The following is a 57,671-nucleotide window of genomic DNA, read 5'->3' as shown; positions in this document are numbered from 1 at the left end:
TCTATGACCGTCCACAGCGGGTCCGGGACGGTCGAGGGGCGGCGCGGTTCGGCGCTCAGGTGCTGGTGCAGGACCTCCAGGGCGCTGCCGCCGGAGAACGGCGGGTGGCCGGTGACCAGCTCGTACAGCAGGATGCCGGCGCCGTAGATGTCGACGGCGGAGGTCTGCGGGCGGCCCTCGGCGCTCTCGGGGGCGACGTAGGCGGGCGTGCCGACGAACTCGTGGGTGCGGGTGAGGCCCGGGGAGTCGGCCAGGCGCGCGATGCCGAAGTCGGTCAGCAGCGGGTGCATCTGGCCGTCGTACTGCCTGAGCAGCACATTGGCCGGTTTCAGATCACGGTGGACGACGCCGTCGTTGTGGCTGGCGGCGAGGGCGTCGGCGATCTGCGCGGTCATCAGCGCGGCGGCGACCGGGGTGAGGGGGCCGTTCTCGCGCAGGTAGCGGTGCAGGTCGGGGCCCTCGACGAGGTCCATGACCAGCGCCAGCAGGTCGCCCTCGACCACCAGGTCGCGGACCCGGACGATGTTGGGGTGGGTGAGCCGGAGCAGGACGGAGCGCTCCCGGAGGAACCGCATGACGATGTCGGGGTCGCTCGCCAGCTCCTCCTTGAGGACCTTGATCGCGACGGTCTCGCCGGGCTGGCCTGGCACGGCCGCCTCGGCGCCCGCGGTCTCACGCTGGCGGGCTCGCCAGACGGTGCCCGTGGCGCCGCGTCCGAGCGGCTCCTCGAGCAGGTACTTGCTGCCTACCGGCCGCACGTCATGCGCTCCCTGTTGCTTGCTTGCCCTTACCGCTTACCTATTCCGACCCACTGTAGTGCCGCCCCCCAAGGCACTACGTAAGCGTTCCGGTGCACGTTCGAAGGAAAGACGCTCACCTCGGTCTCCAGGTTGCCGTGGCCGGACGTGACCGATCTCAAGTGATCGCCCGTGCACTACTGGTCAGGCACTTTTAGGGACAGAGCTGACCAATCAAGATCACTTGACGCCTGGTGAGGGGCGCGTTGTCAGTGGCGGGTGCGAGGATGCGTGCAGTACTGGCCTACGTGCTCGTGTGTGGTGGGGGAAGTCCGCGCCCGCGCAGAAGGGACCGCTGACGGCGATGCAGATCCGGCTGACCGTCGTAGACCCGCTGAGCCCCTCTCCGCAGCGGGGCCGCGCCGCGAGCCGCGACGTGCTGGTCACGGCGCCCGCGGGCACGGCCCTGGCCGCGGTGGCGTCGGCGCTGGCCTCGGCGGTCGCCGGTGACGGGGGCCGGGAGGCCGCCGGCACCACGGTCGTGCTGTACGCGGGCGTGGAGCGGCTGGACGCCGGCCGGGCCACTCTGGGCGAGCCCCCGCTGATCGACGGCGCCGTGCTGTCCGTGGGCGCCCCCGCCGAACCCGAACCGCACCCCGAGCTGGACGACGCCCCGACGCAGCTGCACGTGGTGGCGGGCCCGGACGCGGGCGGCGTCCACCTGCTGCACGGCGGCCAGGTCACCATCGGCCGCTCCGCAGACGCCGACGTCCCGCTGGACGACCCCGACGTCTCCCGCCTGCACTGCGCGGTCACGGTCGCCGCCGACGGCCGCGTCTCGGTCGCCGACCTGGGCTCCACCAACGGCACGACGCTGGACGGCACGCGCGTGGGCGACCGGCAGGTGCGGTTCGCCCCGGGGGCGCTGCTGCGGATCGGCGAATCGGCCTTGCGGCTTACTCCGTCCGGGGGGCCCGGGGCGCGGGTGGAGACGATGCCCGACGGGGAGGGATGCGTGCGGGTCACCCCCGGGGACGCGACGGCTCCCGCGCGCGTGGGACGCGACGGTACGCCCCTGGGACACACGCAGCACACCTACGGCTCGGCGGGCTGGGGCACCGCCGGCGCGCCACCGGACGCCCGGGAACAGGGGCCCGCGGAGCCGGTCGTGCCGGGGCAGGGCGGGGCGCCCCGGATCGAGAGCCGGGACGGCGGGGACACGCACGCGGGCCTCTTCGGGGTCGGCGGCGTCGGCGGGGCCTTCACGGCGCACGGCACGTCGGACGACCCCGCCGCACCGGGCCCGGCCTCCGGCACCCGCAAGGCCACCCCGCTCCGCGGCACCGACGTCCCGCAGGGCGTACGCAGGCGCGGCGGGCTCGGCGCGTGGGCGCGACGGCTGACCGGCGGACGCGGCGAGCCCGCGGCGGACCCTCGGGCGTACGACCAGCAGGGCGCCGGCGAGACCGCCCCGCCCCTGGCCGGCCCCCTGCCGCAGCAGCCGGAGACCTGGCCGGACCCGGCGGCACTGCTGCTCACGGCGCTCGGCCCCGGGCCCCGGCTGTGGGAGCGCGGGCCGGGCCACCCGGAGACCCTCACGGTCCGGCTCGGCACCGCCGACCGCGCCATGCCGGACGGCTCGGGCCTGCTGCCCGCCGTCCCCGTGACCGCCGACCTCCGGGAAGCCGGGGCGCTCGGCCTGGCCGGACCGCGTTCGCGGCTGTCCGGGCTGGCGCGCGCGGTGCTGGCCCAGCTGGCCGCGCTGCACTCCCCCGACGCGCTGGAGATCGTCCTGCTCAGCCCGGACCGCGCCCGGCCCCTGGAGGAGCGCACCGCGGAGTGGTCCTGGCTCGGCTGGCTGCCCCACGTACGGCCCGGCCACGGCCAGGACTGCCGTCTCCTGCTGGCCTACGACCGCGAACAGGCGGCGGCCCGCACCGAGGAACTCCTGCGCCGCCTCGACGACCCGGTGATCCGGCAGGCGTCCGGCGCGGGTCCGGCGACGGCCGACGGACGCCCGGCCACCGGCGCCAGCACCGGCACCGGCACCGGCACCGGTGGGTATGCCGCACCGGAGGCCGCGGACGCGGCAGCCCCTTCCGCGCACGCCCCTACCGCCCACAGCCCTTCAGCGCACACCCCGGCGGCCCCCGACTCCCGCCGCCCGGCCCGGCGGCCCTCCTGGGCGCGGGACGACATCGGCGCGGACCCCGGCTTCCCCGGGCCGTTCACCGTGGTCGTCGTGGACGGCGATCCCGGAGGCGCCGCCCTGCGGGAGTCGGTGGCGCGACTGGCCCTGGAGGGGCCCCGGGCCGGGATCCATGTGGTGTGCCTGGCCGAGACCGCTCCGGCCTCGCCCGCCTCGCCGGTGACGGACACGTACGAGGCCGCGTGCGCGGCGGCGCCGACCTTCCGCGCCTGCGGGGCCGTGGCGCTGCTCAGCGGAGATGTCGCCACCGCCCTGCGGCTGACGCGCGTCGCCAGGACCGACACCCCCGGCGCCCCCGCCGGACCGGTGGGCCCCGGCATGGTCGCCGCCGTCGACGCGGTCTCCGCCGCCTGGGCGGAGCGGTTCGCGCGGGCGCTGGCGCCGTTGCGTACGGACGGCACGGTCGGTGAGGGGCACGCGCGCGTGGCGGCACCGCTGCCCCAGTCGGCGCGGCTCCTGGACGAACTGGGCCTCGCCCGCGCGACCCCGGCCTCCCTGATGGCGCGCTGGGCGGACGCGGCCGACGACACGGAGTCGCTCGGCGGGCGGGCGTGGGCGGTGCTCGGCGCCGGGCCGCGCGGGCCGCTCTGCGCCGACCTCGTCGCCGAAGGGCCGCACCTGCTGATGGAGGGGCCGCCCGGCAGCGGCCGTACGGAGCTGCTGCGGGCCGTCGTCGCCTCGTTCGCCGCCGCCGAGCGTCCCGACCGCCTGGGCATCGTCCTGATCGACGGCAGGGACGGCGTCGGCACCGGCGGTGCACACGGCGACGGGCTGCGCACCTGTACGGACATACCGCACGTCACCACCCACCTCACGGCCAACGACCCGGTCCGCATGCGGGAGTTCGCGCAGTCCCTGAGCGCCGAGCTGAAGCGGCGGGCCGAGCTGCTCGGGCGGAGCGACTTCGCCGAGTGGCACACGCACCGCGAGGTCTCCGGCCGGATCGTCGCGCAGCGCACCCCGGCCGGGCGGCCCGCGCCGGGGGCCGGCGGGACCAGCGGGACCGGGGACCTGGAGGCACCGCCGAGCTCGACCATGCGGCTGCGGCCGGGGGCGGCCTCCCGGCGGCAGGCCGAGACGACGCCGCCGCCGCTGCCCCGGCTGGTGGTGGTCGTGGACGACCTCGACGCGCTGGTCTCCCCCGCGCTCGGCTCACCGGGGCGGCCCGCCGCGGGCTCGGTGATACGCGCGCTGGAGGCGGTGGCCAAGGAGGGCGAGCGGCTCGGCGTCCACCTGGTGGCCGCCACCGGCCCCGGTGGCCGCACAGCGGAGTCGGAACCGGCCCGCCGGGCCACCCTCCGCGTCTCCCTGGACGCGCCGTCCTCCGGCCCGGACGAACCGGCGCCGGGACGCGGCCGGCTGGTCCACGCCGACGGGCGCATATCCCCCTTCCAGGGCGGCCGGGTGACCGGCCGCATCCCGCGCACCGCCACCCAGCGCCCCACGGTCGTCCCCCTGGACTGGCACCGCATGGGCGACCCGCCGACCCGCCGTCCCGTCCGCGAACTGGGCAACGGTCCGACGGATCTGGCCCTGCTGGCGAGTGCGGTGGAGCGGGCGGCGCGGCAGGTGGCGGCCGCGGAAGTCCCCTCGCTCCTGTAGCTCTCCGTAGTGCGCATACGGGCCTGATCACGAGCCGGTCACGATCCCCCGGTCGACACCGCAGGCGCTCTTGCCGCCTTCGAGTCACCCGGCGTAGACCGGACGCCACGGGACAGTGCTCATACGTTCAACGAAGAACGAAGAACGGGGCAGTGATGCGTAGCAACAGCAACACCATCCGGACAAACAGGGCCGTCACGACATTCGCCGTCCTCCTCGCGGGCGCGCTGGCGCTCACCGCCTGTAGCGGCAGCGACGACAAGAAGGACGACGGCGGCAGCAGCAGTGGGGCGAGCGCGAGCGGCTCCACCGTCTCCCTCCCGAAGCTGAACGGCGCGAGCCTGGAGATCGCCGCCGTCTGGACCGGCACCGAGCAGAAGAACTTCAAGAAGGTCCTCGCGGAGTTCGAGAACCGCACGGGCGCCAAGGTCACGTTCGTACCGGCGCAGGACCCGATCATCAACTTCATCGGTTCCAAGATCGCCGGCGGTCAGCCGCCGGACATCGCGCTGCTGCCGCAGCCCGGCGCCATCAAGCAGGCCGTGGACAAGAAGTGGGCCAAGCCCCTCGGCGCGGACGCGGTCAAGGAGCTCCAGAAGAACTACTCGCAGGGCTGGCAGGACATCGGCAAGGTCGGCGGCAAGCAGTACGGCGTGTACTACAAGGCCGCCAACAAGTCGCTGGTCTGGTACAACGTCAAGGCCTTCGAGGGCGCGGGCGCGAAGGAGCCGAAGACCTGGCAGGAGCTGCTGAAGGCGGCTCAGGCGGTGTACGACTCCGGTATCACCCCGTTCTCGGTGGGCGGCGCCGACGGCTGGACCCTCACCGACTGGTTCGAGAACGTCTACCTCTCGCAGGCGGGGCCGGAGAAGTACGACCAGCTCGCCCAGCACAAGATCAAGTGGACCGACCCCTCGGTGAAGCAGGCACTCACCACGCTCGCCCAGATCTGGGGCAAGAAGGACTATGTCGCGGGCGGTGCGAAGGGCGCGCTCCAGACCGAGTTCCCGGCCTCCGTCACCCAGACCTTCACCGGCGGCGACCAGCCGAAGGCGGCCATGGTCTACGAGGGCGACTTCGCGCAGGTCAACATCGGTGACACCAAGGCGAAGGTGGGCACGGACGCGAAGGTCTTCCCGTTCCCGGCGGTGGGCTCGTCCGCGCCGGTGGTCTCCGGCGGTGACGCGGCCGTCATCCTGAAGGACTCCAAGGCGGCCCAGGCGCTGGCCACCTTCCTGGCCTCCCCGGACGCGGCGTCGATCCAGGCCAAGCTCGGCGGCTACCTGTCCCCGAACAAGAACGTGCCGAACTCGGACTACCCCAACGAGGTGCAGCGCACGATCGCCAAGGCGCTGATCGCCTCGGGCGACGACTTCCGCTTCGACATGTCCGACCAGGCCCCGCAGGCCTTCGGCGGCACCCCCGGCAAGGGTGAGTGGAAGGACCTCCAGGACTTCCTGATGAACCCGAAGGACGTCGCGGGTACGCAGGCGAAGCTGGAGAAGGACGCGGCGGCGGCCTACGGGAACGGGAGCTGATCCGGCGATGGCGTCGGCAGCGGCGGCCGGGGCCCCACCGGGCCCCGCCGCACCGAAGAGCCGCAAGAGCGTGACCGGCACCCGCAGAACCGTGGCAGTCCTGTTCCTGCTGCCCGCCCTGGTGCTGCTCGGCGCGCTCGTGGTCTACCCGATCGGGTACTCGGTCATCCGCAGCTTCTACAACGCGAACGGTGACGGCTTCGCCGGAGTCGACAACTACAAGGCCCTGTTCACCGACGACGGCATCCGCACCGCCCTGAAGAACAACATCATCTGGGTGGTGTTCGCGCCGACGGTCTCCACCGCGCTCGGTCTGGTCTTCGCGGTGCTGACCGAACGGGTGCGCTGGGGCACGGCGTTCAAGCTGGTCGTCTTCATGCCGATGGCGATCTCGATGCTGGCGGCCGGGATCATCTTCCGGCTGGTGTACGACCAGGACCCGGACAAGGGCGTCGCCAACGCGGTGTGGGTCGGCGTCCACGACACCTTCGCCCAGTCCTCGGCGTTCCCGAAGGCGCACCCGGGCCGCGAGTCGCCGCTCAAGCCCGACGGGGGCGGCTTCATCACGTCGGCTCCCGTGCACACCGGCCAGGCCGTCACCCTGCCGCTGGTCGGCGTGGCCCCCGACCAGATGCCGGACAGCGCGAAGAAGGCGGTGGCGGCGAAGCCGGAGCCGGGCAAGATCACCGGCACGACCTGGCAGGACTTCACCCGCGGCAAGGGCGTCGGCAGGCTGGGCGCTCCCGACCCGTCCGAGCTGGGCTACTCGGGCATGCGGATCGAGGCGGTCGAGGACGGCAAGGTGGTGGCCTCCGCGAAGGCCGCCGGCGACGGCACGTTCACCCTGCCCGCGGCGGCGGACGGCGCCCGGCTCAGACTGCCCGCGAGCAACTTCAAGGAGCCGTACAACGGCGTCGACTGGCTCGGCCCGTCGCTGGTCACCCCGGCCATCATCGGGTCGTACGTCTGGATGTGGGCGGGCTTCGCGATGGTGCTGATCGCGGCCGGGCTCGCGGGTGTGCCCCGGGAGCTGCTGGAGGCCGCCCGGGTGGACGGGGCGAACGAGTGGCAGGTGTTCCGCAAGGTCACCGTCCCGCTGCTCGCGCCGGTCCTCGCGGTCGTCGTCGTCACCCTGATGATCAACGTGCTGAAGGTCTTCGACCTGGTCTTCATCATCGCGCCGGGCTCCTCCCAGGACGACGCGAACGTGCTCGCCCTGGAGCTGTACCGGAAGGGCTTCGCGGAGAGCCAGCCCGGCATCGCGAGCGCCATCGCGGTGTTCCTGCTGCTGCTGGTGATCCCGGTGATGCTGTTCAATATTCGCCGGCTGAGGCGGGAGGTGCGGCGATGACCACGCACGCCGGAAGTCTGGGCAAGGTGACGCCCGCCGAGACCGTGCAGGCCAGGCAGTCGCTGGGCTCCAGGCTCGTGGAGAAGCTCGGCGGCGGTCTGGTCCGCGTCTTCCTCATCGTCGTCGGCCTGTTCTGGCTGGTGCCCACCATCGGGCTGCTCGTCTCCTCGCTGCGCGCACCGGAGGACATGAGCGCGACCGGCTGGTGGCACGTCTTCAGCAAGCCGTCCCAGCTCACCTTCGACAGCTACCAGAAGCTGCTGGAGAACAGCGACATCACCAGCTCGCTGTGGAACACCGTCCTGATCACGGTCCCGGCGACCGTCCTGGTCGTGGTCATCGGCTCCCTCGCGGGTTACGCCTTCGCGTGGATGGAGTTCCCGGGCCGCGACTGGTGGTTCCTGGGCGTGGTGGGCCTGTTGGTGGTGCCGGTGCAGGTCGCGCTGATCCCGATCGCCGAACTGTTCGGCAACATCGGCCTGTTCGGGACGATCCTCGGGGTGGTCCTGTTCCACGTGGGCTTCGGCCTGCCCTTCGCGGTGTTCCTGCTGCGGAACTTCTTCGCGGAGATCCCCCGCGAACTGCTGGAGGCGGCCCGGCTGGACGGCGCCGGTGAACTGCGCCTGTTCGCGCGGGTGGTGATGCCGCTGGGCGGGCCGGCCATCGCCAGCCTGGGCATCTTCCAGTTCCTGTGGGTGTGGAACGACATGCTGGTCGCGCTGGTGTTCACCAAGTCCGGCAGCCAGCCGATCACGGTCGCGCTCCAGACGCAGGTACGCCAGTTCGGCAACAACATCGACGTCCTGGCACCCGGCGCGTTCATCTCCATGGTGATCCCGCTGGCCGTGTTCTTCGCGTTCCAGCGGCAGTTCGTGACGGGCGTGATGGCCGGCGCGGTCAAGTAGGCGACGCACAACCCCGTTCCGAAGGGCGGGCCGGGACACCGGCCCGCCCTTCCCCGTTCACTTCGGCGTCCCCCACATGCCGTACAAACCGTAACCAGGTCACTCCATTGGCCGTTCCCGGGCAGAACGCCCGCGCCGACCGACCCATGGATGTCCCTTGCCCAGGTTCAGTGTCATTGTCCCCGCGTACAAGGTCCAGGCGTACCTGCCCGAGTGCCTGGACTCGGTGCTCTCGCAGTCGTACCCCGATCTCGAACTGATCGCCGTGGACGACCGCTCGCCGGACGCCTGCGGGGCGATCATCGACGAGTACGCGGCCCGGGACGCGCGCGTGCGGGCGGTGCACCTGCCCGAGAACCAGGGGCTGGGCCGCGCCCGGAACGCGGGCCTGGAGCAGGCCAGGGGCGACTACCTGGTGTTCCTGGACGGCGACGACACCCTCACCCCGGACGCGCTGCGCGCCATCGCCGACCGGATCAAGGCGACCGGGGAGCCGGACGTCCTGGTCTACGACTACGCGCGCACCTACTGGACGGGCGAGGCGGCCCGCAACAAGGTCGCGCGCCTGCTGACCGAGGAAGGCCCGGCACCCTTCCGGCTGGAGGACCGCCCAGGACTGCTGAAGGTGCTGATGGTGGCCTGGAACAAGGCCTGCCGGCGGGAGTTCGTCGAGCGCGAGGGCTTCCGCTTCCCGCCGGGCTACTACGAGGACACCCCCTGGACCTTCCCGGTGCTGATGACGGCCGCGTCGATCGCCACGCTCGACCGGGTGTGCGTGCACTACCGGCAGCGCCGGCAGGGCAGCATCCTGCGCACCACCAGCCGCAAGCACTTCGACGTCTTCGAGCAGTACGACCGGGTGTTCGCCCACGTCGAGGAGCGGCCGGAGCTCGCCCGGTGGCGGCCGGAGCTGTTCCGCCGCATGGCGGACCACCTCGTGACGGTCTACACCCGCCGTGACCGGCTGCCGCGCGGCACCCGCGCCGAGTTCCTGCGCATGGCCCGCGCCCATCTGCGCCGCTACCGCGCCCCCGGCGCCCCCGCCCCCCTGCGCGTCCGTCTCCGCCACACCCTGGTCCGCCTGGGCCTGCACCGCACCTACCGCGCCCTCCAACTGGCCGGTTCGGCGGTCCGCCGCACACGCAAGGCGGCCACCAAGTCCGCCCGTGCCGTGCGGGCCGCCGCGCTCCGGCTGCACTACCGGATCCAGCTGCGCCTTCCGCTGCGCGCCGACCGCGCGGTGTTCGCCGCGCACGGGTACCGCGGGCACGGCTGTGCCCCGGGCGCCCTGGAGGCCGCGTTCCGCACGCACGCCCCGCACGTCCGCACCGCCTGGATCGCCCGCCCCGAGCACCAGCACACCGTCCCGCCGGGCACGCGCCGGGTGCGCCCCGCCACCGCCGCCTACTGGACGGCGCTGGCCCGCTCCAAGTACCTGGTCAACAACGCCGACTTCGACCGCCGCCTGGTCAAGCGCCGCGGCCAGGTGTTCGTGCAGACCCAGCAGGGCACCCCGCTGGGGCACATGGGCCTCGACCTCCAGGAGCGTCCGGCGGCCGCCCGGGACACGGACTTCGAGGAGCTCCTCGAGGGCGTCGACAAGTGGGACTACGTCCTGTCCGCCAACCGCCACTCCACCCTGACCTGGGAGCGCGTCCACCCCGGCCGCTACACCACGCTGGAGTACGGCAGTCCGCGCAACGACGTCCTCCAGCGGGCCACCTCCGCCGACGTGACCCGGCTGCGCGAGTCGCTCGGCATCCCGCAGGGCGCCGTCGCGATCCTGTACGCCCCCGTCCACCGCGACTACCGCCGCACCCAGCGCCCCGCCCTCGACCTGGAGCGGATCCTGCGCCGCCTGGGCCCGCGCCATGTGATCCTCACCCTCGGCCACGGCCGGCCCGGCGGGTCCCCGGGCGAGGGCGGCCGGATCATCGACGTCAGCGGCCGGCCGAGCGTCGAGCAGCTCTGCGTCGCCTCGGACGCGCTGCTCACCGACTACTCGTCGATCATGTTCGACTACGCCAACCTCGACCGGCCGATCATCGTGCACACCGGTGACTGGGAGGCGTACGACGCGGCGCGCGGCACCTACTTCGACCTGCGCGCCTTCCCGCCGGGCGCGGTCGCGCGCACCGAGGACGAGCTGGTCGACATCTTCGCCACCGGCCACTGGCGCGGCTCCCGCTCCACCCAGCTGCGCGCCGCGTTCCGGGAGCGCTTCTGCCCGCACGACGACGGCCGGGCCGCCGAGCGGGTCGTACGGCACGTCGTGCTGGGCGAACCGGCGGGGCTGCCGAGGGTCGTGCCGCTGGAGCAGCGGAACCCGGTGCCGTCGGCGGTGTCGGTGCCCGCGCGCTCCCCGCTCGCCACCGTGCCGCAACCTTCCGGCCCCGTCCCCGTCACCGAGAGCCGCTGAACGCCGTTTGTCCTTCTGGGAGTTCCCATGCCCCGCAGCACCTCGCGGCCCACTCCGTCCCGGCCGTCCACCTGGCGGCCGGCCGGGCGGCCCGGCCGCACCCGTACGGCCTGAGCCCAGGACGGCAAGGACTGGCGCCAGGACAGAGAACAGAAAGAGCAGAATGCCCCGCTTCAGCATCATCGTCCCGTCCCACGGGGTCGCCGGCCGGCTGTCCCAGGCACTGGACTCGGTCCTCGCCCAGTCCTTCGGCGACCTGGAGCTGATCCCGGTCTGCGACGGGCCCGACACCCCGGCGGCCGAGGTGGCCGCCGGATACGCCGAGCGGGACTCCCGGGTGGCCCCGGTCCACTCGCCGCCCTCGGCCGGCCGCGGCGGGGCGCGCAACATCGGGGCGCGGGCGGCGACCGGCGCGTATCTGCTGTTCCTCGACGGCGACGACGTCCTCGTACCCGGCGCGCTGGCCATGCTCGACGCGCGGCTGGCTCAGACGGGGGACGTCGACGTGCTGTACTTCGAGCACCTGCGGACCCCCTGGTGGGACGGCGAGCCGAGCAACCCGGCGCAGCCGCTGCTGGCGAGTGCTCCGGAGGGGGCCTTCGCCCCGGACCGGGCACCGGGGGTCACCGGTGTGCAGCTGCCGCCGTGGAGCGCCGCCTACCGTCGCTCCTTCGTCACCGGGCAGGAACTGGCCTTTCCCGAGGGCCATTTCACGGACGTCGGCTGGGGCGGGCTGACCACGCTCGCCGCCGAGCGGATCGCGGTGCTGCGCCAGGTCGTGCTGCGGCACCGGCTGCGGCGGCAGGGCAGCCGGCTCAACCTGCCGGGGCCGCACCAGCACGACCTCCTCAACCAGGTGGAGCTGGTGCTGACCGGTGCCGCCCAGCGGGAACTGCCCGCCGAGCGGACGCGGGCGCTGTTCGAGCAGCTCTTCTCGGTCGTGCTGAAGACGGCCTCCCGGCCCGAGCGGCTGCCCTCCGGGCGCCGGGTCTTCTTCCGCCGGGCGTGCCGCCTGTACCGGCGGCACCGGCCGGCCGGCTTCCGGGTGCCGGGCGGCAGCCTGGGGGTGCAGCACCGGCTGCTGGCGGCGGGGGCGTACACGGCGTTCCGTGCGCTGCGCGGCGCCAACCAGGGGGTGGTGAGGGCCGTCGAGGGTGTACCGCGCCCCCGCGCGGTGCGCACCCGCCTGCGGTACGCGCGCGACCTGCGCCGCCCGCTGGACCCGCACCTCGCCGTGTACTGCGCCTACTGGGGCCGCGGCTACGCCTGCAATCCGGCCGCGATCCACGCCAAGGCCCGGGAACTGGCCCCGCACATCCGCTCGGTGTTCCTGGTCGAGCCCGGCCAGGAACACGCCATGCCCAGGGGCGTCGACTACGCGGTGATCGGCAGCCGCCGCTACTGGGAGGTGCTGGCCCGCGCCAAGTACCTGGTCAACAACGCCAACTTCGCCGAGGGCGTCGTCAAGCGGCCGGGCAGCGTGCACGTGCAGACCCAGCACGGGACCCCGCTGAAGAAGATGGGCGTGGACCAGTCGACGTACCCGGTGGTGGCCGCGCAGACCGGCAGCTTCGCCAAGCTGCTCGGCCGGGTGGACCGCTGGGACTTCAACCTCTCCTCCAACCGCCACTCCACGCAGGTGTGGGAGCGTGCCTTCCCCGGTTCGTACGAGGCGCTGGAGTACGGCTATCCGCGCAACGACGTCTTCTACACGGCGACCGGCGAGGACGTCACCCGGATCCGGCGCGAGCTGGGGGTCCCCGAGGACGCGACCGCCGTCCTGTACGCCCCGACCCACCGCGACCACCACACCGGCTTCGAGACCGGTCTCGACCTGGAGGCCTTCTGCGAGGCGGCGGGTGAGGACGTGGTCGTGCTGCTGCGCGCCCACTACTTCTACGACCGGGGGCTCGGCGGGAGCAGCGGCCGGATCATCGACGTCACCGCGCACCGCTCCTCGGAGGACGTGTGCCTGGCCGCCGACGCGCTGGTCACCGACTACTCGTCGATCATGTTCGACTACGCCAACCTGGACCGGCCGATCGTGGTGTACGCCGACGACTGGGAGGTCTACCAGGAGACCCGGGGCGTCTACTTCGACCTGATGGCCGCGCCGCCCGGCCCGGTGGCCCGTACGCCCGAGGAGCTGGCCCGGGTCTTCCGGGACGGCTCCTACGCGGGGCCTCAGTCGCGGGAGCTGCGGGCCGCGTTCCGGCGGCGGTTCTGCGACTTCGACGACGGCCGGGCCGCCGAGCGCGTCGTACGGCGGGTGCTGCTCGGCGAGCCGCCGGAGTCGATCCCGCCGGTGATCCCGCTCGCGGAGCGCATCCCCGCCCCCGCCGCCGCGACCCTCGTGAGGAGCTGACCCGCCGTGCCCCGCTTCAGCGTCATCGTCCCCTGTTTCAAGGTGCAGGGGTTCCTGCGCGAGTGCCTCGACTCGGTTCTGGAGCAGTCCTTCCGGGACCTGGAGCTGATCGCCGTGGACGACTGTTCGCCGGACGGCTGCGGCGCCATCCTCGACGAGTACGCGGCCCGGGACCCGCGCGTGAAGGTGCTGCACCTGCCGGAGAACGTCGGCCTCGGCCGCGCCCGCAACGCCGGACTGCCCCGTGCGACCGGCGACTTCCTCTTCTTCCTCGACAGCGACGACACCCTCACCCCCGGTGCGCTGGGCGCCATCGCCGACCGGCTGGCGGAGTCCGGCGACCCGGACGTGCTGGTCTTCGACTACGCGCGCACCTACTGGTGGGGCGGGATGCGCCGCAACGTCCTCGCCCACCTGCTCACGGAGGCCGGTCCCGGCACCTTCACGGCGGCCGAGTACCCGCAGATCCTGGACCTGCTGATGGTGGTGTGGAACAAGGTCTACCGGCGGGACTTCGTCGAGGAGAACGGCTTCGAGTTCCCGCCGGGCTACTACGAGGACACCCCCTGGACCTTCCCGGTCATGCTCAGCGCCGGGCGGATCGCGGCCCTGGACCGGATCTGCGTGAACTACCGCCAGCGCCGCCAGGGCAACATCCTGTCCACCACCAGCCGCAAGCACTTCGACATCCACGACCAGTACGAGCGGGTCTTCGCGTTCGTCGGCTCCCGACCCGCGCTCGCGGCCTGGCGGCCCTATCTGCACCGCAAGATGGGCGAGCACTGCCTGGACATCCTGGCCAAGCCGGACCGGCTGCCGCCCTCCGACAAGGCGGAGTTCTTCCGGCGCACGGCCCGGATGTTCGCCGGGCACCGGCCCCCGGGCGCCCGGGTCGAGGGAGAGGTCCGCCTGCTCACCGGCAGCTACGCGATGTACCAGGTCAAGCGGCAGTCGGGGCGGGCCGGCCGGGAGCTCGGGCGGCGCGGTCTGGAGGTCCGCAAGGCGGTGGCCGGGCGGGCCAGGCGGGGGCTGGCCGGGCTGCACGCCCGCCGCCCGCTGGACGCGAACCTCGCCGTGTACTCGGCGTTCTCCCACAAGGGGGTGCTCGGCGACCCGGCGGCCGTGTACCGCGCGGCGCGCGAACTCGCGCCGCACATCCGGGGGGTGTGGGTGGTCGGGGACGCGGAGGAGGCGCGGCGGCTGCCCCCGGACGTCGAGTACGTGCTCGTCGACTCCCCGCGCTACCTGGACGTCACCGCGCGGGCGAAGTTCTTCGTCAACAACGTCAACTGGCCCGGCACCCTGGTCAAGCGGCCCGGCAGCGTGTACATCCACACCCACCAGGGCACCCCGCTCAAGTACATGGGCGCCGATCTGCTGGGCAAGCCCGGTGCCCGGTACGGCTTCGACGTGCCGCAGATGCTGCGCCGGGCCGACCGCTGGGACTACAGCCTGGTCGCCAACCGCCACTCCGAGCTGGTGTGGGAGCGGGCCTACCCCTGCCACTTCACCTCGGTCCGCACCGGCAGCCCGCGCAACGACGCCCTCGTCAACGCGACGCCCGGCGACGGGGCCGGGTTCCGGGCCCGGCACGGCATCCCGGAGGGGCACACGGTCGTGCTGTACGCGCCGACCCGCCGCGACTACCACCGGGGCGGCCACGTCGACCGCGTGGACCTGGCCCGGTTCGCCGCCGACCTCGGCGAGGGCCACACCCTCGTGGTCCGGCTGCACCCCACCGTCGCCCCGGGTCCCGCACGCGGGCTGGGCCTGGCCGAACTGCACCGGCGGGGCGTGCTGGTGGACGCGACGGACGAACCGCACGTGGAGGAGCTCATGCTCGCCTCCGACGCGCTGGTCACCGACTACTCGGCCCTGATGTTCGACTACGCCAACCTCGACCGGCCGATCGTCGTGCACGCCGACGACTGGCCGGCGTACGTGGCGAGCCGGGGCGCCTACCTCGACGTCACGGCGGAGGCGCCGGGCCATGTGTCGCGTTCCTACCGGGAGCTGGCGTGGCTGTTCGCCTCGGGGGCGTGGCGGGACGAGGAGTCGGCGCGGCTGCGGGCGGACTTCCGGACCCGGTTCTGCGAGTTCGACGACGGGCGGGCCGCCGAGCGGGTGGTGCGGACGCTGCTGCTGGGGGAACCGGTGCCGGAGCCGGAATCCGCCGTGGTGCCCGGACCGGCCGCCGGGCACGACCTGCTCGCGTCGACATGAGGCCGCGTACCTGGGTCCTGGTCCTGGGCGCCGTGTTCGCGCTGTTCCAGCTCGCCGACGTCACCGGCCGGGACACCCCCGACTCGAAGAGCTACGTCTCGTACGCGCTGAGCCTGAGCGGCGAGGACAAGCGTGCTGCGGCCGCCGCCACCATCGACTGGGTGTGCGAGGGCCAAGCGTCCATGGCGCGCCGGGGCCAGAGCGTGAACGTGGTGCGCTACCACCGGCCGGACCCCGCCCGGCAGGTGTTCGCGCAGTGCCGGGCCGAGGAGTCGCGGCTGGTGGACCGGCGGCTGCGGGCCGGGCAGACGGACGGGCACGTCGCGCCGTTCGTGGGCCCGCGGCTGCGCCGGTTCTTCGAGGCGCGGCCCGGCTATCCGGTGTTCCTGGTGCCGTTCGTCACGGCGTTCGGGGTGACCTGGGGTGTGTGGGCGGCAAGTGTCGTCGTCACGGTCGCGGGCGGGGTGCTCGTCTTCCTGACCTTGCGCGCCCTGTCCGTCCCCTTGCCGCTCGCGCTGACCGGCCAGGCGCTGTTCTACGTGCTGCCGTGCGGTCCGACCGCCATGCGTCCGATGACCGAGGGCCTGCTGCTGGCGCTGACCCTGGTCGCGCTGTGGGGCTGCGCGCTGGCCCTGACCGGACGGGCCCGGGCCGGGGTGGCGCTGGCCGCCGGTGCGCTGCTCGCGCTGTTCCCTGTGAAGCACTCGCAGGCGCTGTTCCTCGGGGCGTGCCTGGCCGTCGCGGGCGCGGCGGTCGCGGTACGGCGCCGACGGCACGGTCGGGCTCCGGGGCGCGGGGTGACGGCGATCGCGGTCATGGGCTGCTCGGCCGCTCTGGGGACGGTGCTGCTGGCCCGGCTGCTGCACTACCCGTCCGAAGCGGAGAGCCTCCAGGACCTGCTCACCGGTCACTTCTCCCGCCCGGACCGGGTCCGCCCGTGGCGGGACCTGGAGCATCTGGAGGCCGGTTTCTGGCTGGAGTGGATCCGGCGGCAGCTGTGGGAGCCGCTGTTCCTGGCGGCGCTGGCGGCCGGTGCGCGGGGCGCGCTGCGGCGGCGCGCGTTCGGCTGCTTCCTGCTGGCCGCCGCGGGCACCGGGATCCTCACCCAGGCCGCGCACCCCGACATCAACATCTGGGGCGACCGGCTGATCGTGCTGGCCTGGCTGCTGCCGGTGGTCGGGGTGCCGCTGCTGCTGGAACCTCTCGTCCGGCGTGCGCTGCCGGTGCCCGCGCAGGGGCACGCCGGGCGAGAGGTTCACTCGATGAGGTGAATCCCCGTCAGGTGACCGGGATTACTCGATGACGAGGTCGACCTCGATGTTGCCGCGGGTGGCGTTGGAGTAGGGGCAGACCTGGTGCGCGGTCTCCACCAGCTTGCGGCCGGTCTCCTTGTCCACGGTGTCGGGCAGCTCCACGCGCAGCGTCACCTTCAGGCCGAAGCCCTCGCCCTGCTTGCCGATGCCGACCTCGGCGGTCACCGCGGCGTCGCTGACGTCCACCTTCGCCTGGCGGCCGACCAGACCGAGGGCGCTGCCGAAACAGGCGGCGTAACCGGCGGCGAAGAGCTGCTCGGGGTTGGTGCCCTCGCCGTTGCCGCCGAGCTCCACCGGCGGGGCCAGCTTGAGGTCGATCTTGCCGTCGGAGGACACGGCGCGACCGTCGCGGCCGTGGGTGGCGGTGGCGACAGCGGTGTAGAGCGCGTCCATGGATGACCATCCCTCTCGAAGTGACGTTCCGGCGGCTCCTTGGTGGGCCGCCTCACGACGACAAGTAGAGCACACAATTCAATTGCACACAACTAAATGACTCGCTAGAGCTATCCTGGAGCCATGACCGCCACCCCGTCCCCCGCCCCTGCCCCCGAGGCCGACTGGCTCCACCTGGACCGTCAGATCTGCTTCTCGCTGCACGCCGCGTCCCGCGCCTTCAACGGCGTATACCGCGTGATCCTCAAGGACCTCGGTCTCACCTACCCGCAGTACCTGGTGATGCTGGTGCTGTGGGAGCACGGCGACCTTCCGGTCAAGAAGCTGGGCGAACATCTGCGCCTGGACTCCGGGACGCTCTCCCCGCTGGTCAAGCGACTGGAGACGGCCGGCCTGGTCCGCCGCGAGCGCAGCGTCCGCGACGAACGCTCGGTGGATGTGCGCCTGACCGAGGAGGGCGCGGCACTGCGCGAGCGGGCCTTGAAGGTGCCCCGCCGCATCGTCGAGGCGACCGGCTTCGACCTGGCGGAGATCAGCGAGCTGCGCACCCGTCTCGACCGGCTCACCACCGCCCTGGACGCAGCCGCGCTGGATGGGCAAGGCTGCCCGTAGCCAGGGTCCTGCGGACGTAGAGCCGCAGCACCACACCGTCGCGCGCCCGTTCCTCCCGCAGCGCGAACCGGTCCTGCACGACGTCCAGTTTGGCCCGGTCGGTGGGGTCGCCGGGGTACCAGGGCGAGCGGAAGAAGCGCCGCTCGGCGACGACCCAGACCCGGTCGAGCCCGGCCAGCCTGCGGCGCAGCTGGTCCGGGTCCACCTCGCGCCCGTACAACGTCCCGGACGCGGGCGCACCCGCCGCGAGCGCCACGTCCCGGATGCCGCGGAAGCCCGCCGGATAGGCCAGCGCGGTGCTCCGCGCGTGCGACGGCAGGAAGAGCACGGGGTCGCCGGGGCGCAGTTCACGGGCGGCGTCCGTGGACATGGCGGCGAGGTTGTCGGGGCGGTGGTCCGGGGAGCGGTCCTGGCGGAGGACCGGCAACTGGTGGACGAGGGCGAGGGCGACGGCGAGGACGCCGGTGAGGGTGAGGAGGGGGGAGGGGAAGCGCGGGTTCCGGAGGCGGACGCGTCCCAGCGGTCCGGCCGCCCGGCCGATACGCCCCAGCAGCTCGGCCACCCGGTCCGCCCCGGCCGCCACCAGCAGCGGCACCCCCGCGAGCGCGTACAGCACGTACCGGTCGACGTAGAGCGGCGTCAGGCGTGAGGCCAGCATGAGGACCGTCGGCGGCACCACCGCCAGCGGCAGCGCCACCCCCGCGCACGTCAACTCCCCACGGCCGCCGACGAGCCGCGTCAGCCCGAGGGCCGCCAGGGCCAGGCAGGCCCAGTACACGCCGGAGGTCGGCCCCGCGAACTCCCGTAGCAACGCCCCCGCGGTCTCCATCGTCGGCTCCCGCACCCAGGCCAGCTGCGCGGACTGGGCGTGCGAGACCACCACCATCGGCAGCAGTGCCAGCGCCACGACCCCGGCCGCGCGGCCCCATCCCCGCCACACCGCGGCCGGCACCCGGGCCAGCGCGAGCGTCCCGGCGTGGGCGAGCGCCAGCAGGACCGCGAGTTCGTGCAGCCAGCAGGTGACGCCGAGGACCGCGCCGTACGCCCACCAGGTCCGGCCGCCGGCCGGCACCGCCCGCACCAGGAGCAGGGTGGCCCCCGCCGCGCCGGCCGCGACCAGGGCGTAGGACCGGCCCTCCTGCGCGTAGTGCCCGACCATCGGCGTGACCGCGTACAGCAGCCCGGCCCACAGTCCGACGCGGGGCCGGGCCAGCCGGGTGCCGAGCGCGGCGACCAGGCCCGTGGCCAGCACCGCCGCGCACACCGACGGCAGCCGGAGCAGGACCTCGCCGGGGTGGAGGGCGAGGACGGCGTGCATGAGGAGGTAGTACAGGCCGTGCACCGCGTCGACCCCGTGCAGCAGGCGCCAGATCTGCGGCACCGTGCGCCGTGCCACCTGGAAGGTGACCGCCTCGTCGCGCCACATGCCCCCGCGGTCGAGCCCCCACAGTCCGAGCACGAGCATCACGGCCGCCGGAACGGCCACCGCAGCCCCGCGACGGACACGGCTCGACTCCGGGTTGACCAGGGGACGAAAGTTCACCACGGCCCGATCTTTTGCGATTAGCCAATGTTTGGTGAGTATTGACGGCGTATCGGCATGAATACTCCATCCTCGCGGCTTACGCTCCCGGTGATGAACCGCCGCGTGCTCTCCCTCGCCGTCGTCTGGCTGACCACCCGTGCCGCGATGCTGTGGCTGCTCGCCCACAACTCCGCCCTCCTCCTGGGGCGGGGCTCCGTGGCGCGCGAGGTGTGGCGGCTGTACTTCAACTGGCACGAGACCCTGTCCCGGGGCGCCTTCCCGGCGCACGACAAGCTGTGGCAGTACCCGCCGGGCGCGGGGGCGGTGCTGCTGGCGCCGGGTCTGCTGCCCGGACTGACCTATTTCCAGGCGTTCGTGGCCCTCACGCTCGCCGCCGACGCGCTGATCGCGCTGGTGCTGGCCCGCGCGGGTATCCGGCCCGGGCGCAGCCTGGGCGGGGCGGCGCTGTGGGTCGGCGCCCTGCCGCTGCTGCTGCACGTCCCGCTCGCGCGGTACGACGTGCAGGTCACGGTGTTCGCCGTCGTCTCCTTGCTGCTGTTGTCCCGCTCCCCGCGCGTGGGCGGGGTGGTCGCGGCGCTGGGCGGGCTGGTGAAGGTGTGGCCGGTCCTGGTGCTGATCGGGGTGCCCCGGGGGCGTGCGACGCGGTCGGCCTGGACGTGGGCGGCGGGCGCCGGCGCCATCACCTTCGGGATCTTCGCCGGGCTGTTCCGCAACTCCCTGGCCTTCGTGCACCAGCAGGGGAACCGGGGCGTCCAGATCGAGTCCCTCGGCGGGACGGTCCTCAGCCTCGCCACCCACGCCGGCTGGCCCGGCCGGGCCCGCTACCGGTACGGGGCGGTCGAGTTGCTCGGCCCGCACGTCTCCGCCGTCGCCGACGCCTCCCTCGCGCTCACGGCGGTCGCCTTCGCGCTGCTGGTGCTGTGGCGGGTACGGGCCCGGCACTGGACCGAGGCGACGCCCTACGACGCCGCGCTGTGCGCCGTACTGCTGTTCACCGTCACCAGCCGGGTCATCAGCCCGCAGTACATGATCTGGCTGATCGGGCTGGCCGCCGTCTGCCTCACCTCCCGGCACACCGTCCAGCGCCCGGTGGCCGCGCTGGTGGTGGCGGCGAGCGCGGTCAGCGCCGTCGCCTATCCCACGCTCTACCGCGAGGTCATGGGCTGCACCTGGACGGGCTGCCTGCTGATGCTGCTGCGCAACGGGCTCCTCGCGACGGCCGCCGTGCTCTCCCTCGTCCGGCTGTGGCGCTCCACCCGGCCCCCGGTCGCGCGGACCCAGCCCGCGACCGAGCCCCGCGCCTCCTTCGGCCGTCTTCCGCATCGAGCGCCGAACCCCCATTAACGGGCGAATACCCATCATTCCTCGCGCAGCCCCCGCAAGTAGGCGTGGTCGTCATCGGGTACAACGACGCCGGCCATGTGACGGACGCGGTGCTTTCCACACCCGCCGAGGTCCTGGCCGCCGGGGAGCCGTCGGGCTTCGCCGCCTGCTTCACTGAGGAGTGGCCACGAGCCACGGAACGAGGGGACGGCCGCACATGACCTGGTTGATCACCGGCGGCGCCGGATACATCGGGGCGCACGTCGTACGGGCGATGACGGAGGCGGGGGAACAGGCCGTGGTGTACGACGACCTGTCCAGCGGCATCGCCGGCCGCGTCCCGGACGGCGTCCCGCTGGTGGCGGGCTCCACGCTGGACGGCGTCCGGCTGGCGCGCACCCTGGCCGAGCACTCCGTCACCGGGATCGTGCACCTCGCCGCCAAGAAGCAGGTGGGCGAGTCGGTGGACCGCCCGCTGCACTACTACCGGGAGAACGTGGAGGGCCTGCGGGTCCTGCTGGAGGCGGCGACCGCGGCCGGTGTCGCGTCGTTCGTGTTCTCGTCCTCGGCGGCCGTGTACGGCATGCCGGACGCCGCGCGCCACGGGGAACTGGTGACCGAGGAGACGCCGTGCGCGCCGATGTCCCCGTACGGCGAGACCAAGCTGGCCGGCGAGTGGCTGGTGCGGGCGACGGGCCGGGCCACGGGGCTGTCCACCGCGTCGCTGCGCTACTTCAACGTGGCGGGCACGGCCGGCCCGAAGCTCGCCGACACGGGCGTCCACAACCTCATCCCCATGGTCTTCGAGCGGCTCTCCCAGGACGCCGCGCCACGCATCTTCGGTGACGACTACCCGACCCCGGACGGCACCTGCGTCCGCGACTACATCCATGTCGTGGACCTGGCCGAGGCCCATGTGGCCACCGCCCGCGCCCTCCAGTCCTCCCCCGGCATCGACCTGACCTTCAACATCGGCCGCGGGGAGGGGGTGTCGGTCCGCGAGATGATCGACCGCATCAACGCGATCACCGGCCACAACCGCCCCCCGACGGTCGCCCCCCGCCGCCCCGGCGACCCCGCCCGCGTCGTCGCCTCCGCCGACCGCATCGCCGTCGAACTCGGCTGGCAGGCCAAGTACGACATCGAAGACATGATCACCTCAGCCTGGGACGGCTGGCTGCACCTCCACCCGGAGGCAGCCCGCACCTGACCGCCCGCCGAGGCCCAACGCCCTTACGCTGCGCGGGTGACCGATCCCCTCCGTGCCGAACGAGTCGAACGCGTCGAACGCGCGGTCGGCGCCGTCGTCGGCTCCGCCGTCGGCGACGCCTTGGGCGCCCCCTTCGAGTTCGGGCCCGAGGGCGCCTTCTCCGCCCGCTTCCCGCAGGCCGGGCAGGGTGGTGAGATGTGCGGCCCGGGTTCGACGGCCGGGTGCTGAGCGCGACGGATCTGGCGGGGCCGGCCCTGAGCCTGGCGGGCTGACCGGCCGGGTCGCGGGCGGCGTCGCTCAGAGCGCCTTCAGTGCCGCCGCCGTCGCCTTGGCCAGGGCGGGGAGGTAGCCCTTGGGGAGTTTCGGGCTGCGGATCACCACGGAGCGCCAGTACAGGGGGCCGGAGATCAGGTCGAGGGCCAGTTCGTCGTTGATGCCGGCGCGGACTTCGCCGCGTTGTTCGGCCGCTGCGATGATCTTGCTGGCGACGCCTTCCTGGCCGTCCCGCAGGGCCTTCTGCATGGCCTCGGCGATGTCGGGGTTGCGGGCCGCCTCGGCCTGGAGGTCGGGGATGATCTGCGAGGCGACGGGGTGGCGCAGCGCGCGGGAAGTGAGCTCGTAGAGCAGCCGCAGGTCGCCCTCCAGGGAGCCGGTGTCCGGGACGGGCAGGCCCATCACGGCGAGCGCCGAGACGACGTCGAGGACGAGGTGCAGCTTGGAGCGCCAGCGGCGGTAAACGGCGGTCTTGCCGACTCCGGCGCGGCGCGCGATGCCCTCGATGGACATGCGCGCGTAGCCGCTGGCCGCCAGTTCCTCGAAGACGGCCGCCCGGATCGCCTCGGTCACGTCCTCCCGGAGCACGGCGGCCCCGGCGGGGGTCCGTCGGCGCGGACGCGTCTGGGGCTCGTCGGCGTTCGTCGTCATACGGTCCAGCATAGGGCGTTACGACGAAACGGTTGCGTTCCGACGTCGATCGGCCCTACTCTCACGTTGCGACGATACGGTCCCGTCCCGACGTAAGAGAACGTGAAGAGACGCGTAAGGAAACGCAAGGCGACGCGGACCCGGCGGCAGCCCGGACGCACGCACCCCCTCCCCCCGAACGAAAGCAGCGGATGTGAGCCAGGTCCTCCACACACCGCCCGCGACCCCGGTCCCGGCCGACGACGACCTCGCGGCCCTGGCCGCCCGGCACGGCCTCACGGTCAGCGGCGCCCGCCCCTCCCTGCCCGAGTACGTCCGCCAGCTCTGGGCCCGGCGCCACTTCATCAGCGCCTTCGCCACCGCCAAGCTCACCGCCCAGTACAGCCAGGCGAAGCTCGGCCAGATCTGGCAGGTCATGACCCCCCTGCTGAACGCGGCGGTCTACTACTTCATCTTCGGCGTGCTCCTGAACACCAAGCACGGCGTCCCGGACTACATCCCGTTCCTGGTCACCGGCGTGTTCATCTGGACGTTCACCCAGAGCTCGATCATGGCGGGCACCCGGGCGATCTCCGGCAACCTCGGCCTCGTCCGGGCGCTGCACTTCCCGCGGGCCGCGCTGCCGATCTCGTTCGCGCTCCAGCAGCTCCAGCAGCTGCTGTTCTCGATGGCCGCGCTGGTCGTCATCCTGCTCTGCTTCGGCGTCCCCGTCTCCGCTTCGTGGGTGCTGGCGATCCCGGTGCTGGTGCTCCAGTTCACCTTCAACGCCGGCGTTTCGATGATCATGGCCCGGATGGGTGCGAAAACCCCCGACATCGCCCAGCTGATGCCGTTCATCCTGCGCACCTGGATGTACGTCTCCGGCGTGATGTGGAGCATCGACAAGCTGACCAAGGGCGACCATCTGCCCCACGCGTTGACGATCGCCCTGGAGACCAACCCCGCCGCGGTCTACATCGACCTGATGCGCTTCGCGCTGATCGACAGCTTCCACGCCCACCAGCTGCCCCCGCACGTGTGGGCGGCGGCCACGGGCTGGGCCCTGCTCGCCGGGGTCGGCGGCTTCATCTACTTCTGGAAGGCTGAGGAGACGTACGGCCGTGGCTGACAACACGAGCGACACCCGCATCCCCACCGTCATCGCCGACGGGGTCGACATCGTCTACCGGGTCAACGGCACCGGCGCCGGACGCGGCACCGCCACCGCCGCCCTCAACCGCATGCTGCGCCGCAAGCAGGCCGAGAAGGCGGCGGGCGTCCGCAAGGTGCACGCGGTCAAGAACGTCTCGTTCGTCGCGTACCGGGGTGAGGCGATCGGGCTCATCGGCACCAACGGCTCCGGCAAGTCGACGCTGCTGAAGGCGGTGGCCGGCCTGCTCCCGGTGGAGAACGGCCACATCTACACCGACGGCCAGCCCTCCCTGCTCGGCGTCAACGCCGCCCTGATGAGCGACCTGACCGGCGAGCGGAACGTCTACCTCGGCGGCCTCGCCATGGGCATGTCCCGCGAGCAGATCAAGGAGCGCTACCAGGAGATCGTCGACTTCTCCGGCATCAACGAGAAGGGCGACTTCATCACCCTGCCGATGCGCACCTACTCCTCCGGCATGGCCGCCCGCCTTCGCTTCTCCATCGCCGCCGCCAAGGACCACGACGTCCTCATGATCGACGAGGCGCTGGCCACCGGCGACCGCTCCTTCCAGAAGCGCTCGGAGGAGCGCATCCGCGAGCTGCGCAAGCACGCGGGCACGGTCTTCCTCGTCAGCCACAACAACAAGTCGATCCGCGACACCTGTGACCGGGTGCTGTGGCTGGAGCGCGGCGAGCTGCGCATGGACGGGCCGACGGAGGAGGTCCTCGCCGAGTACGAGGCCTTCACCGGCGACAAGGGCCCCAAGGCCGCGCCGAAGAAGACGCCCCAGCCGAAGCCGCTGCAGACCGCGTAGCCACCGCGGCCGGCAGGACCCCCAGCCGGCGCAACCAGGTCCGCACCTTTCATCCCATTGGTGACATTATGAGATGAAAGGTGTGACCCCGGTGACGTCGAGGCGAAGGAGTCCCCCGCGATGCCCGAGCTCAGCGTCATCGTCCACGGGCCGAACACCCAGGGACACCTGACGGAACTCCTCGACTCCCTGGACGCCCACCCGCTCCCGGACGCCGAGGTCATCGTGGCCGCGGTCGGCGACTGGGCCCGGGAGACCGCCGAGGCGCACTCCCCGGAGACAGTGGTGCTGCCCCTGCCGGCCGGGACGGGCGACGCGGCGGCCCGGGCGGCGGGCGCCGCGCGGGCGTCCGGACGCTGGCTGCACTTCGTCCACGCCAAGGACGGCCTGCCCGTCGGCGCCCCCCGCATGGTCGCCGAGCGCGCCGCCGAACTGCCCGACGAGGTCGACGTCCTCCTCTTCGACCACGTCACCAGCACCTGGCAGACCTCCGGCCGACCCTCCGGCGGCGGCCACCTCCTGGCCCGGGCCGGCCGCGCCGAGCTCCCTCTCGACGAGGCCCCCCACCTGCTGCGCCTCGCCCCGCTGCTCGGCAACCGCGCCCTGCGCGCCGGCTTCTGGCGGGCCCACCAGGAGCGGCTCGGCACCGACGACGAGCCCCGCGCGGCGTACGCGACGCTGCTGCACGCCGGACGGATCGCCTGCCTGAACCAGGTGGCGTACGACGACCGCCGACTGCGCGCCGAGAGCCTGCCCCCCGTCGCCCCCGAGGACCGCTACGCCCTCGTCGACCGCTACGAGACGCTGCTGTCCCTGGCCAAGGACCGCCCCGCCACCCGCGCGGTCCTCTACGACCTCATGGTCCGCGAACTGCTGCGCACCTTCGCCCGCGAGCCCCTGCCCGAGCCGGTGGCCCGGGAGTTCTTCCGCCGGGCCTCCCTGGCGGCGGTCCGCTGGCGCGCGCCGGACCACCACCGCCCGGCCGGCCTGGAGGGCGTCCGCCGCGCCCTGCTCGAAGAGGGCGCCTACACCCGCTACCGCGCCTTCCAGGTGGCCAACCGCACCCGCCGCACGGCGAAGGCGACGCTGCGGACCGGCAGGCGGCGACTGGGCGCCCAGCTCCGCGACCACCAGTACCGCCGGGCCCTCGGCCGCCCGGTCGACCCCCACCTGGCGGTGTTCGCCGCCTACTGGGACCGCGGGGTGGCCTGCAACCCGGCCGCGATCGCCGCGAAGCTCGCCGAACTCGCCCCGCACATCCACCCTGTGTGGGTGGTGACCAAGGAGAACGTGCCGCTCCTGCCGCCCGGCACCGACCACGTCGTCCCCGGCACCCGCCGCTACTGGGAGGTGCTGGCCACGGCCAAGTACCTCACCAACAACGTCAACTTCCCGAACTCGGTGGTCAAACGGCCCGACGCGATCCATCTCCAGACCCACCACGGCACCCCGCTCAAGCGCATGGGCCTGGACCAGATGGAGCACCCGGCCGCCGCCAAGGGCATGGACTTCGCCGCCCTGCTGGCCCGCGTCGACAAGTGGGACTACAGCGTCTCCGCCAACAGCCACTCCACCCGCATGTGGGAGCGCGCCTACCCCGCCCGGTACACGTCCCTCGACCACGGCTATCCGCGCAACGACGTCTTCCACACCTGCGACGCCGGGGGAGTACGGGCCGTCCGCGACCGCCTGGGCATCGCGCCGGGCCGGCGGGCCGTCCTGTACGCCCCCACCCACCGCGACTACGAGGCCGGCTGGACCCCCCGCCTGGACCTGGCGACCCTGGCCGACCGCCTCGGCGAGGACACCGTCCTGCTGGTGCGCGGCCACTACTTCTACGACGGTTCGGCCTCCCCGCTCGCCGGCCTGCGCCGCACCGGGAGGGTCGTCGACGTCTCGGCGTACGACCCGGTCGAGGACCTGTGCCTGGCGGCGGACGCGCTGGTCACGGACTACTCGTCGATCATGTTCGACTACGCCTGCCTCGACCGCCCGATCGTGGTCTACGCCGACGACTGGGAGACGTACGCGACGACCCGCGGCGTCTACTTCGACCTGATGGCCGAACCGCCGGGCCAGGTGGCCCGCACCCAGGAGGAACTGGCGGAGATCCTCACCACGGGAGCCTGGCGGGACGAGGGCGCGACGAAGGCACGGGCCGCCTTCCGGCGCCGCTTCTGCGAGTACGACGACGGGCGCGCCGCCGAGCGCGTCGTGCGGCGGGTCTTCCTCGGCGAGAGCGAGGAATCGCTGCCGCCGGTGGTCCCCGTCGAGGAGCGCACACCGGCGCCGACCCCTGAGGAGGCGGCTTCATGACCCCCGTTGTCCCGACCCCCGTTGCCCCCAGGTACCCCGAACGGCCCGACGCCACGGTGACGGTGATCGTCCACAACGACGCGGCGCGCCTGCCCCGGGCGGTCGCCTCGCTGCGGCGGCAGACCCACCCCGGCATCGAGATCATCATCAGTGACGACCACTCGACGGACGGCACCCCGGCGGTGGCGCGGCGGCTGGCGGCGCAGGACCCCCGTATCCACTACCTCCGGCTGCCGGAGAACAGCGGGGGGTGCAGCGCCCCGCGCAACCGCGCCCTGGAGATCGCCCGTGCGCCGTACGTGATGTTCCTGGACAGCGACGACGAACTGCCCCCGAACGCCGTCGAACTGCTGCTGTCCGCGCACCGCGAGCGCCGGATCGACTTCGCGATGGGCGCGGTGCGGCGCATACGGGCGGACAACGGACACCGTTCGACCTGGATGCCCCACCTGGTGGCCGAGCGCCGCACGGTGCGGGGCATCGAGGCGGACCCCCGCCTGCTGTTCGAGCACCTGGCGACCAGCAAGATGTACGCCCGCTCCTTCCTGGACCGGCACGGCCTGCGCTTCCCCGAGGGCATCCACTACGAGGACCAGCTGTTCTCGGCGCAGGCGTACTGCCTGGCGAAGTCGTTCACGATCATCCCGCAGCCCGTCTACCACTGGTACATAGACCCGAACGCGGACGCCGGCGCCGCCTCGATCTCGAACCAGCGGCACAAACTCACCAACGTCCGCGACCGCGTCCACGTCCAGCGGCTGATCGACGAGTTCCTCACCGAGAGCGGGCACGAGTCGCTGCGGGAGGACAAGGACTACAAGTTCCTCAAGCACGACTTCCGGATGTACGCCGGAGACCTGCCCTACCGGGACGAGGAGTGGCTGGCGTCCTTCGCCCGGATCGTCACCCCGTACCTCGACTCCCTCGAACCCGGCGCGTACGCCCGCCTCCCGCGTCCGGAGCGCGTCGTCCTCCAGCTCGTCCGCGACGGCCGTCTGCCCGAGGCCCGGGAAGCGGCACGGGGCCTCGGCCACGCGGTCGCGCCGAGACAGGTGACACCCGGTCCCGACGGCGACGCCACGTACTGGGGCGACCGCGTCCCGGGGACGATCTGGGCCCGCCGCGAACTGGACGTGACCGATCTGGAGCTGGACGCGCGTCCCTTCCCCAGCGCCCTGTTCCGCCACGAGATAACGGAGCTCACCCCCGGACCCGGCACCTCGCTCGACCTGACGATCCGCACCTACGACCCGGGACTGCGCCTCGCCGTCGGCCCGCAGCGCGCCGCCCTCCTCCTCAGCCCCGGCCGGCGCCGGCTCACCCTCCCCTTCCGCCTCGACCCGGTGCGCCCCGGCGTCTTCGAGGGACGGGTCCGCTTCGACCCGGCCGCCGCGCCGCTGCCCCTGCACGGCTTCGACGGCATCCGCCACCCCGTGCTCCGCATCGCACAGCAGGGCCTCGCCCACACGGGCGTCCTGCTGGCTCCCCCGGCCTTCCCCTCCCGGACCACCCGTACCGCCCACCACCGTCTGACGGTGGAACCCGAGGGCCGCGCCCCGGGCCGCCTCCAGGTGCGCTGGCGGCCCGTCGGCGTCACCGCCCACCTGATCCGCCCGGTCGCCCGCGGGATCGCCCGCCCGACGGTGCGACGGGCGGCGCGGCTGGTGGCCGGCGTGCTGAGGTAGACCCGGCCGGGCCGGGCGACGCCGTGCTCCCCCCTTCCGGGGCCGGACGCCACAGCCGGTCGAGTGCCAGCGGCACGCCGATCACGGGGATCAGCCACACCGGGACGTACAACCGGTCCAGTTCGATCGCGAGCGGGTGCGCCACCGTCGTCGCGACCCCGGTGAGGCCCATGGCGATCACGCACAGGGCGACCGGCACCGAGCGCCGCCACACGCCCCAGGCCCCCACCGCGAGCAGGAGGAGCAGCATGGGGGCCAGGGCCTCCTTCTGGAACCACTGCCACCAGTAGTCGTGGTCGAGGCGGGCGAGGGCCCGCCACGGGTCGGCGATCTCGGGCCGGGTCCAGTGCAGGGTGAAGGTGTCCTGGAGCGAGTCGGTGATGCCGGGCAGGTCCAGGGCCTTGCCCAGGGCCGGTGCGGCCAGTGTGCCGCCCGCCGAGAGCCCGGCCAGCACATGGGTGCCGCGGTGCCGGGTGCGGCGGACGAAGAGCAGCGAGGCGCACGCGGCGGCCGCCAGGAAGGGGGCCACCAGCAGGAAGCTGGAGTACTTGACGGCGAGTCCGAGTGCGAAGGCGCCGGTGAACAGCGCGGCTCCGGGCAGGACGCGGCGTTGCAGCAGCCACACCGAGGCGAGCAGCAGCGCGGTCATCAGGGCGAGGGCCGGACCCTCGGTGAGCGGCCGGCCGCCCCAGGAGGCGAGGGGGGTCACGTAGTAGAGGACCTGGCCGAGTACGGCGGCGGGAGGCGGTGCCCGCAGTGCGCGCAGCAGCAGGTACACGAGGTATCCGGCGAGCGTGGTGAACGCGAGTGCGACCAGGGTGAGTCCGGGCTTGGCGCCGAGCAGCGCCACGAAGGGGGCGGCGATCAGCGGGTAGGCGGGCCGGGTGTGGAAGATCCGCTCGTAGCGCGGGTCGGTGGGCGCGAGACCGCCCGCGTACTTCTTCTCGCACGCGGCCGCGTACTGGGCCTCGCGGCCCGGTCCGCGGAACTTCAGCTGGTCGAGCATGCGGTTGCGGTGGACCAGCTTGGCCGTGTCCTCGCAGTAGGCGGCGACGGCCTTGCGGGTGGCCGTGTGCGGGGAGTCGCCGAGGAACTCGTACGCCTCGCGGGCGTAGCGGTAGGAGTCGTTGGAGAAGCGGGTGGCCGGGTAGCCGAAGACGTGCAGCAGCACGAAGGCCGCCGCGACGAGCGCCGGGACCGCCCGGGGGTGCGCTGTCACACAGCAGACCTTAGTCCGAAATGTCCCGATCAGCAGGGGGCGCCCCGAGCCTGCTCCGGCTCGGGGCGCCCCCTGCTGTCGTACGCCTGCGTACGCCTACGAGTGCGTGCGCAGCAGCGTCCGCATGGTCCGCATCGCCACCGACAGGTTGGCGAGGTCGAAGGTCTCCGAGCCGCGGATCTCCTCCAGGGTGGTCCGCGCCCGGCTCAGGATCGCCGTGTTCTTCTGCTCCCAGGCCTTGAAGCGCTGCTCGGGAGTCGAGGTGCCGTTGCCGACGGCGAGGACGTCCGCGGTGAGGGCCGCGTGGGCCGCGTACAGGTCCTCACGGATGGACGCGCGGGCCATGGACTGCCAGCGGTCCGCGCGGGGCAGCTCGATGATGCGGTCCATGAGCCGGGTGATGCCGAGGCGGTCGGCGAGGTCGTAGTAGACCTCGGCGACGTCCAGCGGCTCCTTGCCCATGCGGTCCGCCACCGAGACGATGTCCAGCGTCGGGAAGGCCGAGGAGAACCCGGCCACCCGCGTCGCCAGCTCGTCCGGGACACCGGCCGCGGCCAGCTCGTCGTACACGTGCTGGTACCACTCCAGGTCCTCGCCGCGCAGCAGCTTGGGCAGCTGCTGCCAGACCTGCTCGACCCGCTCGGCGAAGAACTCGACGGTCTCGGCGAGCTGAAGCGGCTGCGGCCGGTTGTTCAGCAGCCAGCGCGTGCCGCGCTCGACCAGACGGCGCGAGTGCAGGCGGATACGGGTCTGGACGTCGGCGTCGACCTGGTTGTCGAGCGCCTCGACCGCGTCCCACACCGGCGCCGAGCTGAAGATCGCACGAGCCACGGTCTGCGCCCGGACGATCTCCTCCAGGGAAGCCCCGGTCTCCTCGCGCAGCCGGTGCAGATACGTCGTACCGCCCGTGTTGACCGTGTCGTTGACCAGCACGGTCGTGGTGATCTCGCGGTTCAGCGGGTGGCCGTCGATCCGGTCGGCGAACTGCTCGCGCAGCGCGGCCGGGAAGTACGCGTGCAGCAGGCCGCGCAGGTACGGGTCGTCCGGCAGCGAGGTGTGCAGCAGCTCCTCGGCGACCGTGATCTTCGTGTAGGCCAGCAGGACGGCCGTCTCCGGGCTGGTCAGGCCGTGGCCCTGGGTCAGCCGCTCGCGGATCTGGCGGTCGGTGGGCAGGAACTCCAGCGCCCGGTCGAGGTGGCCCTCACGCACCAGGTGGCGGATGAAGCGCTGCTGGGCGTTGAGCATGTCCTTGGACTGGGCCAGCGCGTTGGCGATGGCCGTGTTCTGCGCGTAGTTGTTGCGCAGGACCAGACGGCCGACCTCGTCGGTCATCTCGGCGAGCAGCTTGTTGCGCTGCTTGACGGTCATGTCGCCGTCCGCGACCAGGCCGTTGAGCAGGATCTTGATGTTCACCTCGTGGTCGGAGGTGTCCACGCCGGCGCTGTTGTCGATCGCGTCGGTGTTGATCTTGCCGCCCTGCATCGCGAACTCGATGCGGCCCAGCTGGGTCAGGCCCAGGTTGCCGCCCTCGCCGACGACCTTGACGCGCAGGTCGGCGCCGTCGACGCGGATGGCGTCGTTGGCCTTGTCGCCGACGTCCGTGTTGGACTCGCCGGCCGCCTTGACGTACGTGCCGATGCCGCCGTTCCACAGCAGGTCCACCGGGGCCTTGAGGATCGCCTTCATCAGGTCGGCCGGGGTCAGCTTGGTGACCTTGCCCTCGATGCCGAGCGCCTCGCGGATGTGCGCGTTGACCGGGATGGCCTTGGCGCTGCGCGGGAACACGCCGCCGCCCGCCGACAGCAGGTCGGTGTTGTAGTCCTCCCAGCTGGAGCGGGGCAGTTCGAACAGCCGGCGCCGCTCGGCGTAGGAGACGGCCGCGTCGGGGTTCGGGTCGATGAAGATGTGCCGGTGGTCGAAGGCGGCGACCAGCCGGATGTGCTCGCTCAGCAGCATGCCGTTGCCGAACACGTCACCGGACATGTCACCGATGCCGACGACCGTGAAGTCCTGGGTCTGGGTGTCCACGCCCAGCTCCCGGAAGTGCCGCTTGACGGACTCCCAGGCACCGCGGGCGGTGATGCCCATGCCCTTGTGGTCGTAGCCCGCGCTGCCGCCGGAGGCGAAGGCGTCACCGAGCCAGAAGTCGTACGCCTGGGCGACCTCGTTGGCGATGTCGGAGAACGTCGCCGTGCCCTTGTCGGCCGCGACCACGAGGTAGGTGTCGTCCTCGTCGTGCCGCACGACGTCCCGCGGCGGCACGACCTCGCCGGCCACCATGTTGTCGGTGATGTCCAGCAGCGCCGAGATGAACGTCTTGTAGCTGGCGATGCCCTCCGCCAGCCACGCGTCGCGGTCCACGCTCGGGTCCGGCAGCTGCTTGGCGACGAAGCCGCCCTTGGCGCCCACCGGCACGATGACGGTGTTCTTCACCATCTGCGCCTTGACCAGGCCGAGGATCTCCGTACGGAAGTCCTCACGCCGGTCCGACCAGCGCAGGCCGCCCCGGGCGACCTTGCCGAAGCGCAGGTGCACGCCCTCGACCCGCGGCGAGTACACCCAGATCTCGTACGCCGGGCGCGGCGCCGGCAGGTCGGGGATGGCCTGCGGGTCGAACTTCATGGAGACGTAGCTGTGCGGCTCGCCGCCGCGGGTCTCCTGGAAGAAGTTGGTGCGCAGCGTCGCCTTGATGACGGTGAGGAAGGAACGCAGGATGCGGTCCTCGTCGAGGCTCGCCACCTGGTCCAGGGCCGCGTCGAGCTCCTCGAGCAGGGCTTCGACGATCTCCAGCCCGGCGCGCTGCCGGTCCGGCGACATCCGCGCCTCGAACAGGGAGATGAGCAGCCGGGTGGTGTGGACGTTGTTGCGGAGGGTGTCCTCCATGTAGTCCTGGCTGAAAGTGGAGCCCGCCTGCCGCAGGTACTTGGCGTACGCGCGCAGCACCATCGCCTGCCGCCAGGTCAGGCCGGCGCTCAGCACGAGGGCGTTGAAGCCGTCGTTCTCCGCGCGGCCGGTCCAGGTGGCCGCGAAGGCGTCCTGGAAGCGCTCACGGCCGTCGTCGCCGCGGTACTCCGCGCCGCCGCCCGCCACCTTGGGCATGCGCAGCCCGAAGTCGTAGATCCACGCGGTCGTCCGGTCCGCGCAGCGCAGTTCGTACGGCCGCTCGTCGGTGACCTCGACACCGAGCCGGCTCAGCACCGGCAGCACGTGGGAGAGGGAGACCGTGCCGCCCTTCTGGTAGATCTTGAACCGGCGCTCCTCGGGCGCGGCGCCCACCGGCTCGTACAGGCTCAGCGAGAACGTCTTGTCCTCGCTCAGCCGCTCCAGGTGGACGAGGTCTGCGACCGCGGCGCGCGGGCTGTGGTCGGCCTTGTAGCCCTCGGGGAAGGCGTTGTAGTAGCGGCGCAGCACCTCGGCCGCGTACTCCTCGCCGCACTCGGCGGTCAGCGCCTCGGCGAACGCGTCGGCCCAGGAGCGGGCCGCCTCCACCAGGCGGGCCTCGATGCGGTCCTTGTCGCTGTCGCTGAGCTCCGGCAGCTCGGTGCCCTGCGGGACACGGACGACGAAGTGCAGCCGGGACAGGATCGACTCGGTGTTCCAGGCCGTGAAGTCGACGCTGGTGCCGCCCAGCTCCTCCTTCAGGATGTCGATGATCCGCAGCCGGACGCCGGTGGTGTAGCGGTCGCGGGGCAGGTAGACCAGCGCGGAGTAGTAGCGGCCGTACTCGTCCTGCCGCAGGTAGAGCCGGAGCCGCCGGCGCTCCTGGAGGTACAGCACCGACGTGACGATGGACTGGAGCTCGGCGACCGGGGTCTGGAAGAGCTCGTCGCGCGGGTAGGTCTCCATGATCTGGAGCAGGTCGCGGCCGTCGTGGCTGTTGGACGAGAACCCGGCGCGCTCCAGGACCTCGTCGACCTTGCGGCGGATCACCGGGACCCGGCGGACGGACTCGGTGTAGGCGGCGGAGGAGAACAGGCCGAGGAAGCGGCGCTCGCCGACGACATTGCCGTCCGCGTCGAACTTCTTGACGCCGATGTAGTCCAGGTAGGACGGCCGGTGCACGGTGGCACGGCTGTTGGCCTTGGTCAGCACCAGCAGCTTGTGCTCGCGGGCCTTGGCCCGGGCGTCGGCCGGGAGCCGCTCGAAGGACGGGCTGACGGGGTGCTGCTCGTCGCTGGAGTGGTGCGGGTCCGAGCGCAGTATGCCGAGCCCGGTGCCGGGGACCGCGGCCAGGGAGTCGTCCCCGCGCAGCTGGTACTCGCGGTAGCCGAGGAAGGTGAAGTGGTCGGCGGCCAGCCAGCGCAGCAGCTCGCGGGCCTCCTCGACCTCGGGCTCGGCGAGATCACCGGGAACGGGCTCGTCCGGCAGGCCCTCGGCCATGCGCAGCGCCGCGTCCCGCATCTTCTCCCAGTCCTCGACGGCCTCGCGGACGTCGGACAGCACGCGCACCAGGTCGGAGGTGATCTGCTTGAGGTCGGCGCGGTCGGTCTCGCGGTCGGTCTCGACGTGGATCCAGGACTCGACGTGCGCGTCGTGCGGGAGCTCGCCGTCGGCGGGCGGGGTCGGCAGCACCTCGATGAGCTTGCCGGTGACGTCGCGCCGGACGACGAACTGCGGGTGGATGACGACGTGGATGCCGCGTCCCTGCCGGGTCAGCTCATTGGTGACCGAGTCGACGAGGAACGGCATGTCGTCGGTGACGACCTCGACGACGGTGTGGCTGCACGTCCACCCGTTCTCCTCGACGGTCGGGGTGTGGACCCGCACGTTGGCCGTGCCCTGGGGGCGGTTCTCGGCCAGGCGGTAGTGCGAGACCGCGGCTCCGAAGACATCGACCGGATCGCGGTCGGTGAGGTCCTCGGGGGCGGTGTGCAGGTAGTAGCGCTGGAGGAACGCGAGCATGGATTCCTGGTCCGGGCTGCCCGGCGTGCCCGGAATGCCCTCGCCCGTGATCCCAGTCGGTAGGTGCCCCCCGACCGGGCTGTTCTCAGCTACCCGAGCAGCCCTCTCGAGCAGCTCGGCCTTGGCTTCGTCCAGCTTGGTCTGCATTGTCCTCTGGCTCCTGTCGCGCGCCGTTGCGTGACGTAGAAGGAAGTACGGCCTCTTTCCTTCCGGCTCGCCGCCACGGCCCGGGGTGTCCGGTCCGATCCGACGCTATGCCGCAAGGTGAGAGGAGCGGGGGGTAATCAGCCATTCTCGGCGCGCCCGACGGGTGTGACGCTGCTCTCGGCGGCGTCTTTCCCCGGGGAGCGCGCGGCGCCTCGGGGACCCTTGCGCCCCCGTCCCGCCCGCGAGGACCAGCGACTGCCGCCCGGCCACGGATGTCGTCCGTGTGCTCCGGGCGCAGGGCGAAGGCACCGGTGCCTCCGCGAACTATCGCGCTGATCACGCCACAAGGCTATCGCTCCTGACCGGGGGCCCGTCATGAGCCGTATGTGTACAAATCCCGGGGTGGAAGTTTGACGTTATGCACAGGGGTGGAGACGGCCGGGAAGGCGTATCCGCGGCCCTCCGGGGCGCGCGCGGTCCGTCAGGGAAGTGTCTCCCCGGAAAGCGGCGGGTCCTCTTGGCAACCGGGCTCATCGGAGGGACGTTTGCCGTAGACAGGGATTGTCCTCCCGAGAGGAGCCGCCCGACATGACCGCCAAGATCCTCATCGTCACCGGCGATGCAGCGGAGTCACTGGAGGTCCTGTACCCCTACCAGCGCCTCCGCGAGGAGGGCTACGAGGTCCACATCGCCGCCCCCACCCGCAAGCAGCTGCGATTCGTCGTCCACGACTTCGAACCCGGATTCGACACGTACACCGAGAAGCCCGGCTACACCTGGCCCGCCGACCTCGCCTTCTCCGAGGTCGACCCCGGCCAGTACGTCGCCGTCGTCATCCCCGGCGGCCGCGCTCCCGAGTATCTGCGCAACGATCCCGAGGTCCGCAAGATCCTCAAGTCGTTCTTCGACACCGACAAGCCGGTCGCCCAGATCTGCCACGGCCCGCTGCTGACCGCCGCCACGGACAGCCTCAGCGGCCGCCGCGTCACCGCCTACCCCGCCCTCGAACTCGACATGCAGGCCGCCGGCGCCACCTTCCAGGACGCCGAGGCGGTCGTCGACGGCACCCTCGTCTCCGCCCGGGCCTGGCCGGACCACTCCGGCTGGATGCGGGAGTTCCTGAAGGTGCTGCGCGCGAAGGCGCCGGTGACCTGAACCGACGTGTGCGCGAGGCGGGGTCGGCCGGTCGGCGAGTTCAGGCCGCCAGCCGCTCCGCCTCCGCCACAGCCTCCGCGAGCGTGTCCACCACGGGCACGCCCACCTCCTCCAGGCTGGCCCGGCTGTGCGACCCCCCGGTGTACAGCACGGCCCCCGCCCCGACGTACCGCGCCGCCACCGCGTCGTCCGCCGCGTCCCCGATCACCACCGTACGCGCGGGCTCGACCCCCGCCCCGCCCAGCGCCTCCAGATGCCGCACCATGTGCTCGGCCTTGCTGCCCCCGGACGGCCCGGTCCGCCCCTCCACCCGGATGAAGTGCGCCTCGATCCCGAACCCGCGCACCAGCGGCACCAGTTCGTCGTGCACGTACATGCTCAGCAGTGACTGGCTGCGCCCCGCCGACCGCCACGCCGTCAGCAGGTCCACCACGCCCTCGGTCAGCCCGCACCGCACCCGGTGCTCGGTGTAGTACCGGTGGAAGATGTCGTCCATGACCTCCCACTCGGCGTCGGTCGGCAGTCTCCCCAGCAGCCGCTCGTAGAACCTGGGCACCGGCACGCAGTACAGGGACCGGTACTGCTCCAGTGTGATCGGCGCCAGCCCCAGCTCGCCGAACGCCGCGTTCGTCGCCCCGATGATCGCGTCGTTGTCATGGAACAGCGTCCCGTTCCAGTCCCAGACGATGTGCGCGCTTGAGTGCATCCCCATGCCCGAAAACGTACCCGCCGCCACTGACAATCATGGAACCGGCGGGCGATCCCGCAGGTCACAGCGGTTGCTTAGGTTGCTTCGGTTGCTTTCGCTTACCCGAGCCCCACCAGGTTCGGGATCTCCTGCGTCGCGAACCACAGCAGTTCGTGGTCCTCGGCCCCGTCCACGACGAACTGCGCGTCGTCGTCGCCGCCGTCCGCCGCCTCGACCGCCCCGGCCGCGGCCGCCACGTCCGCCTCAGCGTCGTCCGCGTCCACGTGTACCGCCGCCGCCTTGGCCAGCCGTACCGGCCCGGCCACCCGCACCTCGCCGAGCGCCGCCGGGTCGAGCCCGCGGTCCGGGTCGGCGGCGGCCGCGCCGTCGGGCACGTCGACGGCGACCACGACACGCCGCCGCGCCGTGTCCGGCTCCGCGGCCAGCAGGCGCAGGGACGCCAGTGCGGCCCGGCTCAGCGCCGCGTACTCCAGTTCCTCGATGTCGTCGGAGAGATACCACTCGCGCAGCCCGGGCGTGACCGCGTAGGCGACGAGCGGGCCGCTCCCCAGCTCACCCGTCTTGTGGGCCTCGGCGAGCCCGGAGAGGGTCAGGGGGACGTAGACGCGCATACTGGCCGCTCTTTCGGTCGGAGGCTCCGCTGAGGCTCTTCAGGATACGTGTGGAGTCCTCTTTCGGGTTCCCGCCCACGGCATGCCGGACGTCCACCCGGCGTCCCGCGACTCACCCGGGTCTGCCCCGGCGCCACGGGGTTCCCCGCCGTGCCGGCCACTCGGATAGGTGAACCTCCCGGCCCTTCGACACCGGCCGGCACCTTCCTTGCCGACGCCGTCCTCGGGCCCGTACAAGATCCCCACCAGCAAGTTACCGCCCGGTACCCGCCGGGCCCGCCGAACGGGGTCTTCCATGAACAAGGTCATGACCAGGGCAGCGGCACAGCACCGTCCCGGCACCCGCCCCCCGAACCGCCGCGACCCCCGCCGCCCCGGCGGCACCCCGCCCCGCAACCCGGCCACGGCGGCCTCTCCGCGGCCCCGCCCCACCGACCTCTTCGCCGACCGTCTCCTCGCCGTGCTGAGTGGCCGGCGCCCCGTCCACTGGATGCTCCGGCACACCGTCGGCCGCGCGTACGACGACCTGGCCCGGCTCGCCGAAGCCGGCACCCTGCGCACCCGCGGCACCCGTCCCGTCGTCCGCGACATCGGCTACTACGTCCCCCGTCCCGGCGCCGTCGAGGCCTTCGCCCGCATCGGCGCCGGCGACCAGCTCCGCGCCCTCGCCTTCCGCCTGGAACAGGGCCCCGACCTCCGCTGGCGCTGCACGGCGGTGGAACTGGGCGGGCCGCGCACCTGAGGCGCCACCTGAGGGCGCCGGCGGAGGGGCAGGGGTGCGGCGGGGGGCGGCCGGGGCAGCATGCCGAAGGGCCGGGCACCCCGAGGGGTTCCCGGCCCTTACCACCGTCAAGGCGCCGCAGGCGCCCGCGCGGTCACTTCTTGCGGCGACGGCCCGACTTGGCCTGCTTGCGCCGCTCGGCGCGGGTGAGGCCGTCGGCCTCGGAGCGCACGGGCTCCTCGTCGGTGGCGAAGTCGCCCTCGACCACGCCACCCTCGCCGTCCACGGTCGGCGCGGAGAAGTGCAGCTCGCGTCGCTGCGGGGCGTCCAGCCCCTTGGCGCGGATCTCGGGACGGGCGCCGGCCTGCGCCGGAACCGTGTCCTGCGGCTGCTTCTCCATCGACGGCTTGGCGTCCTCGACCGGGACCTCCTCGACCTGCTGCTCGACCTGGACCTCCAGGTTGAACAGGTAGCCGACGGACTCCTCCTTGATGCCGTCCATCATGGCCTGGAACATGTCGAAGCCCTCGCGCTGGTACTCGACCAGCGGGTCCTTCTGCGCCATCGCGCGCAGGCCGATGCCCTCCTGGAGGTAGTCCATCTCGTAGAGGTGCTCGCGCCACTTGCGGTCCAGGACCGACAGCACGACCCGGCGCTCCAGCTCACGCATGATCTCGGAGCCGAGCTGCGCCTCACGGGCCTCGTACTGCTCGCGGATGTCGTCCTTGATGGACTCGGCGATGAACTCGGCGGTCAGCCCGGCCCGGTCGCCGGCCGCCTCCTCCAGCTCGTCGATGGTGATCCGCACCGGGTAGAGCTGCTTGAAGGCACCCCACAGCCGGTCCAGGTCCCAGTCCTCGGCGAAGCCCTCGGCGGTCTCCGCGCCGACGTACGCGTCGATGGTGTCGTCCATGAAGTGCTGCACCTGCTCCTGGAGGTCCTCGCCCTCCAGGACGCGGCGCCGCTCGCCGTAGATGACCTCACGCTGGCGGTTGAGCACCTCGTCGTACTTCAGGACGTTCTTACGGGTCTCGAAGTTCTGCTGCTCGACCTGCGACTGCGCGGACGCGATCGCGCGCGTGACCATCTTGTTCTCGATCGGCACGTCGTCCGGCACGTTCGCCATGGACATCACGCGCTCGACCATCTGGGCCTTGAACAGCCGCATCAGGTCGTCGCCGAGGGAGAGGTAGAAACGGGACTCACCGGGGTCGCCCTGACGGCCGGAACGACCGCGCAGCTGGTTGTCGATCCGGCGCGACTCGTGCCGCTCGGTGCCCAGCACGTACAGGCCGCCGAGCTCCTCGACCTCTTCCTTCTCGGCCTTGACCGCCTGCTCGGCCTTCTCCAGGGCGGCGGGCAGGGCGTGCGCCCACTCCTCGATGTGCTCCTCGGGGTCGAGGCCGCGCTGGCGCAGCTCCGCCTCGGCGAGGTCCTCGGGGTTGCCGCCGAGCTTGATGTCCGTACCACGGCCGGCCATGTTCGTGGCGACCGTGACCGCGCCCTTGCGGCCGGCCTGGGCGACGATCGTCGCCTCACGGTCGTGCTGCTTGGCGTTGAGCACCTCGTGCTGGATGCCGCGCTTGCTGAGCTGCTGCGAGAGGTACTCGGACTTCTCGACCGAGGTGGTGCCGACCAGGATCGGCTGGCCCTTCTCGTGCTTCTCGGCGATGTCGTCGACGACCGCCTCGAACTTGGCGACCTCGGTGCGGTAGATCAGGTCCGACTGGTCCATGCGGACCATCGGCTTGTTCGTGGGGATCGGGACCACGCCGAGCTTGTAGATCTGGTGGAACTCGGCGGCCTCGGTCATCGCCGTACCGGTCATGCCGGAGAGCTTCTTGTAGAGGCGGAAGAAGTTCTGGAGGGTGATCGTGGCGAGCGTCTGGTTCTCGTCCTTGATGTCCACCCCTTCCTTCGCCTCGATCGCCTGGTGCATGCCCTCGTTGTAGCGGCGGCCGGCGAGGATACGGCCGGTGTGCTCGTCGACGATCATGACCTCGCCGTCGATGACGACGTAGTCCTTGTCCTTCTTGAAGAGCTCCTTGGCCTTGATGGCGTTGTTCAGGTAGCCCACCAGCGGGGTGTTCACCGACTCGTAGAGGTTGTCGATGCCCAGCCAGTCCTCGACCTTCGAGACGCCGGCCTCGTGGATGGCGACCGTGCGCTTCTTCTCGTCGACGTCGTAGTCGCCGGTCTCCTCCAGGCCCTTGAGCGGGTTGCCGGCCTCGCCCTTCTTCAGGCGCGTGACCAGCTTGGCGAAGTCGCCGTACCACTTGGTGGCCTGGTCGGCCGGGCCGGAGATGATCAGCGGCGTACGGGCCTCGTCGACGAGGATGGAGTCGACCTCGTCGACGATGGCGAAGTTGTGGCCGCGCTGGACGAGCTCGTCCTTCGACCACGCCATGTTGTCACGCAGGTAGTCGAAGCCGAACTCGTTGTTCGTGCCGTACGTGATGTCGCACTCGTACTGCTCGCGGCGCTGGGCCGGCGTCATGTTGGCCAGGATGCAGCCGACGCTCAGGCCCAGGAACTTGTGGACGCGGCCCATCATCTCGGAGTCGCGCTCGGCCAGGTAGTCGTTCACCGTGATCAGGTGGACGCCGTCACCGGACAGGGCGTTCAGGTACGCGGGCAGCGTGCCGACGAGGGTCTTGCCCTCACCGGTCTTCATCTCGGCCACGTACCCGAGGTGCAGGGCGGCGCCGCCCATCATCTGCACGTCGTAGTGCCGCTGGCCGAGGACGCGCTTGGCGGCCTCGCGCACGGTGGCGAACGCCTCGGGGAGCAGGTCGTCCAGGGTCTCACCATCGGCGTACCGCTGCTTGTACTCCTCTGTGAGGGCTCGCAGATCGGCGTCGGAGAGGTCGACGAAGTCCTCTTCGATGGAGTTGACCTGGTCCGCGATGCGGTGCAGCTTGCGCAGGATCTTGCCTTCGCCTGCACGCATGATCTTCGAGAGGACGGACACGGGGGCTGGTCTCCTTGCCGGTCGGGCCTGGGACGGTCGGTTTCCATTGGACGTACTGAGCAACGGCCATCGTATGCGAGGACCCGGCCACGCCGGGAGGCCTGGCGGCGCGAGGGCTGTTCCCATAGGGGACAACGGCCGGGCCACGCGGATAGTGCCGCATCGTCGCACGGAATTGCGCGAAATGTGATCACGCGCTCACGCACGGCATAAACGATGGCGTCCCCACCCGCCGCCCGAGCACAATCGCCCGATGGAACCCGTGACGCTCACCACCGAACGTCTCCTGCTGCGCACCGTGGACCCGGAGGACACCGACGCGGTGTACGCCGCCGCCCAGGACCCCGACATCCAGCGCTGGATCTCCCAGCTCCCCTCGCCCTACCTGCGCGAGCACGCCGAGAGTTTCACCGGACAGACGGCACCCGACGGCTGGACGCACGACTCGATGTACACCTTCGGCCTCTTCCTGCCCGATGGGCAGCTGGCCGGCATGCTCGGCGTCACGATGCGCGCCCTGGGTGTCGGCGAGATCGGTTTCTGGGCCACCAAGGAGCACCGCGGACACGGTTACGTCACCGAGGCCGCGCTCGCCGGAGCGCGCTGGGCCTTCACCGCACTGGCCGTCGACCGGCTGGAATGGCGTGCGGAAGTCGGCAACAGGCCCTCCCGCGCGGTGGCCGAACGCGTCGGCTTCACCATCGAGGGCACCCTGCGCTCCGCGCTCAACAACAAGGGCGTGCGCCGGGACTGCTGGGTGGGCTCCCTGCTGCCGTCGGACCTGGGCCTGCCGTCCACGGCGCCGTATCTGCCGGCACCGGGGCACCTGGGCTGAGAACTCCCAGCTCATCCCCCGCTGTCAGTGCCACCCTCTATCGTCCGGACTCATGACGACCCCGCGCCCCGCCACCGACCTCTCCGCAGACGACGCCCGTCGCATCGCCCTCCGCGCACAGGGCTTCCTCGGCACCCCCGACCGCCGAGCAGGCGTTCGCGGCGTCCTCCGCCACCTCGGCGCGGTCCAGCTGGACACCATCTCGGTCCTCGCCCGCTCCCACGAGCTCGTCCCGTACGCCCGGCTGGGCGCCGTCGGCCGCAAGACCGTCGAAAGCGCCTACTGGAACGACACGCACGCCTTCGAGTACTGGTCCCACGCCGCCTGCATCCTCCCGGTCGAGGAGTGGCCCCACTTCGCCTTCCGCCGCCGCGCCTACCGCAACCGCCCGCACTGGGGGCACGAGCTGCCCGAGGGCGCCTACGACCAAGTCATCAAGCAGCTCCGCGCCGAGGGCCCCCTCACGGCCACCGAGCTGGGCGGCGCGAAGCGGACCAGCGAGTGGTGGGACTGGTCCGGTGCGAAGGTCGCCGTGGAGCGCGCGCTGATGTACGGCGAGGTGGTCTGTGTGCAGCGCCGCGGCTGGAAGCGCGTGTACGACCTCGCCGAGCGCGCCGTCCCGGGCGCGCTGCTGCACGACGAGCTGGACGACACCGAATGCCTGCGCCGCCTGGTCCGCCTGGCCGGCCAGTCCCTCGGCGTGGGCACCCGGGCGGACATCGCCGACTACCACCGGCTCAAGGGCGAGCAGGTCGATGCGGTGATAGCGGACTCGGGTCTGGTCCCCGTCACGGTCGAGGGCTGGGGCAAGCCGGCCTGGGCCGACCCGGCGGCCCTCCGGACGCCTCCGCGCGGCCGGCACCGCACCACGCTGCTGTCCCCGTTCGACTCCCTGATCTGGGAGCGGGCCCGCACCGAGCGGATCTTCGGCTTCACCCACCGTCTGGAGGCCTACGTTCCCAAGCCGAAGCGGGTGTACGGCTACTTCGCCATGCCGGTCCTGGCCGGCGGACACCTAGTCGGGCGTGTCGATCCGGCTCGCGAGGGCCGGACCCTGGTGGCCAAGCAGGTCACCGTGGACGGCGCCAAGGCCGTCCCCGCCGTGGCCCAGGCCCTGGTCGAGGCCGCGAGCTGGGTGGACTGCACGGACGTCCGGGTGGAACGCGTGGACGCCCCCGAACTCCGCGAGTCCCTCACCGCGGAACTCGCCCGCCTCCTCGCCTGAGCCTCACCGGATCTCGAGGATCTTCTCCCGCATCGCGTAGACCACCGCCTCCATCCTGGAGTGCAGCTGAAGCTTCTCCAGGATGTTGCGCACATGGTTCTTCACGGTGTTCTCGGAGATGAACAACTCCTTGGCGATGTCCCGGTTGTTCATCCCCGTGGCGACCAGCTTGAGCACCTCGAGCTCCCGGTCGGTCAGCCGCGGCGCCGGCACCAGCCGGCGTTCGTCGGTGCGCTGGATCATCGACTTGAACTCGGTCAGGAGCTTCGACGCCATGGAGGGGCTGATCTGCGACTGCCCGTCGGCCACCGCGCGAATGGCGGTGGCCACCTCGTCCGTGGAGATCTCCTTGAGCAGATAACCGGTCGCGCCCGCCTTGATGGCCTCGTACAGATCGGCCTCTTCGTCGCTGATCGTCAGCATGATGATCTTGGCGCTGGGCGCCACCTCCTTGATGGAGGTGCATGCTTCGATCCCGCCGCGCTTGGGCATCCGTACGTCCATCAGGACGATGTCGGGCAACAGGTCGGCGGCCTTGTCGACGGCCTCGGCGCCGTCCCCCGCCTCCCCGACGACCTGGATGTCCTCCTCGGCGGCGAGCACGATCTCCAGGCCACGGCGGAACAGGGCGTGGTCGTCCACGACCAGGACTCTGATCGGCTCCTTGCGTGGGGTGCCCGCGTCCGGGCCCATGCCGACGGCGTCGTCGGCATTTCCCTCCTGCATCGGTCCGAAGCTGTCCGCCATCGTTCCTCCCCCTGAGGCTGTGGCCTGTGGTCCTGAGCCATCGCCAACCCAAGGCAGCGGCCCACCGGTTGGGCCGGTGCGGCCATGATTTCATGCCGGGACGACACTGCGGTGACAGAGCGGGGCGCGAACTGGTCGCACACCGGTGCCCCTGGGGGCGCACACGCGCTCCAGGGGCACCGCTCAGCTGTCAGCCGGATGAGTTCAGCCGCCCAGCGTGCCGCCTGCCGCGGGGGACTGCGCCTGGGCGACCATCGGGTCCGTGCTGAGGTGGATCACGCCGTAGTCGTAGGCGTGCCGCCGGTAGACGACGGCCGGTTCCTTCGTCTCGGAGTCGACGAAGAGATAGAAGTCGTGCCCGACCAGCTCCATCTCGTAGAGAGCCTGGTCGAGGGTCATCGGGGAGGCGACGTGGGTCTTCTCGCGAACGATGAGGGGACCTTCGCCCTGCACCTCGAGCGAGCCGATCCTCTTCGTCGGCACTTCGCCCTTGTCTTCCTCATGAACAGGGAGGCCGTTACCGTTGAGCGTCGCCGCGCCCGGGACGTGGTCGGGAACCTCGGCCGCCGAGATCCGACGCGCGCCGCGGCGCGAGAACCGCTTGTCGTGCTGCTTGCGCAGCCGGGCCTCCAGCTTCTCCGCCGCCAGGTCGAGTGCCGCGTACGGATCGTTGGCCGCTGCCTCCGCCCGGATCACCGGACCGCGGGAGCGGAGGGTGATCTCCACCCGGTCGCAGCGGTCGGCCTGTCGCGGGTTGGGCTCCTTGGACACCTCGACATCGAGGCTGATCACCTTGGCATCGAGCTTCTGGATCTTCTCCAGCTTCAGCTTCTCGGCCACGTGCTTGCGGAACCGCTCGGGCACCTCGGTCTTGCGGCCCTTGACGACGATGTCCACGCAGAACTCCGTTCCCGGATCGCTCCGCATCACTGGCGGAGCATCTCCCTTTTGCACCCGGCTCCGGTAAGCCCCGGAGCCTCGGACTCGGTGACGTCCACCTCCTCCTCCCCCGCGGGCAAGATCTCCACCCAGCCGGTGCGGGTGATCGCAGAAAACCCGCAGCACGGCATTCGAATATGAGGGGTATGGCCTGCGCCTTTCCCTCACAACCGAACATATCTCGCCCGGACGGATGTCGTCACCCTCTACTGCGGCGTACCTCCGTTCCGGTGAATTGGCCTTCTCGCTACCTGCAACGACGCGAGTTCGAAGTCAGTTCCGGTTCATTTCGAAAGAATCCGGCGGTGCCGCGATCACGGCCGCGCGGATCACCGTTCCTCCCGTTGATCCAGCCCTCCGTTCCCCCATCTCTTCCCGGGTTGCCTGCGCGTACACGAGCATTCTTCCGCCGTCGCGCACGAGCGCCTCCCGTACCGCACGCGCCGCCTCCGTCAGGGTGGCGCCCGTCGTGATCAGGTCATCGACGAGCACGAGAGGGCCCCCGCCCAGCAACCGGGCCCCGCCCGCCGTCACCTCCAGGGCGCCCGCCAGATTGTCCAGCCGCCGGCGCCAGTCGAGCCCGGACTGGTCGGCCACGGCACGCCGCTGCCGCAGTACCGCCACCACCCGGGCCGCCGTACCCCCGCGCCGCAGCTCACCTGCCGCCGCCAACGCGATCCGCCGCACCGGATCGTGCCCGCGCGCCCGCACGGCCCGCCGCGCGGAGGGCACCGGCACGAGCAGCACGGGCCCGGGCCCGCCGGCCCGCCCGGCGGCCGGCAGCCCCGCCCGCACCGCACCCGCCAGTGCCGCCCCGAGAGCACCGGTGAGGGTCAGCGCGCCCCGCTCCTTGTGGGCGAGGAGAACCGCCCGCACCTCGTCCCCGTACGGGGCCGCCGCGCGGACCTCCGGCAGTCCGGGCGGCTCCGGCACCGGTCGCACCCGGCGCGGCACGGCCCCGCTCAGGGCGGCACGGCACTCCTGGCAGAGCACCGTGCGAGGCCTTCCGCAGCCTCCGCACTCAGCCGGCAGCACCAGGTCGGTGAGGTCCTGCCACCACCCCCGCATGGCCTCCACTGTGCCAACGCCCGACCGGGTCGGCCACCCCTGTGGAAAACTCCCTGTGGACAACCCGCCCGGTGCGTGTCCCGGATGGCGTCACCCGGGATAGACGGGCGCGTACCCGTCCTTGACCACCTTCTGCCACTGGCCCCCGGACGGCAGCCGTACGATCCCGTCCTCCGAGTACGCCACCAGCGGCAGCCCCTCGTCCTCGGACGCCGTGATCGCCTTCACACCCGAGAGCGCGGCGGGCGCCAGCCCCTCCGGCGTGGAACCGTCGACCTGGACGTACCGCATCTGGAGCAGTCCCCCGTGCTCCTGTCCGGCCACCACGAGCCGGCTGTCGCCCGCCCACGAGACGGCGGTGACCTCCTCCAGCTCCGGCGTCACCGAGCGCAGGTCCGTGACCGACACCGGGTTCCCCTCGGGGCTGTCCCGTTCGATCCGGCCGACGAGCAGGGACTGCTTGCCGTCCTTCTCCACCACGAGCGCTATCCGCACCCCATCGGCCGCCACCCGCACGTCCTTGATGCGTCCGGGCAGCTGGGGCGTCTGCACGGTGACCGGCTCCCCCCTGCCCTGCTCCAGCAGGAGCAGCCGGGCGTCGTGGGGGTCGCGGTCGGCCACCCACAGGTCGCCCCGGGCGTCCCAGCTGGGCGTGGTCAGCCGGTCGTCCTTGGTCGCGCCCTGACTGGTGACCACGGCGTCACCGAGCGAACCGCTCGAGGTCAGCGACGTGACGTACAGCGAGCCGCCGTCGATGCCGACTCCGGCCGCGGTGCGCTCGTCACGGGAGACGGCCACCGAGCGCAGCTCCTTGCCGCTCTCGCCCAGTGCGCCCGGAACCGGCACGGCGCTGGTCCCCGGGCTGCCGCCGACCATCCGCACCAGCCGGTGCTTGCTGTCGAGGAAGTACAGGTACTCGGGGCTCTTCGCCGCGGCGTCCCAGGCGATGCGCTCGGCCCGGTTCTCGGTGAGTTCGCACAGCCTCCTGCCGCCGGTGCCCCGCAGGTCCACCGTGTCCACGGTGGGCGTCATGTTCCGCAGGGTGAACAGCAGCTGGGTGGCCATCTCGTCGCACTGGGCCACGCCCACTCCGGAGGCCTTGTCGTTCAGCGGCACCGTCAGCACGTTCTGGTCGTCGGGCGTCAGCGAGGCGGTACCCTTCCGCAGCGCCGCCCCCGTGGGGAAGCTGGACCTGACCACAGGTGACAGCCGGCTCGTGGGCCCGCTGATCAGGGACCGCACCACCTGGGTCATCGGGTCCACGCCCTCGCGCACGAAGACCGGGTCGGCGACGGCCACCGGCTGCCCGCTCGTCCCGACCCAGGTGTTGGACGCGAAGTAGTACTTGTCGCGGGACTTGTAGTTGCGCTGGAAGTCGGACTTGCCCATAACGACGCCGGGCGGCAGCGAGGTGATGCGCCACTGCCTGGTCTTCGCGTCCCGCGTCAGACGCAGTTTCTTGCTGTACGGCCCGTCGGCGGGCGCGTACGCCTGCTTCGCGTCCACCGTCGCGACGCTGTCCCCGGCCAGCGTGTAGGAGACGCTGCCGGCGTCCTCACGGCCGCCCGGCTGCGGGTCGGGCACGATACTGGGCCCGTCCGACAGCACTGTGGTCAGCCGCTCGGGCCGCCACTTCTTCGCGGCGTCGGCGGCCAGGTACTTGCGCGCCGTGTCATAGTTCGGATCGTCGCTGGTCAGCGCCTCCAGGAAGCCCTGCACGATCTCCCCCGGCTGGGCGTCCTCGGCCGGCGGCATCGCGAAGACCCGCACCTGGGCGTCCTGCCGGGGCGTGGACTCGACATCGCGCAGGTCCCCGCTGTCCGGCATCGAGGCGCACCCCGCCAGCAGTACGACGCCACAGACGGCGTACACCACCGCGCGCACCGGCCGCCGACGCACGCCCCCCTCGTGGTCAGCGCCCACGAAATGCCTCCCCTGGCTCGTTCAAGTCCTCGACGGCGTCCGCGCGGCCCTCGGTCTCCTCGCGCGCCGTGCCCGTGGCGGGCGCGTCGTCCTGCCTCCGCACGGCACCGTTGGGCCTGGGCACCACGCGCGCGCCGTTGCCGGGCAGCGCGGTCGGGTCGGCGGTGGGGCTGACGGTGGCCAGGCGGGGCCCGATCGGGTCGCGCGGCGGCACCTGGCCGCCCGTCGGCTGCACCGGGACCGTGGCACGCTTGCCGTCGCCGCCGCCCGGCAGACCCGCGTCGTCGAGCCCCCGGTTGCGCCGCGAGTCCTTGGGCTCCAAGGGTATCGGCGAGCCCCGCAGCGGCTCGTCCGCGGTCCGCGGCAGCGTCAGCCGGAACTGCGAACCACCGCCCGGCTCGCCCCAGGCCTGAAGCCAGCCGCCGTGCAACCGGGCGTCCTCCAGGGCGATCGACAGTCCCAGACCCGTACCACCGGTGGTACGCGCGCGTGCCGGGTCCGCGCGCCAGAAGCGGCTGAAGACACGGGTCGCCTCACCGGGCTTGAGCCCGACGCCGTAGTCGCGCACCGCGACCGCGACCGCGCCGCCCGCCGCGGCCAGCCTGACGACGACGTCCTTGCCCTCGCCGTGCTCCACGGCGTTGACCACGAGGTTGCGCAGCACCCGCTCCACGCGCCGGGCGTCCACCTCGGCCACGACGGGCTGCTGGTCGCCGAGCACGCGTATGTGCGTGCCCTTGCGCTCCGCGAGCGGGGCGGCACCGCTGACGACCCGCCGTACGACCTCCCTGAGGTCTATCGGCTCGGCCTCCAGGGCCGCCGCGCCCGCGTCGAAGCGGCTGATCTCCAGCAGGTCCGCGAGCAGCGACTCGAACCGGTCCAGCTGGTCGGCAAGCAGTTCCGCCGACCGCGCCGTCACCGGGTCGAAGTCCTCACGGGCCTCGTGGATGACGTCGGCGGCCATGCGCACGGTGGTCAGCGGGGTGCGCAGCTCGTGCGACACGTCCGACACGAACCGCCGCTGCATCCGCGAGAGGTCCTCCAGCTGCTGGATCTTCAGCTGAAGGTTCTGCGCCATCTTGTTGAAGGCCTCGCCGAGCCGCGCGATGTCGTCCTCGCCGGTGACCTTCATCCGCTCCTGGAGCTTGCCCGCGGACAGCCGCTCGGCGATCCCGGCCGCCATCCGCACGGGCGTGACGACCTGCCGCACCACCAGCCACGCGATGGCCCCGAGCAGCACGACGACGAAGAGTCCGGCGGTCGCCAGCGTGCCCTTGACCAGACTCAGGGACTTCTCCTCCTGCGTGAGCGGGAAGAGGTAGTACAGCTGGTACGGGTCGCCGTTGGGGTCGTTGACCTGCTTGCCGATGACCAGGGCAGGCTGGGACTCCTTGCCGTCGTTGTAGACGACGCGGGTGTAGCTCTGGGCCGCCGTCGTATGGCCGTCGACCCGCGCGCGCAGGTCGTCCGGCACGCTGGCCGTGGGTTCGACGTGCCCGGAGCCACGCGGACTGCGCCCGCCGCCGCTGCCGTCGCCGGCCGGGAGCGTCACCACGTCGAAGGCGCCCTGGCCGCCGCTGGAGAGCGACTCGACGAGATCGCCCATCCACCCGATGACGTTCTGGGACTGCCGTCCGTCGGCAGTCGGGGCCTCGTCGGTGGTGGACGTGTCTCCCGCGTCCTCGTCGGCCTTCTGCTTGGCCACCGCGAACCCGCCGGTGGCCTGGCTCTGCGACGCCTTCACCTTGGCGTCCAGCAGACCGTTGCGCACCTGGCCGATGACGACGAAGCCCAGCAGCAGCACGACACCCAACGACATCAGCAGTGTCGTGGCGACGACCTTGAGCTGGATGTTGCGGCGCCACAGCCGCATCATCGGCAGCAGCGGCCGGCGCACCCAGCGCATGATCAGCCGGAGGACCGGGCTGCCCTGGAACCCGCCCTGGAGCAGCCCGCCCTCGAAGAGACGTCCCCAGCGCGAACCCGCCGCCTTCCGGCCGACAGACCGCCCCGGCCGGTCCCCGGACCGGCCGGGAGCCGAAGCGGCACTGTCACCCGACATGTCAGCTCGGTCCCGCCTTGTAACCCACACCGCGGACGGTCACCACGATCTCCGGCCGCTCCGGGTCCTTCTCGACCTTGGAGCGCAGCCGCTGCACATGCACGTTGACCAACCGCGTGTCCGCCGCGTGCCGGTAACCCCACACCTGCTCCAGCAGCACCTCGCGCGTGAACACCTGCCACGGCTTGCGCGCGAGCGCGACCAGCAGGTCGAACTCCAGCGGCGTCAGCGCGATCGACTGCCCGTCCCGCTTCACCGAGTGGCCGGCCACATCGATGACCAGGTCGCCGATGGTCAGCTGCTCCGGCGCGGGCTCCTCCGACCTCCGCAGTCGGGCCCGGATCCGGGCCACCAGCTCCTTCGGCTTGAAAGGCTTCACGATGTAGTCATCGGCGCCCGACTCCAGGCCCACCACGACATCGACGGTGTCGCTCTTGGCCGTGAGCATCACGATCGGCACCCCGGACTCCGCCCTGATCAGGCGGCACACCTCGATACCGTCCCGCCCGGGCAGCATCAGATCGAGCAGCACGAGATCGGGCTTGGACTCACGGAATGCTGCCAGCGCCTTGTCGCCGTCGGCTACGAAAGACGGCTCAAAACCTTCACCACGCAGCACAATGCCGAGCATCTCGGCCAGTGCGGTGTCGTCGTCGACGACAAGGACTCGTCCCTTCATAAACGACATCATCCCATTCTCGTAACAGTGACCGGGGCGCTGGTGAGCGACGTCACTGGCCAGTGACGATAGTCGTACGGGACCACTACTGTCTGCCCTCGCCCCAGGGACCCCGCGAACACCCCTCGGGAGCGGGACTCACCGGGCCGGGCTCACCGGGCGGTCAGCTCCGCGAGCGCCTCGGCCGTCACCGGTGACACGGCACCCTGCTCGGTGACGATCGCGGTGATCAGCTCGGGCGGCGTCACGTCGAACGCCGGGTTGTACGCCTGCGTCCCCAAGGGGGCCACCGGGATCCCGCCGCCCGTGCCCGTCACCGGCGTCTGCGGTGCCACGACCTCGGTCACCTCGAAGCCGGGACGCTGCTCGACCTCGATGGACGCCCCGTCCGGTGTCTCCGGATCGATCGTCGTCACCGGCGCCACCACGATGAACGGCACATGGTGGTACCGCGCCAGCACCGCGAGCGGGTAGCTCCCCACCTTGTTCGCCACCGAACCGTCGGCCGCTATGCGGTCCGCCCCTATCAGCACCGCGTCCACCTCACCGGCCGCGAACAGCGAGCCCGCCGCGTTGTCGGTCAGCAAGGTGTACGCCATACCGCTGCGAGCCGCCTCGTACGCGGTCAGCCGCGCACCCTGCAACAGCGGACGCGTCTCGTCCACCCACAGTCGCCGCAGCCGCCCCGCCCGGTGCCCGGCGAGCGCCACCGCGAACGCCGTGCCCTCCCCGCCGGACACCAGCGATCCGGTGTTGCAGTGAGTGAGTATCCGGTGCCCGCCACCGGGCAGCAGCTCGTCCAGCAGCGCCAGCCCGTGCTCGGCCATGCGGGCGCTGGCCTCGGCGTCCTCCCGGTGCAGCGCCCGCGCCGCGGCCAGCGCCGCCCCGGCCGCCTGCTCGGCGTCCCCGCCCTCGGCGAGCGCGGCGCGATACGCGGACCGGGCCCGGCGTACGCCGACGGACAGGTTCACCGCGGTCGGCCGGGCACCCTCGAGCGCCCCGGCGGCCTCGTCCACGTCGAAGCCCCGCGCGGCGGCGAGCGCGACGCCGTACGCCCCCGCGATACCGAGCAGCGGCGCACCGCGCACGGCGAGCGAACGGATCGCCTCGACCAGCGCCGACGCGTCCGTGCACACCAGCTCGACCTCCTCGGTCGGCAGCCTCGTCTGGTCGAGGAGGACCAGTACGGGGCCTTCGGGCGGCTCCTCCCATCGGATCGCCGATTTCTCGGTCGGCCGGTTGTCCTCTCGGGCTTGCGCGTACTGATCAGCCATGCGGTCAGTCTGCCCCGTATCCGGCGGACAATTGAAGGTGTGCAGCCCATACCGCGGCCGGTCCGCCGAGGACCGCCCCATGGCACGATGGCTGCCAACCTGCCACCGCGACCGCGGACGGGCACCGTGAAGGAGCTTCGATGAAAGACACTCCGGGCTGGGCATCGCCCGGATCCGCCCCGTCCGACGGGCAGGAACCCGGCGCGTCCCAGCCTGCCGAGCCCACCGACCGGCCGAGCACCGCACAGCCCGCCGAACAACCGGGCGCAGGCACGCAGGATCCGGGCTCGAAGTGGTCCAAGGAGCAACCGCCACCCGGCCAGTGGTCCGCGCCCGCAGGCGCTCCCAGCCCAGGTCAGGCACCACCGCCGCCACCCCCCGGCCCCGGCTGGGGCGGTCAGTACCCCGGCGGTCCCGGGGGCCCCGGCGGCTACGGGGGGCCCGGCGGATACGGGGGCCCGGGCGGTTACGGCACCTGGGGTGGCGGCTGGGGCGGCCCCCCGCCCGCGGCCAAGCCCGGCGTGATCCCGCTGCGACCGCTCGGCGTCGGGGAGATCCTCGACGGAGCCGTCTCCACCATGCGCACCTACTGGCGCACGGTCCTGGGCATCTCACTCACCGTCGCCGTGGTCATCGAGGTCGTCGTCGTCCTCCTCCAAGGACTGGTCCTCAACGACAGCGCCGACACCGCGGCCCTCAACGACCCCAGCGCCACCCTCGGCGAAGTGACCCGGGCCATGGGCGACGTCATGCTGAACTCCGGTGTCGTCATCCTGATCTCGCTGCTCGGCACGATCGTCGCGACCGCCCTGCTGACAGCCGTGACCAGCCGCGCCGTACTCGGTAAGTCGGTGACCACCCGTGAGGCCTGGCGGGACGCCCGGCCACAGATCCCGAAGCTGTTCGGCCTCATCTTCCTGCTGCTGCTCATCGCCTTCGGCATCGCGATCGCAGGCGCGCTCCCCGGCATCCTCGTCGCGGTCGCGGGCGGCGGCGGGGACGGCGCCGCCGCACTCGCCGTCCTCGGCATCTTCGGGGCCGCCATCGTCGCGCTGTGGCTCATGGTCCGCTTCTCCCTCGCCTCGCCGACGCTGATGCTGGAGAAGCAGGGCATCGTGAAGTCGATGAGCCGCTCCGCGAAGCTGGTCCGCGGCGCCTGGTGGCGGGTCTTCGGCATCCAGCTGCTCGCCGCGATCATCGCGAACATCGTCGCCTCGATCATCGCCATCCCCTTCGCCGCGATCGCCGGCGCGGCCAGCGGCAACAGCGTCTCCGACTTCCTCAACGGCACCAGCGGCGACCTCGGCTGGACCTTCCTCATCATCAGCGGCATCGGCTCGGTGATCGGCTCCATGATCACGTTCCCGATCACGGCGGGCGTCACCGTGCTCCTCTACATCGACCAGCGCATCCGCCGCGAGGCCCTCGACCTCGAACTGGCCCGCGCCGCCGGAGTCCAGGACTACGCCACCGGCCCGACCCCGGGGAGCTGATGCGGTGAGCCTTACGGGGGGAATTCTCCTTTCACTGGCGGGCTCCGGCGACGAGCCGCCAGTAACCACTCCACGCGACCCCGCACGGGAGGCGGCACGTCGCGAGCTGTCCAAGCGGATGTACCACGAGAACGACCCCGGTCTCCTCGAACGCGCCCTCAACGCCTTCTGGGACTGGGTCGACCGGGTGCTCAACGCCGCCTCCGCTGCGACGCCCGGAGGAGGGTTCGGCCTGATCGTCGTGGTCCTGGCCGTCGTCGCCGTGCTGGCCGCCCTGTGGTGGCGCCTGGGTACTCCGCGCCGCCGGCCGACCTCCGCCGCAGCCCTGTTCGACGACCGGCCCCGCAGCGCCGCCGAGCACCGCGCCGCCGCCGAGGCACACGCCGCCCAGGGCAACTGGAACCAGGCGGTCCAGGAACGGATGCGCGCCATCGTCCGCTCCCTCGAAGAACGCGCCCTGCTCGACGTCCGCCCCGGACGCACGGCCGACGAGGCCGCCGCCGAAGCCGGCCGCGCTCTGCCCTCGCACACGGACCGGCTGCGCACCTCCGCCCGCGAGTTCGACGACGTCACATACGGCGGACGCAGGGCCGGCGAGCAGTCGTACCACCGCATCGCCGAACTCGACCGCGACCTGGACCGCACCAGCCCGGTCCTGGCAAGCAGCGCCCCCAGCACGGCCGACAACACCCGCCGGGGAGGCGCCGCATGACCGCCGGGGCCACCCTCCCCGACACCTCGGCCTCGCTCACCGCCCGCCAGGTGTGGACCCGCGCGCGAGGTGTGGTCATCGCCCTGGTGCTGCTCCTCGTCGGTGCTGTCGTGATCGCCGTCGTACGCTCCGACGTCAAGCACGGCGAGCTCGACCCCCGCTCGGCCGACCCCTACGGCAGCCGGGCCGTCGCCGCACTCCTCGCCGACCGGGGCGTCTCCACCCGCGTAGTCACAACGCTCGACGAGGCCCGCGCCTCGGCGGGACCGCGCACCACGCTCCTGGTCGCCGTCCCCGACCTGCTGACCGCACGGCAACAGACGCAACTGCGTTCCGCCACCGCCCGCTCGGGTGGCCGCACCGTGCTCGTCGCCGCGGGCAGCTCGTCCGTCGAACGACTCGCCCCCGGAGTCACCGCGGACCCCGCCACCAGCTTCCACTCGACACTCGCACCCCGCTGCGACCTGCCCGCCGCCCGGCGCGCGGGCACCGCCGACACCGGCGGCATCCGCTACACCACCACCCATCTCGACGCCGACTCGTGCTACCCCAGCGAGCGCCTGGCCACCCTGGTCCGCGTCCCCGCGGCCTCCGGAGGCGGCGACACCGTCGTCCTCGGCGCCCCCGACATCCTCTACAACGACCGTCTCGACGAGCAGGGCAACGCCTCGCTCGCCCTCCAACTCCTCGGCTCGCGCCCCCATCTGGTCTGGTACCTCCCCTCGCTCTCCGACACCTCGGCCGCCGGCGCGGACGACCGCAAGGACTTCTTCGACCTGCTCCCCTCGGGCTGGCTCTGGGGCACGCTTCAGCTCTTCATCGCCGCCGCCCTCGCCGCCCTCTGGCGGGCACGCCGACTCGGCCCCCTCGTACCCGAACGACTCCCCGTCGCGATCCGCGCCTCCGAAACCGTCGAAGGCCGCGCCCGCCTCTACCGCAAGGCCAACGCCCGCGACCGCGCGGCCGCCGCCCTGCGTTCCACCACCCGTACGCGCCTCGCCCCCCTGGTCGGCGTCCCCGCCGCCCAGGCCGACGCGCCCGAGGCGCTGCTGCCCGCGCTGTCCGCCCACCTCCACAGCGACGGACAGTCCCTGCACGCCCTCCTGTTCGGCCCGCCGCCCCGCGACGACGCGGCCCTCATCGCACTCTCCGACCAACTCGACGCCCTCGAAAGAGAGGTACGCCGTTCATGATGGACCCGACCACTGACAACGCCGGGTACACCGGGGACCCGGGCGCCGCCCGGGCCTCCCTGGAAGCCCTGCGCGCCGAGATCGCCAAAGCCGTGGTCGGCCAGGACCCCGCCGTGACCGGCCTCGTCGTCGCCCTCCTCTGCCGCGGACACGTACTCCTTGAAGGAGTCCCTGGGGTCGCCAAAACGTTGCTCGTCCGCGCGCTCGCCTCTGCGCTCGAACTGGAGACCAAGCGTGTCCAGTTCACCCCCGACCTCATGCCGAGCGACGTCACCGGCTCCCTCGTCTACGACACCCGGACCGCCGAGTTCTCCTTCCAGCCGGGCCCGGTCTTCACCAACCTGCTGCTCGCCGACGAGATCAACCGCACGCCCCCCAAGACCCAGTCCTCCCTCCTGGAAGCCATGGAGGAACGCCAGGTCACGGTCGACGGCACGCCCCGTCCGCTCCCCGAGCCGTTCCTGGTCGCCGCCACCCAGAACCCGGTCGAGTACGAGGGCACATACCCTCTCCCCGAAGCCCAACTGGACCGCTTCCTCCTCAAACTGACGATCCCTCTGCCCTCACGCCAGGACGAGATCAACGTCCTCACCCGCCACGCCGAGGGCTTCAACCCACGTGACCTGCGCGCCGCCGGCGTACGCCCCGTCGCAGGTCCCGCGGACCTGGAAGCCGCACGTGCCGCAGTCGCCAAGACGGCGGTCTCCCCCGAGATCACCGGCTACGTGGTCGACATCTGCCGTGCCACTCGCGAGTCCCCGTCCCTCACACTCGGCGTCTCGCCGCGCGGCGCGACCGCCCTCCTGGCCACCTCACGCGCGTGGGCATGGCTGACCGGCCGCGACTACGTCATTCCGGACGACGTCAAGGCCCTCGCCCTGCCGACCCTCCGGCACCGCGTCCAGCTTCGCCCGGAGGCCGAGATGGAGGGCGTCACGGCCGACTCGGTCATCAACGCGATCCTCGCCCACGTCCCGGTCCCCCGCTGATGGCTCTCACCGGGCGCGCCGCGCTCCTCGCAGCCCTCGGCTCGTTTCCCATCGGCATCTGGGGGCCCGGCTGGACGGGCGTACTCGCCGTCGACGGTTCACTGGCCGTGGCCTGCGCCTGCGACTTCGCACTGGCGGCACCCGTACGACGCCTCGTGCTGACTCGCTCCGGTGACTCGTCCGTGCGCCTGGGCGAGACCGCCGAGGTCACGCTCACCGTCACCAATCCGTCCCCGCGTCCCCTGCGGGCGCGGCTGAGGGATGCGTGGCCGCCCAGCAGCTGGCAGCGCGGCACAGAGGGCGAAGCATCCCGGCACCGTCTCACGGTGCCGGCGGGCGAGCGCCGACGGGTCACGACCCGCTTGAGCCCCACCCGCCGCGGCGACCGGCAGGCCGACCGCGTGACCATCCGCTCGTACGGTCCTCTGGGCCTGTTCGCCCGCCAAGGCGCGCACCGAGTTCCCTGGACGGTACGGGTCCTGCCCCCGTTCACCAGCCGCAAGCATCTCCCGTCGAAACTCGCCCGTCTGCGCGAACTCGACGGCCGTACCAGCGTGCTGACCCGCGGCGAAGGCACCGAGTTCGACAGCCTCCGTGAGTACGTCGCCGGCGACGACACCCGTTCCATCGACTGGCGCGCCACCGCCCGACAGTCCACGGTCGCGGTACGCACCTGGCGTCCGGAACGGGACCGGCACATCCTTCTGGTACTCGACACCGGACGCACCTCGGCGGGACGCGTCGGTGACGCGCCCCGCCTGGACGCCTCCATGGACGCGGCACTGCTCCTGGCGGCGCTGGCTTCCCGGGCCGGCGACCGCGTCGACCTCCTCGCCTACGATCGCCGGGTTCGTGCCCTGGTCCAGGGACGTGCGGCAGGAGACGTGCTGCCGTCCGTCGTCAACGCGATGGCGCCACTCGAATCCGAACTCGTCGAGACCGACGCCCGGGGCCTCACGGCCACGGCATTGCGGACAGCCCCGCGTCGTTCTTTGATCGTCCTGTTCACCACCCTCGACGCCGCACCGGTGGAGCAGGGCCTGCTCCCGGTCCTTCCGCAGCTCACCCAGCGCCACACCGTCCTGCTGGCTTCCGTGGCAGATCCTTACGTCGCGCGCATGGCGACAGCGCGGGGCAGCACCGAGGCGGTGTACGAGGCCGCGGCCGCCGCGCAGGCTCAGACTGAGCGGGATCGGACTGCCGAGCAGCTCCGCCGTCATGGTGTGACCGTTGTGGACGCTCCACCGGATGAGCTTGCGCCGGCGCTGGCCGATGCGTATTTGGCTCTCAAGGCGGCAGGGCGGCTCTGATCGGAGCCGGGCCCTGCCTGCCCGCCGGCCTTGAAACGCAGAAAACCCCCGCACCGTGTGGTGCGGGGGTTCTCCCAATATTTGTTCGGCGGTGTCCTACTCTCCCACAGGGTCCCCCCTGCAGTACCATCGGCGCTGTGAGGCTTAGCTTCCGGGTTCGGAATGTAACC

Annotated in this window: 40 protein-coding genes, 1 rRNA gene and 1 pseudogene (1 of these 42 running past the window's edge); 25 read left to right on the top strand and 17 right to left on the bottom strand. The window is 72.1% G+C overall.

What is annotated here, in order from left to right; translation table 11 throughout:
• Window positions 1-758: the start of a protein kinase gene (locus tag ACFY01_RS31580; RefSeq protein ID WP_390739164.1), read on the bottom strand. 946 nt of this gene lie to the left of the window's left edge; 758 of the gene's 1,704 nt are visible here — the first part of the coding sequence; the start codon lies at window positions 756-758; the stop codon falls past the left edge of the window.
• A gap of 343 nt (window positions 759-1,101) precedes the next feature.
• Between ACFY01_RS31580 and ACFY01_RS31575 the strand changes: the two genes are divergently transcribed.
• The 8 genes from ACFY01_RS31575 to ACFY01_RS31540 all read left to right on the top strand — a co-directional run bounded on the left by ACFY01_RS31575 (window position 1,102) and on the right by ACFY01_RS31540 (window position 16,620).
• Window positions 1,102-4,548 (top strand): FHA domain-containing protein, encoded by a 3,447-nt coding sequence (locus tag ACFY01_RS31575; protein WP_390739163.1) that lies wholly within the window; start codon window positions 1,102-1,104, stop codon window positions 4,546-4,548.
• 155 nt (window positions 4,549-4,703) lie between these two features.
• Complete coding sequence (locus ACFY01_RS31570; RefSeq protein ID WP_390739162.1) at window positions 4,704-6,086, top strand: ABC transporter substrate-binding protein; 1,383 nt, start codon at window positions 4,704-4,706, stop codon at window positions 6,084-6,086.
• A 7-nt stretch (window positions 6,087-6,093) separates the two neighbouring features.
• Window positions 6,094-7,437: a carbohydrate ABC transporter permease gene (locus tag ACFY01_RS31565; protein ID WP_390739161.1), complete on the top strand. Its 1,344-nt coding sequence runs from the start codon at window positions 6,094-6,096 to the stop codon at window positions 7,435-7,437.
• Window positions 7,434-8,342: a carbohydrate ABC transporter permease gene (locus tag ACFY01_RS31560; RefSeq protein ID WP_390739160.1), complete on the top strand. Its 909-nt coding sequence runs from the start codon at window positions 7,434-7,436 to the stop codon at window positions 8,340-8,342. The genes ACFY01_RS31565 and ACFY01_RS31560 overlap by 4 nt, the downstream gene beginning before the upstream one ends.
• Window positions 8,343-8,499: 157 nt before the next feature.
• The gene (locus ACFY01_RS31555; RefSeq protein ID WP_390739159.1) at window positions 8,500-10,761 is read left to right on the top strand and encodes a CDP-glycerol glycerophosphotransferase family protein; all 2,262 of its coding nucleotides are present in this window, start codon (window positions 8,500-8,502) and stop codon (window positions 10,759-10,761) included.
• Window positions 10,762-10,924: 163 nt separating this feature from the next.
• Window positions 10,925-13,126, top strand: coding sequence for a bifunctional glycosyltransferase family 2 protein/CDP-glycerol:glycerophosphate glycerophosphotransferase (locus ACFY01_RS31550; protein ID WP_390739158.1), 2,202 nt, complete (start codon window positions 10,925-10,927; stop codon window positions 13,124-13,126).
• Between the two features lie 6 nt (window positions 13,127-13,132).
• Window positions 13,133-15,349 (top strand): CDP-glycerol glycerophosphotransferase family protein, encoded by a 2,217-nt coding sequence (locus tag ACFY01_RS31545; RefSeq protein WP_390739157.1) that lies wholly within the window; start codon window positions 13,133-13,135, stop codon window positions 15,347-15,349.
• Window positions 15,346-16,620: a hypothetical protein gene (locus ACFY01_RS31540; RefSeq protein WP_390739156.1), complete on the top strand. Its 1,275-nt coding sequence runs from the start codon at window positions 15,346-15,348 to the stop codon at window positions 16,618-16,620. The genes ACFY01_RS31545 and ACFY01_RS31540 overlap by 4 nt, the downstream gene beginning before the upstream one ends.
• A gap of 21 nt (window positions 16,621-16,641) precedes the next feature.
• On the opposite strand, the gene ACFY01_RS31535 is transcribed toward ACFY01_RS31540, so the two are convergent.
• Window positions 16,642-17,055: an organic hydroperoxide resistance protein gene (locus ACFY01_RS31535; RefSeq protein ID WP_390739155.1), complete on the bottom strand. Its 414-nt coding sequence runs from the start codon at window positions 17,053-17,055 to the stop codon at window positions 16,642-16,644.
• A gap of 123 nt (window positions 17,056-17,178) precedes the next feature.
• Here ACFY01_RS31535 and ACFY01_RS31530 point away from each other — a divergent pair, with 123 nt between their 5' ends.
• Window positions 17,179-17,667: a MarR family winged helix-turn-helix transcriptional regulator gene (locus ACFY01_RS31530; RefSeq protein ID WP_390739154.1), complete on the top strand. Its 489-nt coding sequence runs from the start codon at window positions 17,179-17,181 to the stop codon at window positions 17,665-17,667.
• Here ACFY01_RS31530 and ACFY01_RS31525 read toward each other — a convergent pair.
• Window positions 17,618-19,213, bottom strand: a complete 1,596-nt coding sequence (locus ACFY01_RS31525) for a hypothetical protein (protein WP_390739153.1) — start codon at window positions 19,211-19,213, stop codon at window positions 17,618-17,620. The two genes, ACFY01_RS31530 and ACFY01_RS31525, sit on opposite strands and share 50 nt — an antisense overlap.
• A gap of 90 nt (window positions 19,214-19,303) precedes the next feature.
• Here ACFY01_RS31525 and ACFY01_RS31520 point away from each other — a divergent pair, with 90 nt between their 5' ends.
• From ACFY01_RS31520 to ACFY01_RS31510, 3 genes and pseudogenes are all read left to right on the top strand, one after another.
• Window positions 19,304-20,557, top strand: coding sequence for a glycosyltransferase 87 family protein (locus ACFY01_RS31520; protein ID WP_390739152.1), 1,254 nt, complete (start codon window positions 19,304-19,306; stop codon window positions 20,555-20,557).
• A 196-nt stretch (window positions 20,558-20,753) separates the two neighbouring features.
• Window positions 20,754-21,746 (top strand): UDP-glucose 4-epimerase GalE, encoded by a 993-nt coding sequence (galE, locus tag ACFY01_RS31515; protein ID WP_390739151.1) that lies wholly within the window; start codon window positions 20,754-20,756, stop codon window positions 21,744-21,746.
• Between the two features lie 36 nt (window positions 21,747-21,782).
• Window positions 21,783-21,956 (top strand): annotated as a pseudogene (locus ACFY01_RS31510) (ADP-ribosylglycohydrolase family protein); the annotation flags it as partial.
• An 87-nt stretch (window positions 21,957-22,043) separates the two neighbouring features.
• On the opposite strand, the gene ACFY01_RS31505 reads toward ACFY01_RS31510, so the two are convergent.
• On the bottom strand, window positions 22,044-22,670 hold the full coding sequence (locus ACFY01_RS31505; protein WP_390739150.1) for a TetR/AcrR family transcriptional regulator: 627 nt from the start codon (window positions 22,668-22,670) through the stop codon (window positions 22,044-22,046).
• 193 nt (window positions 22,671-22,863) lie between these two features.
• Between ACFY01_RS31505 and ACFY01_RS31500 the strand changes: the two genes are divergently transcribed.
• The 4 genes from ACFY01_RS31500 to ACFY01_RS31485 all read left to right on the top strand — a co-directional run bounded on the left by ACFY01_RS31500 (window position 22,864) and on the right by ACFY01_RS31485 (window position 28,617).
• Entirely contained in the window at window positions 22,864-23,778 is a 915-nt protein-coding gene (locus ACFY01_RS31500) for an ABC transporter permease (RefSeq protein WP_390739149.1), read from the top strand.
• Window positions 23,771-24,616, top strand: a complete 846-nt coding sequence (locus tag ACFY01_RS31495; RefSeq protein WP_390739148.1) for an ABC transporter ATP-binding protein — start codon at window positions 23,771-23,773, stop codon at window positions 24,614-24,616. The genes ACFY01_RS31500 and ACFY01_RS31495 overlap by 8 nt, the downstream gene beginning before the upstream one ends.
• A 120-nt stretch (window positions 24,617-24,736) precedes the next feature.
• Entirely contained in the window at window positions 24,737-26,932 is a 2,196-nt protein-coding gene (locus ACFY01_RS31490) for a CDP-glycerol glycerophosphotransferase family protein (protein WP_390739147.1), read from the top strand.
• Window positions 26,929-28,617, top strand: coding sequence for a glycosyltransferase family 2 protein (locus ACFY01_RS31485; protein WP_390739146.1), 1,689 nt, complete (start codon window positions 26,929-26,931; stop codon window positions 28,615-28,617). The genes ACFY01_RS31490 and ACFY01_RS31485 overlap by 4 nt, the downstream gene beginning before the upstream one ends.
• Here the strand turns inward: ACFY01_RS31485 and ACFY01_RS31480 are convergent.
• Both ACFY01_RS31480 and ACFY01_RS31475 read right to left on the bottom strand, forming a co-directional pair.
• Window positions 28,526-29,836, bottom strand: a complete 1,311-nt coding sequence (locus tag ACFY01_RS31480; RefSeq protein WP_390739145.1) for a hypothetical protein — start codon at window positions 29,834-29,836, stop codon at window positions 28,526-28,528. The two genes, ACFY01_RS31485 and ACFY01_RS31480, sit on opposite strands and share 92 nt — an antisense overlap.
• Before the next feature lie 96 nt (window positions 29,837-29,932).
• Entirely contained in the window at window positions 29,933-34,885 is a 4,953-nt protein-coding gene (locus ACFY01_RS31475) for an NAD-glutamate dehydrogenase (protein ID WP_390739144.1), read from the bottom strand.
• 588 nt (window positions 34,886-35,473) lie between these two features.
• Here ACFY01_RS31475 and ACFY01_RS31470 point away from each other — a divergent pair.
• On the top strand, window positions 35,474-36,040 hold the full coding sequence (locus tag ACFY01_RS31470; RefSeq protein WP_390739143.1) for a DJ-1/PfpI family protein: 567 nt from the start codon (window positions 35,474-35,476) through the stop codon (window positions 36,038-36,040).
• 40 nt (window positions 36,041-36,080) lie between these two features.
• Here ACFY01_RS31470 and ACFY01_RS31465 read toward each other — a convergent pair whose 3' ends face one another.
• Both ACFY01_RS31465 and ACFY01_RS31460 read right to left on the bottom strand, forming a co-directional pair.
• Window positions 36,081-36,752 (bottom strand): HAD family hydrolase, encoded by a 672-nt coding sequence (locus ACFY01_RS31465; protein ID WP_390739142.1) that lies wholly within the window; start codon window positions 36,750-36,752, stop codon window positions 36,081-36,083.
• A gap of 95 nt (window positions 36,753-36,847) precedes the next feature.
• On the bottom strand, window positions 36,848-37,360 hold the full coding sequence (locus tag ACFY01_RS31460; RefSeq protein WP_390739141.1) for a DUF6912 family protein: 513 nt from the start codon (window positions 37,358-37,360) through the stop codon (window positions 36,848-36,850).
• Between the two features lie 295 nt (window positions 37,361-37,655).
• On the opposite strand from ACFY01_RS31460, the gene ACFY01_RS31455 reads away from it, so the two are divergent.
• A complete protein-coding gene (locus ACFY01_RS31455) occupies window positions 37,656-38,102 on the top strand; it encodes an Rv3235 family protein (RefSeq protein WP_390739140.1) in 447 nt (148 codons plus the stop codon).
• Between the two features lie 133 nt (window positions 38,103-38,235).
• Here the strand turns inward: ACFY01_RS31455 and secA are convergent, their stop codons facing one another.
• Window positions 38,236-41,052 (bottom strand): preprotein translocase subunit SecA, encoded by a 2,817-nt coding sequence (gene secA, locus ACFY01_RS31450; protein WP_390739139.1) that lies wholly within the window; start codon window positions 41,050-41,052, stop codon window positions 38,236-38,238.
• Between the two features lie 253 nt (window positions 41,053-41,305).
• Here secA and ACFY01_RS31445 point away from each other — a divergent pair, with 253 nt between their 5' ends.
• Together ACFY01_RS31445 and ACFY01_RS31440 are read left to right on the top strand one after the other, a co-directional pair.
• Window positions 41,306-41,887 carry a GNAT family N-acetyltransferase gene (locus tag ACFY01_RS31445; RefSeq protein WP_390739138.1) on the top strand — a complete coding sequence of 194 codons (582 nt, stop codon included), beginning with the start codon at window positions 41,306-41,308 and terminating at the stop codon, window positions 41,885-41,887.
• A gap of 52 nt (window positions 41,888-41,939) precedes the next feature.
• Entirely contained in the window at window positions 41,940-43,112 is a 1,173-nt protein-coding gene (locus tag ACFY01_RS31440; protein ID WP_390739137.1) for a winged helix-turn-helix domain-containing protein, read from the top strand.
• A gap of 3 nt (window positions 43,113-43,115) precedes the next feature.
• Here the strand turns inward: ACFY01_RS31440 and ACFY01_RS31435 are convergent, their stop codons facing one another.
• From ACFY01_RS31435 to mtnA, 7 genes are all read right to left on the bottom strand, one after another.
• On the bottom strand, window positions 43,116-43,859 hold the full coding sequence (locus ACFY01_RS31435; RefSeq protein WP_390739136.1) for a response regulator: 744 nt from the start codon (window positions 43,857-43,859) through the stop codon (window positions 43,116-43,118).
• A gap of 204 nt (window positions 43,860-44,063) precedes the next feature.
• Window positions 44,064-44,756, bottom strand: coding sequence for a ribosome hibernation-promoting factor, HPF/YfiA family (gene hpf, locus ACFY01_RS31430; protein WP_390739135.1), 693 nt, complete (start codon window positions 44,754-44,756; stop codon window positions 44,064-44,066).
• Between the two features lie 315 nt (window positions 44,757-45,071).
• Complete coding sequence (locus tag ACFY01_RS31425) at window positions 45,072-45,866, bottom strand: ComF family protein (RefSeq protein WP_390739134.1); 795 nt, start codon at window positions 45,864-45,866, stop codon at window positions 45,072-45,074.
• Window positions 45,867-45,956: 90 nt separating this feature from the next.
• A complete protein-coding gene (locus ACFY01_RS31420; RefSeq protein ID WP_390739133.1) occupies window positions 45,957-47,789 on the bottom strand; it encodes an LpqB family beta-propeller domain-containing protein in 1,833 nt (610 codons plus the stop codon).
• A complete protein-coding gene (gene mtrB, locus ACFY01_RS31415; RefSeq protein WP_390739132.1) occupies window positions 47,779-49,851 on the bottom strand; it encodes an MtrAB system histidine kinase MtrB in 2,073 nt (690 codons plus the stop codon). The genes ACFY01_RS31420 and mtrB overlap by 11 nt, the downstream gene beginning before the upstream one ends.
• Before the next feature lies 1 nt (window position 49,852).
• Complete coding sequence (mtrA, locus tag ACFY01_RS31410; RefSeq protein ID WP_187279108.1) at window positions 49,853-50,542, bottom strand: two-component system response regulator MtrA; 690 nt, start codon at window positions 50,540-50,542, stop codon at window positions 49,853-49,855.
• A gap of 140 nt (window positions 50,543-50,682) precedes the next feature.
• On the bottom strand, window positions 50,683-51,804 hold the full coding sequence (mtnA, locus tag ACFY01_RS31405) for an S-methyl-5-thioribose-1-phosphate isomerase (protein ID WP_390739131.1): 1,122 nt from the start codon (window positions 51,802-51,804) through the stop codon (window positions 50,683-50,685).
• Between the two features lie 140 nt (window positions 51,805-51,944).
• Here mtnA and ACFY01_RS31400 point away from each other — a divergent pair, with 140 nt between their 5' ends.
• Genes ACFY01_RS31400 through ACFY01_RS31380 form a run of 5 tightly spaced genes read left to right on the top strand, consistent with a single transcriptional unit; the run spans window position 51,945 to window position 57,501 of the window.
• Entirely contained in the window at window positions 51,945-53,297 is a 1,353-nt protein-coding gene (locus ACFY01_RS31400) for a hypothetical protein (protein WP_390739130.1), read from the top strand.
• A 4-nt stretch (window positions 53,298-53,301) separates the two neighbouring features.
• Complete coding sequence (locus ACFY01_RS31395; RefSeq protein WP_390739129.1) at window positions 53,302-54,009, top strand: DUF4129 domain-containing protein; 708 nt, start codon at window positions 53,302-53,304, stop codon at window positions 54,007-54,009.
• Window positions 54,006-55,202 carry a DUF4350 domain-containing protein gene (locus ACFY01_RS31390; protein ID WP_390739128.1) on the top strand — a complete coding sequence of 399 codons (1,197 nt, stop codon included), beginning with the start codon at window positions 54,006-54,008 and terminating at the stop codon, window positions 55,200-55,202. The genes ACFY01_RS31395 and ACFY01_RS31390 overlap by 4 nt, the downstream gene beginning before the upstream one ends.
• On the top strand, window positions 55,202-56,191 hold the full coding sequence (locus ACFY01_RS31385; RefSeq protein WP_390739335.1) for an AAA family ATPase: 990 nt from the start codon (window positions 55,202-55,204) through the stop codon (window positions 56,189-56,191). The genes ACFY01_RS31390 and ACFY01_RS31385 overlap by 1 nt, the downstream gene beginning before the upstream one ends.
• Window positions 56,191-57,501, top strand: coding sequence for a DUF58 domain-containing protein (locus tag ACFY01_RS31380; RefSeq protein ID WP_390739127.1), 1,311 nt, complete (start codon window positions 56,191-56,193; stop codon window positions 57,499-57,501). Before ACFY01_RS31385 ends, ACFY01_RS31380 begins: the two co-directional genes overlap by 1 nt.
• Window positions 57,502-57,584: 83 nt before the next feature.
• Here the strand turns inward: ACFY01_RS31380 and rrf are convergent.
• Window positions 57,585-57,671 (bottom strand): 5S ribosomal RNA (rrf, locus tag ACFY01_RS31375); the annotation flags it as partial.

It is taken from the genome of Streptomyces sp. NPDC001480, assembly GCF_042894725.1.
In the GTDB taxonomy this organism is placed as follows: Bacteria; Actinomycetota; Actinomycetes; order Streptomycetales; family Streptomycetaceae; genus Streptomyces.
Note: the sequence above shows the minus strand (reverse complement) of the source record. Positions and strands in the feature narration are given on the sequence as shown.

Coding starts and splice junctions, on each gene's coding strand:
- ACFY01_RS31575 (WP_390739163.1), top strand. CDS start 1,102: ATGCAGATCCGGCTGACCGTCGTAGACCCGCTGAGCCCCTCTCCGCAG.
- ACFY01_RS31570 (WP_390739162.1), top strand. CDS start 4,704: ATGCGTAGCAACAGCAACACCATCCGGACAAACAGGGCCGTCACGACA.
- ACFY01_RS31565 (WP_390739161.1), top strand. CDS start 6,094: ATGGCGTCGGCAGCGGCGGCCGGGGCCCCACCGGGCCCCGCCGCACCG.
- ACFY01_RS31560 (WP_390739160.1), top strand. CDS start 7,434: ATGACCACGCACGCCGGAAGTCTGGGCAAGGTGACGCCCGCCGAGACC.
- ACFY01_RS31550 (WP_390739158.1), top strand. CDS start 10,925: ATGCCCCGCTTCAGCATCATCGTCCCGTCCCACGGGGTCGCCGGCCGG.
- ACFY01_RS31540 (WP_390739156.1), top strand. CDS start 15,346: ATGAGGCCGCGTACCTGGGTCCTGGTCCTGGGCGCCGTGTTCGCGCTG.
- ACFY01_RS31535 (WP_390739155.1), bottom strand. CDS start 17,055: ATGGACGCGCTCTACACCGCTGTCGCCACCGCCACCCACGGCCGCGAC.
- ACFY01_RS31530 (WP_390739154.1), top strand. CDS start 17,179: ATGACCGCCACCCCGTCCCCCGCCCCTGCCCCCGAGGCCGACTGGCTC.
- ACFY01_RS31520 (WP_390739152.1), top strand. CDS start 19,304: ATGAACCGCCGCGTGCTCTCCCTCGCCGTCGTCTGGCTGACCACCCGT.
- galE (WP_390739151.1), top strand. CDS start 20,754: ATGACCTGGTTGATCACCGGCGGCGCCGGATACATCGGGGCGCACGTC.
- ACFY01_RS31505 (WP_390739150.1), bottom strand. CDS start 22,670: ATGACGACGAACGCCGACGAGCCCCAGACGCGTCCGCGCCGACGGACC.
- ACFY01_RS31490 (WP_390739147.1), top strand. CDS start 24,737: ATGCCCGAGCTCAGCGTCATCGTCCACGGGCCGAACACCCAGGGACAC.
- ACFY01_RS31485 (WP_390739146.1), top strand. CDS start 26,929: ATGACCCCCGTTGTCCCGACCCCCGTTGCCCCCAGGTACCCCGAACGG.
- ACFY01_RS31475 (WP_390739144.1), bottom strand. CDS start 34,885: ATGCAGACCAAGCTGGACGAAGCCAAGGCCGAGCTGCTCGAGAGGGCT.
- ACFY01_RS31470 (WP_390739143.1), top strand. CDS start 35,474: ATGACCGCCAAGATCCTCATCGTCACCGGCGATGCAGCGGAGTCACTG.
- ACFY01_RS31465 (WP_390739142.1), bottom strand. CDS start 36,752: ATGGGGATGCACTCAAGCGCGCACATCGTCTGGGACTGGAACGGGACG.
- ACFY01_RS31460 (WP_390739141.1), bottom strand. CDS start 37,360: ATGCGCGTCTACGTCCCCCTGACCCTCTCCGGGCTCGCCGAGGCCCAC.
- ACFY01_RS31455 (WP_390739140.1), top strand. CDS start 37,656: ATGAACAAGGTCATGACCAGGGCAGCGGCACAGCACCGTCCCGGCACC.
- ACFY01_RS31445 (WP_390739138.1), top strand. CDS start 41,306: ATGGAACCCGTGACGCTCACCACCGAACGTCTCCTGCTGCGCACCGTG.
- ACFY01_RS31440 (WP_390739137.1), top strand. CDS start 41,940: ATGACGACCCCGCGCCCCGCCACCGACCTCTCCGCAGACGACGCCCGT.
- ACFY01_RS31435 (WP_390739136.1), bottom strand. CDS start 43,859: ATGGCGGACAGCTTCGGACCGATGCAGGAGGGAAATGCCGACGACGCC.
- ACFY01_RS31425 (WP_390739134.1), bottom strand. CDS start 45,866: ATGCGGGGGTGGTGGCAGGACCTCACCGACCTGGTGCTGCCGGCTGAG.
- mtrB (WP_390739132.1), bottom strand. CDS start 49,851: ATGTCGGGTGACAGTGCCGCTTCGGCTCCCGGCCGGTCCGGGGACCGG.
- mtrA (WP_187279108.1), bottom strand. CDS start 50,542: ATGATGTCGTTTATGAAGGGACGAGTCCTTGTCGTCGACGACGACACC.
- mtnA (WP_390739131.1), bottom strand. CDS start 51,804: ATGGCTGATCAGTACGCGCAAGCCCGAGAGGACAACCGGCCGACCGAG.
- ACFY01_RS31400 (WP_390739130.1), top strand. CDS start 51,945: ATGAAAGACACTCCGGGCTGGGCATCGCCCGGATCCGCCCCGTCCGAC.
- ACFY01_RS31390 (WP_390739128.1), top strand. CDS start 54,006: ATGACCGCCGGGGCCACCCTCCCCGACACCTCGGCCTCGCTCACCGCC.
- ACFY01_RS31385 (WP_390739335.1), top strand. CDS start 55,202: ATGGACCCGACCACTGACAACGCCGGGTACACCGGGGACCCGGGCGCC.
- ACFY01_RS31380 (WP_390739127.1), top strand. CDS start 56,191: ATGGCTCTCACCGGGCGCGCCGCGCTCCTCGCAGCCCTCGGCTCGTTT.